Here is a 55,774-nt window from a genome sequence, read left to right as displayed (position 1 = left end):
GGTTCATGTCCTCCCTGATGATCGGCGTGGCGATGAAGGACAAGGCCCCCTACAACCAGGTGCTGACCCACGGCTTCACCGTGGACGGTCAGGGCCGCAAGATGTCCAAGTCCATCGGCAACGTGGTGAGCCCCCAGGACGTGATGAACAAGCTGGGTGCCGACATCCTGCGTCTGTGGGTTGCCAGCACCGACTACACCGGCGAGATGACCGTCTCCGACGAGATCCTCAAGCGCTCCGCCGACGCCTATCGTCGCATCCGCAACACTGCCCGCTTCCTGCTGGCTAACCTGAACGGCTTCAATCCGGCGACCGACATGGTCGCGCCTGCCGACATGGTCGTAGTGGATCGCTGGGCCGTGGGCCGTGCCAAGGCAGTACAGGCCGAGATCGTGGCTGCGTTTGACGAGTACAACTTCCATGGCGTTACCCAGAAGCTGATGCAGTTCTGTTCCATCGAGATGGGCTCTTTCTATCTGGATGTCATCAAGGACCGTCAGTACACCGCCAAGGCGGACAGCCTGGCCCGCCGCTCCTGCCAGACTGCTCTCTATCACATCGCCGAGGCCATGGTGCGCTGGATGGCACCCATCATGAGCTTCACCGCTGACGAGATATGGGCACTGCTGCCGGGCGAGCGTGGCGAGTTCGTGTTCACCGAGGAGTGGTACGACGGCCTGTTTGGGCTGGAAGCGGGTGAAGTGCTGAACGACGAGTTCTGGGCCGAGATCCTCACTGTGCGTGGTGAAGTGAACAAGGCGCTGGAAGCCGCCCGTGGCGAGAAGCGCATCGGTGGCTCCCTGCAGGCCGAAGTGACCCTGTTCGCCAAGCCGGAGCTGGCTGCCCGCCTCAACACCCTGGCCGACGAGCTGCGCTTCGTGCTGCTCACCTCCAAGGCCAAGGTGGTCGTGGCCGATGCGGCTCCGGAAGGGACTGTAGCGACCGAGCGTGATGACCTGTGGCTGAGCGTGGCCCAGTCTGCCGCCGCCAAGTGCGACCGCTGCTGGCACCATGTGGAAGACGTGGGTACCATCGCCGGTCACGAAGAGATCTGTGGCCGCTGTGTCACCAACGTCGAGGGTGACGGCGAAACTCGTCAATTTGCCTGATGAACATGACTCACCATAAAAGCGGCCTGCGTTGGCTGTGGCTGGCGGTGCTGGCCTTCATACTGGACCAGGCGAGCAAGCTCGCCGTGGTCAAGTTGCTGCCATTTGGCTACCCGGGGGTGGAGATCACCCCCTTCTTCAATCTGGTCCACGTCTACAACAAGGGCGCAGCGTTCAGCTTTCTGGCCGATCAGGGGGGCTGGCAGCGCTGGTTCTTCGCCGTGCTGGCCTTTGCCATCTGCGGTCTGCTGATCCACTGGCTGCGCAAGCAGTCGGTGACCGAGCGCTGGAGCGGTATCGCCTACAGCCTCATCATCGGCGGGGCGCTCGGCAATGTGTTCGACCGGCTGGTGCTGGGCCATGTGGTCGATTTCCTCGACTTCTACTGGGGCCGGGCCCACTGGCCGGCCTTCAATCTGGCCGATACCTTCATCTTCATCGGCGCCGCCATGATAGTGCTGGACGGCTTTCGCTCATCCAAGGGTGAGCAAGGCGAGAAAAAGGGGGCGGCATGAGCCGACAGATTGGTGCTGACAGCAGCGTACTGTTTCATTTCGCCATCAAACTGGAAGATGGTTCGGTTGCCGACAGCACGGCACTGCACGGCAAGCCGGCCCGTCTGCGGATGGGGGATGGCAGCCTGACTTCGAGCTTCGAGCAGTGTCTGCTCGGCCTGGGCGAAGGGGAGAGCAAGAGCTTTACCCTGGCCCCTGAACAGGCCTTTGGTCTCTCCAACCCTGACAACATCTACCATCTGGACAGAGCCAAGTTTGGTACCGATACGGAGCCGAAAGTCGGCACCATCATCCTGTTCGACCAGCCCAACGGTAGCGAGCTGCCCGGCATCATTCGGGCGGTGGAAGGGATGTCGGTGACGGTCGATTTCAACCACCCGCTGGCCGGTCATACGGTCACCTTCGAGGTGGAGATCCTGGGCGTTGACGACGAGGAGAAGGTGCTCTGATGGATATCTTGCTGGCCAACCCCCGCGGCTTTTGCGCCGGTGTCGACCGCGCCATCAGCATCGTCGAGAGTGCACTGGAGAAGTTCGGTGCCCCCATCTATGTCCGCCATGAGGTGGTGCACAACCGCTATGTGGTGAACAAGCTCAAGGATGCCGGAGCCGTGTTCGTCGAGGAGCTGGATGAGGTACCCGATGACAGCATCGTCATCTTCTCCGCCCACGGTGTCGCCAAGACGGTGCGCGAGATGGCCAAGTCCCGTGCCCTCAAGGTGTTCGATGCCACCTGTCCGCTGGTGACCAAGGTGCACATGGAGGTCCATCGCGCCAGCCGCAAGGGCTCCGAAGCCGTGCTCATCGGTCACGCCGGCCACCCCGAGGTGATCGGCACCATGGGACAGTACGAGAACCGCGAGGGGGGCATGTATCTGGTGGAGACGCCGGATGACGTAGCCAAACTCCAGGTGAAGAACCCGGATGATCTCTGCTTCGTCACCCAGACCACCCTCAGCATGGACGAGACCGCCGAGGTAATTGATGCCCTGCGCCAGCACTTCCCCAAGATCCAGGGGCCGCGCAAGGACGATATCTGCTACGCCACCCAAAACCGTCAGGACGCGGTACGGGAGATGGCGGAGCTGGTAGATGCCATGCTGGTGGTGGGCTCCCGCAACTCCTCCAATTCCAACCGGCTGCGCGAGCTGGCCGAGAAGGTGGGCACCAAGGCTTATCTCATCGATGATGCTTCCATGATCGATGCCGCCTGGCTGGACGGTGTGAAGGCGATCGGTGTGACTGCCGGAGCTTCGGCACCCGAGGTGCTGGTGCAGAGCGTCATCGCCCGCCTGCGCGAGCTGGGGGGCAAGATGGTGGCCGAACACCCGGGTCGCGAAGAGAATGTGGTGTTCGAGGTACCGCCCGAGCTGCGCATCATCTGACGCGTCTCATCCTCGCCGGATGACCATGTATTGCCAAAGCCACCTTTTCGAGGTGGCTTTTTGTTTTTGGTTCCAACGAGTCCTTTGTGCACGTTCGCGACCAGATCGCAGCGAAAATTGATGATGTAGCTCGAAATTTTGAATAGACAGGATTGAAACCCAAGGTGTCCGGCATAGACTGCCTGCAAGCCCCTACTCTGGCTGAACACACATGGAGCTGTGTCTGCATCCCCGGAACAAATCAGAGCGAAACAGGATGTTTTTGCGTTCAGGTTTTAGCCTTGTCGAGCTGATGGTTACCATAGCGCTCGTCTCTCTCTTGCTGACGCTGGGAGTGCCCTCCTTCAACTCTCTGTTGCGCAGCATGACGCTCAATACCCAGGCCAACAACTTTGTGGCAGCTATCAACCTTGCCCGTTCCGAAGCCATTCGCCGCAATGCTGCGGTGACCCTGTCCGCCTCGGCCGAGAACCTGACCCAGCATCACTGGGAGGCCGGTTGGCAGATCTGGGTCGATGGCAATGGCAATGGCAGGCTCGATAACGGCGAGTTGCTGCGGGGTTTCCCCGATATGGAGACAGGTACCCTGAGCAGCAATACCTCTCTGTTGCGCTTCAGTGGCGACGGTTTTCTCGATGGCCGCTCACAGGCATCGCAGGTGTTTACCCTGCGCCCGGAAGGGTGTCGCAACGAGGCGGCCCGCGATATCACCATCACTGCGGCAGGTCGCCCTTCCATCGCCGAGGTACGTTGCCCATGACACGACAACAGGGCTTGTCACTGCTTGAAATCATGATCTCTGTGCTGGTGCTCTCCATCGGCATTCTGGGCATGGCGACCCTGCAGCTGCAGGCACTCAAGAGCAATCAGTCTGCCCTGACGCGCACCGAAGCGACACAGTACGCCTACATGATCAACGACATGATGCGGGCCAATCGCAGTGCGGCCCTGAACGGACAATACAACATCGATCTGGGCGAGACGGTCTCGGGCAGTTCTATGGCGGTACAGGATTTACTGCACTGGAAGCGGGTATTGAGCGAGCTGCCGGGTGGCGATGGTGCCGTGGCGGTCAGCGCCGGAAGGGCCACCATCACCATTCAGTGGGATAGCAGCCGGCTGGCCACCGATCCTGCATCGCGCAGCATGACCCTTAGGACGGATCTATGAGCAGGGCCGGTTTGCCACTACGCCAGCGCGGGATCGGCCTGGTCGAGGTGATGATCGCCCTGGTGCTCTCCCTGGTAACTGTGGGGGTCATCATTCAGGTATTTCTTGGCAATCACAAAACCTATCTCACTGGCGAGGCCATTGCCCGGGTACAGGAAGACAGCCGGTTTGCCATCAATCTGCTGCAAAAAGAGCTGCGGATGGTGGGCTATCAGGGGTGCCTCAGCAAACAGGGGGTCAATATCACCAATACCCTCAACAACAACGCGGCACTGCCCTACAACTTCACTACCTTTTTGCGTGGCTATGACAATGTGACGGCCACCTTGCCAGCCCCTCTTTCTGCCCTGTTCACGGGAGCCGAGCCCAGACCCATGCCGGGTAGCGATGTGCTGCTGGTGCAGGGGCCGGTCGGCGTCGGTGTCCCTGTGGTGCGCAACAACAGCGCCGCCCAGCTGTTTGTCCAGCATCTCTCCAGCAAGGTGGATTATTGCGGCACCGGCAAGCAGGGTTACAGCGATCTGTGCGAGGGAGACATCGTTATGGTCTCCGATTGCCAGAAGGCGAGGATCTTCCAGATCACCCAGACCCAGCTGGTCGGCGGGGGCGACGAGGTCAATATCGGCCACTCCAATGACAACAAATTCACGCCAGGCAATGCCACCCCCTCTTGGGGTGGGGCGAGCTTACCGATAGAGGCTCGTTTTGCTCCAGGTTCGGTACTGAACCGGGTGGAAACCCGCCTCTACTATATTGCTCGCCCTTCGGCCAACAGCCCCTACGCCCTCTATCGCAAGAGCGGAGTTGCCATCGGTATGCCCCTTATCGAAGGGGTGGCCAATATGCAGCTCACGTTCGGGGAGGATCAGAACCGGGATCGGGCGACGGATCGCTATGTGAGCGCCGCCAGCAATCCAAACTGGGACAACGTCCTGGGGATTGGGGTGCAGCTTCTGATGCGCAGCAATCAGGGCAATGTGGTGTCGGCCCCGCAAGCTCTGAGCTTTGCCGGCGCCACCTTCCAGGCGACCGATCGCAACTGGTACTGGGTAGCCGAGACCACGGTCGCGCTGCGTAACCGGTTACCTTGAGGAACCCAGTCATGATGCATCGACAACAGGGGATGGCGCTGGTGATCAGCCTGATTTTTCTGGTCATGGTGAGCCTGCTGGGCATGGCCGGCATGCGGGGTGCGCAGCTACAGGAGAAGATGGCTGGCAACCAGAAGGAGGCATTGCAAGCGCTGCAGGCGGCGGAAGCAGGATTGCGCGCCGCCGAACGCTATATCGAGGCTGGCAACTCGGGTCCTTATGACAACAGCGCAGGCCTGTATGAATTTGTCGATACTGCGGTGGATCCCGCATCACCCTCCACATCCTGGCGCACCTATGCCAACAGCGGTCTGGCAGGGCGAGCCCCTGAATACTTTATCGAACGGCTGCCCTATACCCAGGGGGGCAGCGAGAATCTGGCGGTCGATGAGCCCATCAGCGAGCGTCGCCTCTATCGCATCACGGCAAGGGGATTTGGTCTCTCGGACGAGAGCCGGGTGCTGTTGCAATCGACCTATAGTCGCTAGGAGGCGGGGTATGAGTAAACTCGGTTTTGGACTCTCGGTGATGCTCTGCTGCGCTTCGGCGCAGGCGGCGCTCGATATTGCCCAGGTTCCCCTCTATCTCGGCACCCGAGCCGATCCCAATATCATGTTTACTCTGGATGATTCGGGCTCGATGCATTTCGAGATCATGCCCGAGTCCTTGATCGAGAACGATGCACGCTATGTCTATCCACGTGCCAGCCAGGTCTACGGAAGTGATGATTACGACAACTATACGATCACCTTTGCCAGCGACAATGCCCGCAATGCCTACGTGCGCTCCAGCCATAACAACAAGCTCTATTACAACCCGCAGCTGACCTATCGTCCCTGGGCCAATGCGGATGGCTCCTTGATGGCCAATGCCAAAGTGACCTGTGCCCCTCACAACCCTATGAAGACGGCGGCCGGTTGTCGCGACCTGACTCAAACCAATCGAGCATGGTGGGCCATCTATTACACCGAGTTTTCTCCTTATTATTACAACCAAGACGAGAGTTTCTGGCCGGCTGTCTATTTTGACTACAAGGGAAGTGGCAATGTATTCAACGCCAAGAACTATACCCGGGTGGTGATAAACAAAGCGGTGGCCACCATCTATGACGGTCGCCCCAATCGCAGTGACTGCAAAAATGCGCCCGTTTGTACCTATGACGAGGAAATTCAGAACTTTGCCAACTGGTACACCTATTATCGTTCGCGGATCCTGGCGGCCCGAGCCGGAGTAGGAAGAGCCTTCGCCAGCCAGGGGGAGGCCATTCGGGTCGGCTTTGCCACCATCAATGCCAGCGGTAGCGTGATCCGCGGTGTCACCCCTTTTTCAGGTACTGATCGAACCGCTTTTTTCGATGAGCTGTATGGCCGCGACATTCCGGCGAAGGGGACACCGCTGCGCACCAGCCTGAAAGAGGTAGGGGAGTATTTTTCCCGCAGTGACAATAACGGCCCCTGGTCTGCCCGTGCCGGCAGCACACTTCCTCATCTGACCTGCCGCCAGAGCTACAACATTCTGATGACGGATGGCTACTGGAACGGTGATTCGCCCTCGGTCGGTGATCAGGACCAGGATGGCATCAAGAACACTCTGGCGGACGTGGCCTACAAATACTGGAAAACGGATCTGCGTCGCGACCTGGCCAACAAGGTGCCGACCAGCACGGCAGACCCTGCCAACTGGCAGCATCTGGTCAACTTTACCGTAGGGCTTGGGGTCAACGGTTCGCTCAATCCTGCCAACGGTATCCCGGGCAGCTGGCCGAATCCTTATGATTCCGATGAGTTCAAGATCGACGATCTGTGGCATGCGGCCGTCAACAGCAAGGGGAGTTTCTTCAGCGCGGCGGATCCGGATACCTTCGCCGAGGCCCTGAGCAGTACTTTGGCACAGATTGCCGCCCGCAACAGCTCCGCCAGTTCGGTAACGGCCAACGCCACCCGTCTTGACAGCAACACCCATATCTACCAGGCCCGTTACAACAGCGGTGACTGGTCGGGACAACTGGTCTCGATCCCGCTTAACAGTGATGGCTCTCTGGGGAATATCGCCTGGGATGCCGCCACCCAGATACCGGAGCCTTCGGCACGCAGCATCTTCACCCGGCAAGGCGGGGCCGGCATCGCCTTCACCTGGGAGGCGCTTAACAATACCAACCGCACCCTGCTCAATATTGCCGGTGACAATCTGGGAGAAAGCCGGGTCGCCTATCTGCGCGGTGAGCGCGGTGGCGAGCAGCGCAATGGCGGGGTATTTCGCAATCGCAGCGATCTGCTCGGTGACATCATCAACTCGGATCCCGTCTATGTGGGCAAGCGCGATTACGGCTACAGCAGCGCGACTGGCCTGACCCAGACCGAGCGGGAGAGCTATCAGGCGTTCCTCAGCTCGACGGCGATCGCCCGTCGCCCGCCCATGCTCTATGTCGGTGCCAATGACGGCATGCTGCACGGCTTTCGGGTGGCCGACGGTGTCGAGCAACTGGCCTATATCCCGGCCAGCCTGCTGGGGGAACTGCCCCAGCTGACCAGGCCGGATTACAACCACCGCTACTATGTGGACGGGACGCCCAGGGTCGGGGATGCCTATCTGGGGAGTCGCTGGAAGACCCTCTTGCTGGGCTCTACCGGAGCGGGAGGCAAGGCGGTGTTCGCCATCGATGTGACCGCACCGAACAACTTCACCGCTGACAAGATGCTGTGGGAGTTCACCCATTCCGAGATGGGGATCGCGTTGGCCGCCCCGACGCTGGTACGGGTCAAGGCCGACAACAAGTGGGTCGCCCTGGCGGCCAACGGGTACAACAGTAACAGCCAGACGGCACGGCTGTTTGTGCTGGATTTGGCGACCGGCGCCGTCATCAAGGAGATTGACACCCAGGTAGGCTCGGCCAGCGAGCCCAATGGCCTCTCTTCGCCATTGCCTGTGGATGAGGATGGCGATCGGGTGGTCGACTATGTCTATGCTGGCGATTTGCAGGGCAATCTCTGGAAATTCGACCTGAGTGACAACAACAGCGCCCAATGGGGAATCGCGTTCAAGGCCGGCAACAAACCCAAGCCGCTGTTTCAGGCTTGCGATGGCGCCTGCTCGACCAGCACGCGCCAGCCCATCACCATGCGGCCGCTGGCGATCCGCCATCCCAGGGGAGGGATCATGGTGCTGATGGGCACGGGCAGCTATTTCACCAATGATGACAAGTCATTGCCCACCAATCCAAGATTGGAGGCCGTCTACGGCATTTGGGACACTGGGAGCGAGGTGAGCCGCAGCCAGTTGTTGCAGCAGAGCATTACCCATGAATTCGTGGCCAATGGCACCACCATCAAGTTCAATGTGCGGGTGGTCTCCAGCAGGGATGTCAATTACACCAGCCAGAAGGGCTGGTATCTGGTGTTGAAATCACCCGGGCTGAGCAAGGGGGTCGGGGAGCGGGCAGTTTCCGAGATGCTGTACCGGCACAAGCGGCTCATCTTCAACACCTTGATACCGTCGGCGGATGCCTGCGATTTTGGTGGCCGCTCCTGGCTGATGGAGCTGGATCCTGTTTCGGGCGCCCGCCTCACCTACTCGGTATTCGACGTCAATGGCGACGGAGCCGTCAACGATGATGACTATGTCGGGATCAAGGATGAGGCTGGCAATGACATCAAGGTGCCGGTCAGCGGCAAGCAATTTGACGAGCTCACCACGACGCCGAGCGTAGTGGAGGATGCCGATATGGAGCGTAAATACATCAGCGGCTCCAGCGGCAACATCTCGGTCACGCTGGAAGAGGGGGCGGGCGATCTGGGTGGTCGTCAGTCCTGGTTGCAACTGGAGTAGAGGCTGGAATGGAACGTGGATTTACCCTGATTGAGTTGATGATAGTGGTGGTCGTGGTCGCCATTCTGGCTGCGATCGCATATCCCAGTTACAACAACTACATGGCGTCCGCCAAGCGGGCCGAAGCCAAAGCGACTTTGCTGGAAGCCGCGCAATATCTGGAGCGGGAGTTTACCGCCAATGGCAATTACGACACTGGCAACCTGGCCTCTGCCGGCTTGGCAACCCTGCCCAGGGACGGTGGTACGGCTTATTACAATCTGGCGCTCAATGCCAGCGGGGCCCGTTATACCCTGACGGCTATTCCGACCGGTGTGATGAATGGCGACCCCTGTGGATTGTTGACTCTCGATCAGAGCGGACAGCAGGGGGTATCGCGTGCCACCATGACAACGGCCGAATGCTGGTAAAACTTATTTCCAGCACTCGGTCGGGGTCTTGATGTCGGCCTTGTTGATGGTCAGGCTGTCGCAACTGGTGCTGCCGGACTTGTCGCCGACCTGGGCACCCTTGCTGGTTGCAACCAGGGTGTAGGCGGTGGCAGTGGCGCCTGAAATGGTGAAGGTATAGTAATCGCTGGTCGGGTTGCCCACATTGGCTACAGCACTGCTGTAGCTGGCATTGGAGATGCGGAACTCTTCCTGTTTGAGCTGCATGGTCAGCAACCCCTTGACGGCTTCAGCCCGACGGGATTTACGCAGACCATCTGTAAAACTGGGGTAGGCGACAGCGGTAATGATGGCGACGATGGCGACTACCACCATCAATTCCAGCAGGGTAATACCTGATTGTTTGATTCTCATGGGGGCGGCAGGGTTCGTTAAATAGATAGATACTATAGGATAGTACTGACACCACACTCTACTGGCATGTGCGAAAAGAAAGGAGTCTTTAGCCAATGGAATGCGCAGAGTGCCGCTCCGCCGGTTTTACCATGATTGAATTGATGATTGCCCTGGCGCTGGTCGCGTTGCTCCTGACCGTGGCGATCCCCAGCTATCAGTCTTTGCGCCAGGAACAAATGGTAAAAGCAGCCACCCAGGCCGTATACACGGATGTGATGCTGCTCAAGTCAGAGGCGATCAAACGTAATCGCACCTTGCAGTTTATTATCTTCAACAGCGGCACCAGTAACTGGTGTTATCGAATCCATATTGATGGTAGCTGCAGCAGCTGCAGCGATTCCTGCTCAAGCATTGAGGGACGCAAGGGTGCAGATGCCAGCGAATACCCCGGTATCAGCCTGGTGGCCAGTTACAGTGAATCGGTAACCAATGTCAGGCCTCTAAGTATTTCGCCCAGAAGGGCCACCTTGGCGGCGGGGAATATTGCCATTTCGTCCGGTACCTACTCCATGCAGGTCAAGACCAATAATGTCGGGCGTGTGCGCACCTGTGGTGTCAGCAATGTCAGTGGAGTGCCTGCATGTTGAAAGCACCAAGGGGATTCAACGTGGTGGAGCTGATGGTGGCCATGGTCGCGGGTCTGTTTCTGGTTGCAGCCGTAACATCCTTGTTCGCCACCATCCTCAAGGCCAATCAAACATCCATGCAGGTGAGTCGCCTCAATCAGGAGCTGCAGAGCATCACTGACATGATAGCCCGTGACGTGCAGCGAACCGGTTACGATCAGGGGGCTACCGCATTTCTTGGGGCTGCATCGGGAGCCAGATCCCCGTTTTATTTCGATACGAGCAGCGATCTGATGAATGAGACCGTCAGTGGTTCCAAAATTTATCGCTGCATCAGACTGAAATACGATGATGATAACAACGGGTCTCTTGGCTCTGATGAAACCTTTATTTACAGCTATGACAGTGCTGACAAAGGGGTGCAGCTTGGCACCAGTTGCAGCACTGGCAACCTGCTCAGCACCGACAACACCATAGAGGTAACCGATCTGACCTTCTCGCTGCTTGGCAGTAGCGCCTCGGCCGGCGCGAGGACGGTGCGCATGGCCATTTCGGGTCAGTACAAGGCGAACTCCGCACTCAAACTCACCCTGCAGCGCGATATGAAGCTGCGCAACGACGGGTATTGATGCAATGAAACGTCATCTCGGCTTTACTACCTTCACCATCACCCTGCTGCTTATCGTGATCCTGCTTGGCATCTCGTTGCTGGTGGGCAAACTGATGGTGGCGGATCGTCGTGTCAGCCTCAACGAGGTGCAGTATCGCCAGGCGCTGGCGCTGGCCGAGCTGGGGTTGTCGGACGGGGTCGGGCGGCTTGCGCAGGATGCCACCTGGCGTACCCCTAGCAGCGGTGTTTCCGTCACCGTATCGGCCGGCAATTACACCCTCTTTGCGCTGGATGAACCGGCTGTGATCGTGGGGGGGGCGAGTGTAACACCGGTGAAAATACGCACCCAGGCGACCTTGGTTGATGCGACGGCCAATGCAGAGGTTGAAGTGAAGGCTATCAAGATAAGCGTATTGGCCGGCACCCCGGCCGCCCCCCTGACGGTAGCTGGTGGCATGGCCGTATCCGGCAATTTTACCGTAGTGGCCAATCCTAACGGAGGGGGACCGGGAGTGCCGCTCTCCATCTGGACCAACGGTAATGTGGACCTGACAAATGGCTCCGGTCAGACCTGTCATCAGGGGGACTACAGCGGAGGCTGCAGCGCCAACATCAGCCAGAAGGGCGACAAACAATCGGACATCAAGGACAACGATACCGACTTCCCCACGGATCTGGTCTGGTATCTGTTCAACGAGAATGATGATGCTGCCGGCTGGGCCAATCTGGAGTCTCGGGCGGTGCAACTGCTGACAAATTGCGATTCACTGTCGACCGCCTCGCGCGGTCTCATCATCGTCGATGGTGATTGCAAACCGGGTGGGTCGATCGGTTCGATCGCAGCGCCGGTCGTGCTTATCATACGCAACGGTAACCTGATGGTGAACGGGAATGCGACCCTGTACGGGCTGGTGTTCGCCTACTCAGCCACGCCCGCCACAGCCACCACCGACGTCAGCCTGAAGGGGGGAGCACTCGTCAACGGCGCGGTAGTAGCCAACTATCAGCTGGGCAAGACGGCCAATGGGACCTTTGATGCCAAGTATGATCAGGCGGTGTTGAGCAATATCGAAAATGGGGCGGCGTTTCAGAGCATCAATCTGGTGCCTGGTAGCTGGCGGGACTGGTAGGAGCATCTATGAAACCGCACAAGGGATTTGGGCTGTTGGAGATTTTGATCACCCTGGTTCTGCTTGGGGTGGGTGTGGCAGGTCTGGTGGCCATGTCTCGCTCATTGCTCAATACCTCCCAGGATAGTCGCCGCTACGAGGTGGCCATGCGGCTGGCCGAGTCACAACTCGATGCGTTTCGCACCTTCAACGGGGTGGTGAGTGCGGTTTCGCCGCTCACGGCCTACAACAACATAACGGCGGGCACCAGTTCGGCCACTCCTGCCGATGGCGGGGGGACTTATGCCCTGAGTTGGACCGTCAGCAACCAGTACTGGAATGGATCTGCCTGGCAGACCACGATCCCGGCGGGTTATTTGTACTCCTATCCTGGCCGAAAGGTAGTCAATGTGACCGTCAGCTGGAGCGACAGCGTAGGGCAGGCTCATTCTTTGCTGCTCTCCGGGGCCGTGTCGCCGGCGGAATCGCTGACTCAGAATCAGTTCAACGGCGGGCTGGATACCAGTCGCGAGCCGCCCCACGTGGTCTATACCCCCGGAGTTGCGCCTGATGTCATCTCCATCCAGATCGATCAGGAAGGCCGCAAGCAGGAGACCAGCAAGCCGCTGCCGACCGTGACCTCCAAGGATGGTGCGGTTGGCAAGCTGGTGCAGTTCGAGACGGTCACCTACAAGCCCGACAATGGCGGCAACACCCAGCAGGTGCTGCAGGATCTGGCCTCGGTCTCCTGTTCCTGTAGCTATGGCTCGAGCATAAATGCTTACCTGCCCGGCCAGGCCACCCTGACCAGCAGCAATTTGCTTTATTGGAATGCGGGTTCCCAGGTGATCAAGCAGACAGGGGTACTCAACAGCAGCGTCAAGGATCAACCGGCCCTCTGTACCAGCTGTTGCAAGGATCACTTCGATGGCAGTGGCAGCAGTTTTGACCAGTTTTACTCGCCGCTTCACACCAGCCGACAGCGCTACAGCAGCTCCCTTTCATCGGTCAATAGCGGGAATTATGTCGATGCCTGCCGCTTTGTCCGGCTCGATGGCTACTATCGTCCCCTGCCGGACTGGAATCTGATCAAAGTCATAGTGACCAGCGCCGACTTCCTCGCCAAGGCTGAGAACCAGACCAGCTACCAGAACTACATCAAGTACGTTGTTACCACTTATGTTACCTGGCAGAAGAACACTCTCAACTGGACTTCGAATCCCACGGCAACGCCCCCCTCGATCATTGAATTTGCCGACTGGCTGCCTACCAACGCGGCAGCGGGAGGAGACACCAGCACCAAGATCACCATGAACACGGGGACGGCCCAGCTGATTGCCCGCGGTATCTATGTGGATGTGCTCTCACCAGACAATCTCGCGAAGCTTGATCTGACATCACAGGATTTGTTGGCCCGAATCCCGTTTCAGGACATCAACCTGACCATGCTGGCGGAGTGGAGCCTGGTGCCCCTGAATGGCCAGCTCACCGGCAGTACCTCTGATTACGTGGGAGTGACCAACGAGACGGTCAAGACGGTGGTTGATCTCAGCAACTACTACTTCGGCAGTTACAGCCGTGGCTATTTGTCGGCCAAGAAGAGCACCAAGGATGCGTCCAACGTGTTGCAGAGCGCCTCGATCAAGGTAACCGCCTATCAGGGGAACTCGGGGATCACCGCTTCGCTCATCTCTCCGGTGGATCAGAGCGAGGCCAAGAGTGCCACCATGCCGGTGGCGATCGATACCAGTTCCCAGACGGTGCCGACCCTGACCGTATCGGGACGAATCGAGTGTCTTGAACAGGGCAATGGGCAAAATGCCACTCCAGAGTCCTGTAAGGCCAACACGTTCAGCGGGCTGACAGTCACTACGACAACCACGGGAGCCACCTGTCGTATCGATGTGCCAAAAACCAACAACCAGCCCGCTACATACGTTTGTTCTGCTGCACAAAACAGTAATCTGGTTGTGAATTTATCCTATAGCGCTCAGGGCAATAAAACCTACTTGTTGAAGCCGGCCTCCCTCAGTATCGCCATGACGCCGCCTGCCAGCGGCCAGGTGATCACGGGCCCCTGTGCCCTGCTGGTGGACAACGGAGTCAGCAATGCGGCGAACCTGACTTGTACCCCCTGAACCTCGGGCGCTGGCACAGCCAGCGCCTTTTCTTTATCATTCCCCATCATTTTTGATTTTAAGATGCATCGCCATGGCAAAAGCCCTCTCTCTGATGCTTGCCCAGTTGAATCTGACGGTAGGCGCCATCGAAGAAAACTGTGACAAGTTACTGGCTGCGGCCGCCGAGGCAGAGCGGCAAGAGGCCGATCTGCTGGTCTGCTCCGAGCTCGCATTGACCGGCTATCCGCCGGAAGATCTGCTGCTGCGCAGTGATCTCATGCTCCGGGTTGATGCCGCGCTGGCCCGCCTTGCTGCCTGGGCAGGCAACTGCGCCATTCTGGTGGGGCACCCCTGGCGGGAAGGAGAGGCACTTTACAACGCGACCTCCCTCTACGAGCAGGGCAAGCTGGTGGCACGCTACTTCAAGCAGGATCTGCCCAACTACGGGGTGTTTGACGAGAAGCGTTACTTCACGGCAGGCACCGAGACATGTGTCGTGCCGTTCCGTGGTCATCAGTTGGGTCTGCTTATCTGCGAAGACCTCTGGCAAGCAGGCCCGGCGCTGGCCGCCAGGGCGGCGGGAGCCGAGCTTCTGCTCACCATCAATGCCTCACCCTACGATCAGGAGAAACCCTGGATCCGCCGCGAGTTGATGGCGGAGCGCTGCGATCAGACCGGCGTACCGCTGATTTACCTCAATCAGGTGTGTGGCCAGGATGAGCTGATCTTCGACGGCTGCTCAAAAGTCTTCAATAGCCATGGCGAGCTGACTCACAGGCTGGCGCCGTTTGCCGAAGAGCTGGCGCTGGTGCGCTTTGCCGATGGTGAGCCGGTGAAAGAGCGGGAACCGGCTGCGCCGCTGGAGCCCTTGGCCGAAACCTATCAGGCGCTGGTGCTGGCGGTTCGGGACTACGTCACCAAAAACGGCTTTCAGGGCGCAGTGCTGGGGCTTTCCGGCGGTATCGACTCTGCCCTGACTCTGGCGATTGCGGCCGATGCCATCGGTGCCGATAAGGTGCAGGCGGTGATGATGCCATTTCGCTATACCGCCCAGATGAGCGTGGAAGATGCCAAGGAGCAGGCCGAGCGGATGGGTGTTGAGTTCAACATCATCTCCATCGAGCCCATGTTCGAAGGGTTTATGGATCAGCTGGCTCCCCTGTTTGAAGGCACGGCTCGCGATACCACCGAAGAGAACCTGCAGGCTCGCTGCCGCGGCGTGCTCTTGATGGCGCTCTCCAACAAGCGTCGTCGCATTGTGCTCACCACCGGTAACAAGAGCGAGATGGCGGTGGGTTATGCCACCCTGTATGGCGACATGGCCGGCGGTTTTGACGTGCTCAAAGACGTGCCCAAGACCCTGGTCTTCAAACTGTGCGAATACCGCAATTCGGTCGATTATGTGATCCCCCAGCGGGTCATCGACCGTCCCCCTTCGGCAGAATTGGCGCCGGATCAGGTGGATCAGGACAGCCTGCCCCCCTATGACATCCTGGATGCCATCCTCAAGCGCTACGTCGAAGAGGATGCCTCGGTCGCCGACATGGTGGCCGAAGGGTTCGAAGAGGCGGTGGTGCGCAAGGTGATCCGTCTGGTGGATCTCAATGAATACAAGCGCCGTCAGGCCGCAGTCGGTCCCCGCATCACGGCCCGCAACTTTGGTAAGGATCGCCGTTACCCCATCACATCCGGGTTTGGCAAACAGAACTGGTAAGGAGTCACCATGAAGAAGATTGAAGCCATCATCAAACCGTTCAAGCTGGACGATGTGCGCGAGGCTCTGGCCGAGATCGGCATCAACGGCATGACGGTATCCGAAGTCAAAGGTTTTGGCCGCCAGAAGGGGCACACCGAGCTTTATCGCGGTGCCGAATACATGGTGGACTTTCTGCCGAAAGTGAAGCTGGAACTGGTGGTGCAGGATGAGGATCTCGATGCCTGCCTGGAAGCGATCCAGAACACAGCCCGCACTGGCAAGATTGGTGACGGCAAGATCTTCGTCTGTGACGTGGAGCGGGTCATTCGTATCCGTACCGGCGAAGAGAACGAAGACGCCATCTGATGTGGATGCGCCTCGTTGTGGTGGCAGGCCTGTTGGCTGGCCTGACCGCCTGTAGTAGCCGGCCGCCGGCCCAGCCGGAAAACCTGTGCCAGATCTTTCGCGAGAAGCCTGACTGGCATGAGGCGGCCCTCAAGATGAACGAGAAGTGGGGTACCCCGATCCAGGTGGTCATGGCCATGATGTATCAGGAGTCCTCCTTCGTGCACGATGCCCAGCCGCCCATGGAGTATTTCCTCTTCATCCCGACCGGGCGGGCCAGTTCCGCCTATGGCTACGCTCAGGTGAAAGATGAAACCTGGGCTGATTACCATCGGGAAACCGGCAACAGCTGGAGTGATCGGGACGATTTTGCCGACGCCATCGATTTCATGGGCTGGTACACTCACAAGGCCCAGCGGCTGAACGGCACCTCCAAGTGGGATGCGTATGGCCAGTATCTCAACTATCACGAAGGGTGGGGTGGCTACCGGCGTGGCAGCTACCGAAGCAAGGGCTGGTTGATGAAAACCTCCCGCAAGGTAGAGGCCCGAGCCCAACGCTACGGCGCCCAGTATCGACAATGCAAGGATCAGCTCTCCACCGGGGGCTGGTTCTGGTAACCCAATCAGGAGTCAGAAATGCCGTTATTGGACAGTTTTACCGTTGACCACACCCGTATGGAAGCCCCTGCGGTACGCGTGGCCAAGACCATGCAGACCCCGAACAAGGACACCATTACCGTGTTCGACCTGCGTTTCTGTGTGCCCAACCAGGAGATCCTCTCCGAGCGTGGCATCCATACCCTCGAGCACCTGTTTGCCGGTTTCATGCGGGATCACCTGAACGGTAATGGGGTCGAGATCATCGACATCTCCCCCATGGGCTGTCGTACCGGTTTCTACATGAGCCTTATTGGTGCGCCGGACGAGGCGCGGGTGGGTGCTGCTTGGCAGGCGGCCATGAACGACGTGCTGACCGTGCAGGATCAGAAGCAGATCCCCGAGCTTAACGAATACCAGTGCGGTACCTTCAGCATGCACTCTCTGGAGGAGGCGCACGCCATTGCCCGTCACGTGCTGGAGCGGGGTATCGGGGTCAACCACAACGACGAGCTTGCCCTGCCCGAAGAGAAGCTCAAGAGCCTCTAAGGCATATGCCTCGTAAATCAATCCAGAGAAGCCGGTCAGCACTGCTGCCCGGCTTTTTTATTGGTACTGATGCGGACAGACAGGCAGCTTGTTCAGCGGGAGTTCTCTGGTAGCATGGTGTTCGACTGAACAAGAAAAGAGGGATGCTATGAGCATGAAAGGAGTCTTGCTGCGTTGGTTGGCCCGTTACGACGCATGGTGCGAAGAGTGGGGGCTCACACCGCAAAACCGGCGCTGCTGCACACCGGTGCGTTACGATGAGGAGTCATCAAAAGATCAGTCGGAAAAGACCTCTTCTTCCTCTAGTCAAAATTGCGAGTCACGGCACCGGTAACGCTGTTGTACTCAAAGCCGAGGCCATTTTTATAATCTGAACCAGTCTGGAAGCGGCCCATCGAGTCGCGCAGGATATAGCGGCAGTTGTAATGCATCTCATCACCCTCTTCCTCATCAGGATGTCCCGGGCCAACCATGTCCGAAAGATAGTCCGCCTGCTTTTTGATCTCATCAGGTTGGTTGGTAGACGCTACCGTCTGATCGCCATCAAGGAGGTCGGTAAACAGCAAACGGCAATCCGATTGATTGCTGACCGAGATATGGTTTCCTGAACCGGGCTGATAGGGAGTATTGGCGGGTTGGTTGTAATCCTCTTCGGAACCTGACGGCCATCCGTAGCGATTGATGTCCGACTTGCCCTCCCCATGGCTCCCCAAATTGTAAAGTGCGACCGCCTCTCCCTTGGTGGCAACAGCCCATCCTGCATGGGCCAGCTGCACCGCACTGGCAAAACTACCCGCCGTCGCCGCGACACTACTTCTTAACGCATCATCCTTGATATTGATAAAACGGGGCAGGGCGATGACTGCCAGAATACCCAGCACTATGATGACCAGTACCAGTTCAATCAGGGTAAAACCATGGTGTCTGTGTTTCATTGTGTTGAATGACCCATTAAATACCGCAAATAGGTGTAGTGATATGCAGCTGATTGACAGTCATTGCCATCTCGACTTTCCCGTCTTCGACAAGGACAGGGAGGTGTTACTGGCTCATTGTCGGCAGCTTGGGATCCGGGAGTATATCATCCCTGCCATCGCTGAGGATAACTGGGAGCGGGTAATGGCTTTGGCAGGCCAGCATGCCGATATTTTCTATGGCTTGGGCATTCACCCCTGGTATGCCGGCGCACAGCAGAAAGGGGTGATGGAACGGCTGCGGATGCTGGTGGCTCGTCGCCCGACCGGGCTGGTGGCGATAGGCGAGTGCGGGCTGGATCTGCGTTCCCATGTTCCCCAAGAGGGGCAGATGGATCTATTTGAGGCGCAAGTCAGGCTGGCTTGTGAATATGAGCTGCCATTGATCGTGCATTCGGTACGGGCCAATGACACGGTTGCCAAGCTATTGCGCCGTTTCAAACCAGCCAGGGGTGGGGTGATTCATGCGTTCAGCGGCTCCCGGCAGCAAGCCGACACTTTCTGGCAGATGGGATTTCGCTTGGGGGTCGGTGGGGTGATCAGTTATGAGCGGGCCAACAAGACCCGTGAGGCATTTCGTGATATGCCGCTTTCATCTCTGTTGCTGGAAACCGATGCGCCCGACATGCCGTTGCAAGGGGAGCAGGGGCAGCGCAATACCCCGGCGTCATTAGTAAAAATAGTGACTACTCTGGCTTCAATAAGAGAGGAAAGTATGGTGGATGTTGCAAGGGTGTTGCGCGAATCTACCCTTGAACTTTTCCATCCTGAGCGTCAATGCTGAAACATATATGCAACAAGGCTTTTGGGCGGCAGAAAAAAAAATGAGCGTAAAAATCGTTTGCTGTCTACTTTTGTGACAATCGATCATTTTGACACTGATAAAATGTGACCAGCATTCTATTTTAAAGGCCTTTAATTAGTATAATGCGCTCCCCTTGATTAGCGGCTTGAGATTACAAGTTGCTAACAAGATAGGTGCTACTAGAGGAAGATAATAATGAGCTTAATCATGGGTCTGGTGGGGATGGCAACGCTCGTCCTTATCGCGGTGCTGTTCTCCAGCAATCGCAAGGCAATTAACGTACGTACTGTACTGGGTGCGTTCGCAATTCAAGCCGGTCTGGGTGCTTTCGTGCTCTATGTACCGGTAGGTCGCGATATTCTGGTGGGCGTATCCGACGCCGTATCCAGTGTGATCAGCTATGGCCAGAACGGCATCGACTTCCTGTTCGGTGGTCTGGTCAGCAACAAGATGTTTGAAGTATTCGGCGGCGGTGGCTTCGTGTTTGCTTTCCGTGTTCTGCCGGTCATCATCTTCTTCTCTTCCCTGATCGCAGTGCTCTATTATCTGGGCATCATGCAGGTGGTGATCAAGCTGCTGGGCGGTGGCCTGCAGAAAGTGCTGGGTACCTCCCGCACCGAATCCCTCTCTGCTACTGCCAACATCTTCGTGGGCCAGACTGAAGCCCCGCTGGTAGTTCGTCCTTACATCTCCAAGATGACCGACTCCGAGCTGTTTGCCGTCATGTGTGGTGGTCTGGCTTCCGTAGCCGGCTCCGTACTGGCCGGTTACGCTTCCATGGGCGTCAAGATGGAGTACCTGATTGCCGCATCCTTCATGGCTGCTCCGGGTGGTCTGCTGTTCGCCAAACTGCTGGTGCCCGAGACCGAGACCCCGAACTACGATGAAAGCGCCGCCGATGCCGAGCTGGATGACAAGCCGGCCAACGTGATCGACGCTGCCGCTGCCGGTGCCTCTGCCGGTATGCAACTGGCCCTGAACGTAGGTGCCATGCTGCTGGCGTTCATCGGCTTGATCGCCATGATCAACGGTATCTTCTCTGGTGTGGGTGGCTGGTTTGGCATGCCCGAGCTCTCTCTGGAGCTTATTCTGGGCTGGATCTTCTCCCCGCTGGCCTTCCTGATCGGTGTGCCCTGGAACGAAGCCGTGGTTGCCGGTTCCTTCATCGGCCAGAAGCTGGTGGTGAACGAATTCGTGGCGTACCTGAACTTTGCTCCGTACCTGAAAGATGAGCTGCTGATCAATGGTGCTGCCATGTCCGATCACACCAAGGCCATCATCTCCTTCGCTCTGTGCGGCTTTGCCAACCTCTCCTCTGTTGCCATCCTGCTGGGTGGTCTGGGGTCCATGGCACCGAACCGCCGCGGCACCATTGCACGATTTGGTCTGAAAGCCGTACTGGCCGGCTCTCTGTCCAACCTGATGTCTGCCACTATTGCAGGCTTCTTCCTGGCGCTGTCCGGCATGTAATATCGCCTGACCAGACAGGTATAAACACAAACGCCACGGCATCTGCCGTGGCGTTTGTGTATGGGGCGGTGACAACCGTTTTCCTATCTAAACTAATAATAAAATGAGTCAAATCGGAGGTTTTATGAATGAAGTGCTACTGGCGATGGTGGCCGGCTTTATCGTTGGCTTGTTGTTTTCTTTCCTCAAATTGCCCATTCCTGCGCCGCCGGTCTTGTCCGGGGTGATGGGGATCGTGGGGGTCTATCTGGGTGGCTTAGCCTACTCCTGGATCCTCACCCGTTTCTTCTCGTAAGGCTTTTTCTACCAGGGTTTGCCAGATGTGAGATACCTCTGAAAATGGCAAATCCGGCTTGCAAACACGGGGTATCTCGGCTGAAATAGGCATTGCCAGCAGGGTGCTGGCATTGACTAATGCCCGATGAAATCGGGTGTTGGCGGTCAAATGGAATTGATTGGGAAGTCGGGTCAGATGTTGTCGGCCTTTCTCAAGTCTTCATGGAACCAAGTCCGCACTTTTGTAAGAAAGTGACAGGGCTCTTGCCTTATTTGCAGCCAGCTATGCCTCTGCATACGCGCTGTAATTCCATTCCCGTATCCTTGGGAGTCGAGTCTTGCCGGTTGCGTTGCAACAAGCGGGCCTTTGCCCCGGGATCCGGACTACTTAGAGACTTTGGAGAACAGAATGACTGATCTGAAACTGGCCGCCCAGCGCGCCCTGAACCTGATGGACCTGACTACCCTGAACGACGATGACACCGATCAGAAAGTGATCGACCTGTGTCACAAGGCCAAGTCTCCGGCTGGTCTGACCGCCGCCGTCTGTATCTATCCCCGTTTCATTCCCATCGCTCGCAAGACCCTGCGTGACATCGGCGCTGCCGACGTGCGCATTGCGACCGTGACCAACTTCCCCCATGGCAACGACGATATCGAGATCGCCGTGGCCGAAACCCGCGCCGCCGTCGCTTACGGTGCCGACGAAGTGGACGTGGTGTTCCCGTACCGCGCCTTCATGGCGGGCAATGAACAGATTGGTTTCGATCTGGTCAAAGCCTGTAAGGAAGCCTGTGGCGCCGATGTGCTGCTGAAAGTGATCATCGAGACCGGCGAGTTGAAGGAAGAGGCGTTGATCCGTCGCGCTTCCGAGATCTGTATCGATGCCGGTGCCGACTTCATCAAGACCTCCACCGGCAAGGTGCCGGTCAATGCGACCCCGGAAGCGGCGCGCATCATGATGGAAGTGATCAAGGCCAAGAACCCGAAAGTGGGCTTCAAGCCTGCCGGTGGCGTAAAAGACGCGGCTGTTGCGGGTCAGTACCTCGCCATGGCCGAAGAGATCCTGGGCAAGGACTGGGTATCCGCCCGAACCTTCCGCTTCGGTGCCTCCAGCCTGCTGGCCAGCCTGCTGGCGACCCTGGGTCACGGCGAAAAGCCGGCCAACACCAGCGGTTACTAAGTTGACCCGAGAGGGCGAGCCCGGCTCGCCCTGTTATGCCCGGCCACATGGCCTGTGGCAGGGCGTCCGGCTTTTGTAACGCCAGTCATGGCGGAGGGAATGAAAGATGTTTTTGCCTCAAGAAATTATTCGCAAGAAGCGCAACGGCGAAGCGCTCAGTACCCAAGAGATTCAATTCTTCGTTCAGGGCATTACCAACAATACCATCGGCGAGGGTCAGATCGCGGCACTGGCGATGGCAGTCTATTTCCAGGATATGACCATGGATGAGCGGGTTGCCCTGACCTGCGCCATGCGCGACTCTGGCATGGTGCTGACCTGGGATCATCTGAACTTGGGCGGCCCCATCGTCGACAAGCACTCCACCGGTGGTGTGGGTGATGTCGTCTCCCTGATGCTTGGCCCCATGGTCGCGGCCTGCGGCGGTTTCGTACCTATGATCTCTGGCCGTGGTCTGGGCCACACCGGCGGTACCCTGGACAAGCTAGATGCCATCCCGGGCTACCAGACCTCGGTCGACAACGACCGTTTCCTGAAGGTGGTGAAAGAGGCGGGGGTGGCCATCATCGGCCAGACCGGCGATCTGGCCCCTGCCGACAAGCGTATCTATGCGGTACGCGACATCACAGCCACCGTCGAATCCATCGCCATGATCACCGGCTCCATCCTCTCCAAGAAGCTCGCCTCCGGGCTGGAAGCGCTGGTGATGGACGTCAAGGTGGGCTCAGGTGCCTTCATGCCGACCTTTGAGGCATCCGAAGAGCTGGCGAAAAGCATCGTCGCCGTGGCCAATGGGGCCGGTTGCCGTACCTCTGCGCTCCTGACCGACATGAACCAGGTATTGGCCTCCAGCGCCGGCAACGCGGTGGAAGTACGCGAGGCGGTGCGCTACCTGACCGGTGAATACCGCAATCCGCGGATCCACGAAGTAACCATGGCCCTGTGTACCGAGATGTTGATCTCTGCCGGGCTTGCCAGCAATGATGTCGATGCCCGCGCCAAGCTGCAGGCAGTGCTGGACAACGGCAAGGCGGCCGAGATCTTCGGCCGCATGGTGACCGGTCTGGGTGGCCCGTCCGACTTCATGGAGCGTTATGACGCTTACCTGCCCAAGGCTGCCATCGTGCGCCCGGTTTACGCAGCCAACGCCGGTTTCGTCACCGCCATGGACACCCGTGAACTGGGCCTGGCTGTGGTCGCCATGGGCGGCGGTCGCCGCGCAGCCGGCGACAAACTCGATTACGCGGTCGGTCTGACCGACTTTATTCGCCTGGGTCAGAGCGTCGATGCAGACAAGCCGCTCGCCCTGATCCACGCTCAAACTGAAGAGCAATTCGCTCAGGCTGCCGGCATGGTGCAGGCAGCCGTCAAGATCGGTGACACCCGACCAGAGGCGCTGCCCGAGGTCTACCGTCGCATCGGTCTGGCTGATTTGTAACAAGGGGAAGTCCCATGAAACGTACCTTTATTCTGATGATGGACTCTTTCGGTATTGGCGCTGCCGCCGATGCCGACAAGTTCGGAGATGTGGGCGCCAACACCCTTGGCCATATCGCCAAAGCCTGTGCCTCCGGCGAGATCGAGGGCCGTGGCCCGCTCAACCTGCCGAACCTCAACAAGCTGGGTCTGGGCCACGCGGGTGAACTCGCTTCCGGCACCTTCCCGGCGGGTCTGAACAAGGACATCGAGGTGGTCGGTGCCTACGGTTTCGCCCAGGAGCTCTCCTCCGGCAAGGACACCCCGTCCGGTCACTGGGAGATCGCCGGTGTGCCCGTGCTGTTCGAGTGGGGCTACTTCAAGGATCACCAGAACAGCTTCCCGCAGGAGCTGCTGGACGCCATTGTCGAGAAGGCCGGTCTGCCCGGGTATCTGGGCAACTGCCACGCCTCCGGCACCCAGGTGCTGGACGACCTGGGCGAAGAGCACATGCGCACCGGCAAGCCGATCCTCTACACCTCTGCCGACTCCGTGTTCCAGATTGCCTGCCACGAAGAGACCTACGGCCTTGAGAAGCTCTATGAGTTGTGCCACATCGTGCGCGAGCTGCTGGAGCCCTACAACATCGGCCGTGTTATCGCCCGTCCGTTCGTGGGCAGTGGCAAGGGGAACTTCAAGCGCACCGGCAACCGTCACGACTACTCGGTGCTGCCGCCGGCACCGACCGTGCTGGACTACATGAAAGAAGCGGGTGGCCAGGTGGTTTCCATCGGCAAGATCGCCGACATCTATGCTCAGCAGGGCATCACCAAGCAGGTGAAGGGCACCGGCCTGACCGAGCTGTGGGATCGCACCCTGGAAGAGGTGAAGGCCGCCGGTGACAACACCATCGTCTTCACCAACTTCGTGGACTTCGACTCCTCCTATGGTCACCGCCGTGACGTGAAGGGCTACGCCGATGCACTGGAGTATTTCGACTCCCGTCTGCCGGAGCTGTTCGAGCTGATGCAGGATGGTGACGTGGTGGTGCTGACCGCTGACCACGGTTGCGATCCGACCTGGAGCGGCACCGACCACACCCGTGAATACATTCCGGTGCTGTGCTACGGCAAGCCGGTCAAGGCTGGCAGCGTCGGCCGTCGCGACACTTTCGCCGACATCGGCCAGAGCATCGCGGCCTACCATGGTCTGCCCAAGCTGGCATACGGTACCAGCTTCCTGTAAGTTACCCGCCCGCCGCCTCGGCGGCGGGCAAACCAATAAAGACAATAAAACTCAACCCAGTGTGAAGGAATCAAGAGAATGGCAACTCCTCATATCAATGCGAAAGATGGTGCGTTTGCAGATACCGTACTGATGCCGGGCGACCCCCTGCGTGCCAAGTACATCGCCGAGACTTTCCTGGAGAACGTCGAGCAGATCTGCGACGTGCGCAACATGTTCGGGTTCACCGGTACCTACAAGGGCCGTCGTATCTCCGTCATGGGTCACGGCATGGGTATCCCGTCCTGCTCCATCTACGCAAAAGAGCTGATCACCGACTACGGTGTGAAAACCCTGATCCGCGTGGGCTCCTGTGGCGCCGTGCGTGAAGATGTGAAACTGCGTGACGTAGTGATCGGTATGGGTGCCTGCACCGATTCCAAGGTGAACCGTCTGCGCTTCAAGGATCACGACTTCGCCGCCATCGCCGACTTCGACTTGGTGGCCAATGCCGTACAGGCCGCCAAGAACAAGGGCGTGGCCGTGCGCGTAGGCAACATCTTCTCCGCCGACCTGTTCTACACCCCGGACCCCTCCATGTTCGACGTCATGGAAAAATACGGCATCCTGGGTGTCGAGATGGAAGCTGCCGGTATCTACGGCGTAGCAGCAGAGTATGGTGCCAAGGCACTGACCATCTGCACCGTCTCCGACCATATCCGTACCGGTGAGCAGACCACTTCCGAAGAGCGTCAGCTGACCTTCAACGACATGATCGAAATCGCGCTGGATTCCGTCCTGCTGGGCGACAAGTAATTCCCTCGCGTATGAAAAAGGCGGCCTTCGGGCCGCCTTTTTGCATTTCTGAAGCAGGGGTTAGAGGTCGAGTACGAAGCGTCCCTTGCCGGCCTGTTTGGCCTGGTACATGGCGGCATCGGCTCGATTCAGCAGATCATCGATCCGGGAGTGCCGACCCGAGCGGCAGAGTGCCCCGCCTATGCTGCCGGCAAGGGAAAGCTGATGGCCCGCGACATCGGCGGGCACGGCCATGGCGGCCAGCAAGCGATCGCACAGGGCGGGCAGCTCCTGTTCGGGATGGTGCAGGGCGGGCAGTACGACGGTGAACTCGTCGCCGGCAAGACGAGCCACCATGTCGCCGGGGCGGACTTCCGATGTCAGCACGCTGGCGAAGCGTTGCAGCAAGGCATCGCCGACGTGATGGCCCAGCCGATCATTGATCTGCTTGAAACCGTCCAGGTCGAGAAACAGCAGACCGAGCGACTCCGCACTGTAATGTACTCGCTCCAGTTCGCGGGCTAGGCGCAGGGTGAAGGCACGCCGGTTCGGCAGCCCGGTGAGGGGATCGTGGGCCGCCTCGTGCTCAAGCTGAGCCTGCAATGCCTTGTACTCGGTGATGTCGGTGCCGAGGATATAGACGCCCTGTTCATCGCTGCGACTCGGGATCATGGTGATGCGCAGATCTCGCTCTCCGATGGGTAGTGTAAAGCGGGACTCGAAGCTGAGTTGCTCGCCGGCCTGTGCGCGCTCGAGATAGGCTTGGGCGCGCTGATAGCTGGTTTCACCCATGCTGTCTCGCAGGCTCGTGCCAAACAGCAAATCGGAAGCCAGCCCGAAGTAGCGACAGTAAGCCTGATTGGCGAACAGATAGCGACCGTTCGGTGCCACCATGCTGATGGTGACAGGCAGGCCGTCGGTGATGGCGCGCAGCCGGGCCCGGCCACGCTCGATTTCGGCCTGCACCCGGCGACGGGCCGTGATGTCGTGCAGAAAAAGGGCCAGGCGAACCTTGTCATCGAAGCGGTAACGCTCGGCAATCACCTCGACCGGGAGACGCCTCCCATCACGGATGTGGATGTCGCACTCCAGACGCCGCGGCTGATCGCCGGAAAGCGGCAGCTGGGTGAACAGGGGATGATTCTCTTCAAGCAGGCGAGCCAGGGGCTGACCCAGCATCTCTTCGGCTTGCCAGCCAAGCAGGGTGGTGGAGGCAGGGTTCCAGCCGGTGATGGTGAGTGCCTCATCGAGCTCGAGAAAGGCATTGCTGGTGTGCTCCAGCATATGCTGCAGGCGCCGCTGCTCTCGCCACAGGCGTTGCTGCACGGCGCAGCGTTCGTTCATTTCCCGATGCAACTGCACCACTGTTTCCGACAGTTCGTGAGTACGTTCGCGCACCTGCTGCTCCAGCCCTTGCTGCAGGGTGAGCAGCTCGGCTTCGGCCTGCTTGCGTTCGCTGAGATCGGCGAACACGGCGATCATATGGGGGGCCACGGTACGGCTCTCGCACAGGGCAACGCTGAGTTGTACCCAGCACAGGGAGCCATCGGCGCGGATCATCCGCTTCTCCAGCCGATAGTCCTGGCGCCTTCCCGCGATCAGCGCTTCAAACAGGGGGAGCTCCCGGACCAGATCTTCGGGATGAGTCATGTCATGCCAGGTGAGCCCGAGCATCGCTTGTTCGCTGTAGCCAAGCAGTCTCTCCAGCCCCGGGTTGGCCCGCAACCACTGTCCCTCAAGGGAGGAGAGGGCCATGCCGACCGAGGACTGGTTGAAGGTGAGAGTGAAGAGGTGTTCCTTGTCTTCCAGTATCTGGTTCAGACTGCGTACCTGATGGCGTCGCTCCAGATCGTGCAGGGTGTTCTCCACCAGGCGCCCGAAGTCGTCCAGATCCTGACATTGGGCCTGGTCGAGTTGGCGGGGGTGCTGGTCGACCAGGCAGAGGGTGCCGAGCACCACGCCGTCGAGGGCCCGCAGCGGACGGCCGGCATAGAAGACTACGTGGGGCGCTTCTGTCACCAGCGGATTGTCGGCGAAGCGCGGGTCACGCCTGGCATCGGGCACCTGCATGATGTCGGGACGCAGGATGGCGTGGCCGCAGAAGGAGTGTTCCCGGCTGATCTCGCACATCTCCACTCCGCTTTTGGAGAGGAACCACTGCCGATCCACATCGGTCAGGGAGACCATGGCAATTGGCAGCGAGAAGTGTCGGGTGATGAGGCGGGTCAAGCGATCCAGTTGATCGATGGGTTCCCGGTCGAGCAGGCCAAGGATGCGCAGTCGCTCCAGTCGACTCTTCTCATCCAGTGGCAGAGGGGGGGCAATCATGCAGCGCTCCTGCTGTTGGTATTGCCATGGTTATATACAAGGTTACCAATAGGGTCTACTCACCTTGCGGTGGATCGACCGGTTTGCTCTTCTTCTTGTGCTTGCGAACCCGCATATAGTTGCGACGCACCCCGTAGGAGAGGAGCAGGCCTGCCAGCAGGGCCACCAACAGCATCAGCCGTTGTTTCTCCTGCGTTACCTTGAGTCGGGTGTCCTTGTCCGCCAGCAACTGCTGCTCTTCCAGGGTGATGCGCAGGTAGCCGAGGGTTTGATCACCATCCAGGATCTCCTGCACGTATTGGGTGCGTCCCTTACCCTGTTCCGGCACCGACTTGTTGTCACTGCCGATGGGCAGCAGGCTCTCCAGTGGCATGGCCTGTTCCGACTGGGCGAGAGGAATGCCGCGGGCATCGTACAGAGTGACATCGAGGATCTCCGGCTCGGCCGCCAGATCCCGGGCCAGCCGCTCCAGTTCGCCGGTTTTATCTTCCTTGAGCCAGCGTTTCATGTCGCGAGCCGCATAGGCCACCAGTGCCTGGGCACGGTTGCGTGCTTCGCTGTGCAGGGCAGCCTGGCTTTCGCCCTGCATATGGATGAGCACGCCCAGCACCCAGCATCCGAGCAAAATACCGGCGCCCAGACTGAGAACACGTTTGATGGGAAGATGACGCTGCAAGCCGAGGCCTCATGATGACTAGGAGTGGCGGGATCTTGGCGCTTGCCTGTACAAAAAGCAATACGCTACTCTGGGCCGGCACTATTAACCCCCAGATCACCAAGGAAGGCGTACCCCCTATGTTGTTGTCCCAGCTCCCCCCATTGTTGTCCGATTGGCCTGCGCTGTTGTCTCACTCTTCCTGCTGGCAGCTGGAAGGCGAGACCTTGCAGCCTGCGAGCGTGCCCTTGTCGGCCGCCTGGCTGGTGCTGTTTGGTAAGGGACTGGGCCCCGCTCATCTGGCCAGGGTGGCAACCTTGCTGGCGGCTAATGGGATGGAGGCCAGCCTCTATCCGCCGGCCGAAGTGGCGGGTGTGCCGCTCATGCTGCTTGGCACGGCACGTTTCAGCCAGGAGCTGGTGATGCAGCTCAAACAGGAAGAGTGGGACATCGATCTCTGTCATCTGCCAGCATTGCCGACCCTGAGCGAACCCGGCTTGCTGGTGATGGACATGGACTCTACCGCCATTCGCATCGAATGCATTGACGAGATAGCCCGGCTGGCCGGTGTCGGGGAACAGGTAGCTGCCGTAACGGCCGCCGCCATGCAGGGCAAGCTGGAGTTTGCCGACAGCCTGCGCAACCGGGTCGCCCTGCTGGCAGGTGCTCCCGTCGCCATTCTCGACGAGGTGGCTGCCGACATGCCCTGGATGCCGGGACTGCAACTGATGGTGGATACCCTGAAGAAGGCTGGTTGGAAGGTGGCGATCGCCTCGGGCGGATTCACCCGTTTTGCCGGCGAGCTACAACGGGCGCTGGGGCTGGATGCCATCTTCGCCAACGAGCTGGCGGTGGAAGGGGAACGGCTGACCGGCCAGGTCAGCGGTCGTATTGTGGATGCCGGCGTCAAGGCGGAGGTGTTGCAGCAGCTGGCGCAGGAGTTTGGTGTGCCCGCATCCCAAACAGTGGCCATCGGCGATGGCGCCAACGATCTCAAGATGATGGGGGTTGCCGGGCTGGGTATTGCCATTCACGCCAAGCCGTTGGTGCGGGTCGAGGCTGCCGCGACCCTCAATCATCACGATCTGGAAGGGGTGATCTGTCTGCTGGGCGCGCTGGCCTGTCGCGATCGTCGCTGGAGTCGCTGATATCCCTTATGTCAGGGCGGTGGTACACCGCTCCCTACGTCATGGAGGACGTAACAGTCACATGGAGCTGATGCAACAATCTCTGTTTATTCCCTGTGGCGAACATCAACTGCATGTTCGCCATATCCAGCCGGGCATCGCCGTGCATGGCGAGCCGATCCTGATGGTGCACGGCGCCATCGAGAATGGCCGGATCTTCTACACCGAATCGGGCAAGGGACTGGCCTGTTTCCTGGCCCGTCACGGCTATCAGGTCTATGTGGCCGATCTGCGGGGCCGTGGCCTGAGTACGCCAGCCATCGCCGAGCAGGCCGGCCATGGCCAGCATGAACTGATCTCCGAGGATTTGCCCGCGTTGCACCGCTGGGTGGCCGAGCGCCATTCAGGCTTCAAGGTGCACTGGGTCGCTCACTCCTGGGGCGGCGTCATCATGGCTTCGACCCTGGTCCGTTTTCCCGAATTGGCCCGGCAGGTGGCCAGTCTGCTGTTTTTCGGCACCAAGCGGGGCGTCTCGGTACAAAATCCGGAGCGCTGGCTGAAAGTGGATCTGATCTGGAACCGGCTGGCCCCCTGGTTGGCCAGGCGCCGCGGTTTTCTGGCGGCGCGTAATCTGAAGATAGGTGCCGATGACGAGCCGCTGCGCTACCTGCAGGAAACCATTCCCTGGGTCAAATGCGGCCCCTGGCTGGATCCCCACGATGGCTTTGCCTATGACGAGGCTGCGGCCCGGGTGAACTGGCCACCGCTCTGGATGATTTCGGCCAAGGCCGACAAGGTGCTGGGACATCCCACCGATGTGCGCCGCTTCAGTGACGAGATGGGGTTGGTGGCGCGTCACACCCGGCTGGGGCGGGACAACGGCAATCGCCTCGACTATGACCATATCAACATGCTGACGGCGCCACAGGCTCAGGAGGATCACTTCCCCCAGATCCTGGCGTGGTTGCAGGACCCGCAGGCGGCTTGATGAAGGCCGGGAATGAAACAATGGCGGGCTTGTGCCCGCCATTGGTTGCTTGCCGATTTGCCTGAGCGATGTCCGGAGTTAACTGGCTCGCCTGTATGAGCGTTTAGTGGCTGGGGGACGCAATGCCAAGGCGGAACAGCGTGGCCCGGGTGGTATCGGTCAGCTCGCCAACGCCGACCACGCTCCACAACTCCTCTTCCAGCTTGCGCGCCTTGTGGATGGCGAACTTGGCGATGTAGTCGAGCTCGTTGGCGATGAAGTTGGTATCGGGGCGTCCGGTACGGGAGATACCGACCAGTACCGAATAGAACTCCCCTCTCTTTAGCGCCAGCTCGATGAAGGCGCGCTTCTCCTGCGCGCTGGCAAAACTGCTGGCCAGCCGGCTGTCAAACACCGGGAGGCCGGTATTGGTCTGCTCGCAGGCGATGTAGACCTCATCTTCCTTCGGTTTGTCTTCCCGCTCTATGGCCCGCAGCGGGTTCATCAGCAACTCCTTGAGCAGCCCCCCCTGAAACAGAGGATAGAGGTTGTCCTGGTCCGGCAATTCAGCACAGGCCTCAAGCAGCTGGTGAAGGCTGCGTGGTTGCAGCGATTTGCCGATTGATGCCGGTTTGGGGGCGCCTTTCAGCTTGTTGATATAGACCGGCGAGTTGAACAGGTGATGGGTATAGATGTTGCGAAGCGCCCGTGCCAGCCCCCGGTAACGCCGCTGCTCCTGCGCTGCCTTGAGCTTGTTCTGGTTGCTCTCTATCAGCAGGCTGAAGAACTGGCGGCCGGTGTGGCGATCCGAGTCACCTTCGATACACAGATGCAGCACGGTGCGGGTCGTGTTGAGGCTGACCAGACGGTAGGAGAGACGCTGCAGATCCATGCTCTTGGAGAGCTCCTGCAGACGGGGCAGCGCTATGGTCACCACATCATTCTTTTCGCCGTCGAAGGCCTCTTCCAGCTCTATCTGCAGGCCGTGGGTCGAGATGTCCCGAGTCCAGCCCAGCCAGGATTTGCCCTTGTGATGGATGGCAACCGCCGTCTTGTGGATGTAGCGCAACTCTTTGCGAAGCTGGACATAGTGCAGGGTTTCGATTTCGAACGGGGCCGCTTTCTGGTCGTGAGCATAGCAGTGCAGCTCGTTGGCATTCTCGTTGAGTGTCTCCTGCGGGCGGAACTCGTCGCGCTGGGACTCCTGGGTAATGTCCTGCAGCAGGCCGACGTAGCCAATCTGTTTGAGCCGCTCGGTCAGCAATATGTCCTGTAGTTGCGGGTTGTCCTGCCCCTGCAGTTGACCGATATCCGCCTCAACCAGGTCGCATGCCTCCAGGGTGAACTTGTAGACCCGCCAGCTGGGCCGCCGTGAGCCCACCTGGAAGAACAGGGATTTCAGGCCGCTTTGCTGCAGCTCCTCGGCGCTCGCCGAGAAGAAGTAGATATGGCTGCGTACCGTATGGGTGAAGGCGTAGATCAGGGTTTCGCTGGTGGAGCCCGACGGGGGACAGAGCTGCTTCATCCGTTCGGCGTAGAACAGACTCGCCAGGGTGTCGCGGTTTTTCTCGTCTCGCCAGTACTCCAGCAGGTGCTGGTTGTTCTCGGTACGCAGGGCGATTTCCAGAGACGGGCTGTCTCCCTTGCCGAAAAACAGCGGCATGCCGGTCATGCGTGGCAGGTAGAACTGCTCATACCCCTTGATGATGGCGGCGGAGAGCAGATAGTCGACACTGACCCGGTAACGTGCCTTGTTGGCTTCGATGAACTCCTCAAGGAAGGTATCGAAGGCGGAGTGTTCACCGGTGCGTACCAGACGCAGCCAGTACTTCCCCTCCTTGCTCTCCTCGCCGAGGATCTGGTAGCTGACGGGCTGGTGCAGGACGGGGTTGGGATTGTCCCGTTCCAGTCCGGTGAAGAAGACCTCCACCTGGGCTCCGGTCAGGTAGTTGGGCAGATAGGGTACGGAGACGCGCATTCCCCCCAGCGACAGATCCGAGCTTTTGGCAAACAACTTTTCACCATCCTGAAACTTGATCAGCAGGGGGGAGCTGAAGTGCATCCGCTCCTGACGGCGGCCGTAATAACTGGCAAAGGAGATGGTGTTGACATCGTATTGCCGGAAAGGGCTTGCGGGAGGGGTGAGCTGGCTGTCTGAGCGGGCATGGTGTTGCCGCAGCCACTGCTGCATGGCTTCATAGACACCCAGGGTATAGATGTCGCGATAGAGATAACACTGGGACTGGAACAAGCCTGCCGCCTCGGCGGGCATGAAGTGGGTGATCCCCTCAAACTCGTGCACCTGGCACTCGTCCCCCAGCTCGTCGCGCATGTCGATGACCCTGCGGCAGGGGGAGCATTTGCGTTTGAGCTCCATTTTGATCAGAAAACGGCTGTTGCTGTTTTCCTCCTGGGTCAGGCGGTTGAAGATCTCTTCGAAATCCTTCTCCCGCAGCAAGGGGACGAGTTGTTCAATCAGATGTTGCTGATGCGCTGAATCCATGTGTTCCTGCCACGGAAATCCATTTTTCCGATTCTGGGTTTGATCTGTGGGTCGCAAACAAGTATATCAAGCAGGAATTCATCCTGTCCCCGAGTTATCAATGGCTAAAAATAAAACTGCTTATGTATGTTCCGAATGTGGTGCCGACTTCACACGCTGGCAAGGCCAATGCAGCGAGTGCAAGGAGTGGAATACCATCACCGAGGTGCGCCTCGGCTCGATGACGCCCGCTGGCAAGAGCGCCCGTTACACCGGTTATGCCGGTGCCATCGGCAGCCAGGTTCAGACATTGGCAGAGATAGCCACCACTGAAATTCCCCGTTTTACCTCAGGTTTCAAGGAGCTGGACCGCGTGCTCGGTGGCGGTGTGGTGCCGGGATCGGCCATTTTGATAGGCGGCAATCCGGGGGCGGGCAAGTCCACCCTGCTGCTGCAGACCATGTGCGGCCTGGCGGAGCGCATGAAGACCCTGTATGTCACCGGGGAGGAGTCTCTGCAGCAAGTGGCCATGCGTGCCAACCGCCTGGGGCTTCCCACCGACAAGCTGCGCATGCTCTCGGAAACCAGCGTCGAGCAAATTTGCCTGATCGCCCAGCAGGAACAGCCCCAGATCATGGTCATCGACTCCATCCAGGTGATGCATGTGGCAGATGTCCAGTCGGCGCCGGGTTCTGTCTCCCAGGTGCGGGAAGCGGCCGCCTTGTTGACCCGCTATGCCAAGCAAAACCACGTGGCCATCTTCATGGTGGGCCATGTCACCAAGGATGGCACCCTGGCGGGCCCCAAGGTGCTGGAACATTGCATCGACTGTTCCGTGCTGCTGGACGGGGGGCACGACTCCCGTTTTCGCACCCTGCGCTCCCACAAGAATCGCTTCGGGGCGGTCAACGAGCTCGGCGTGTTTGCCATGACCGGGCAGGGGATGCGGGAAGTCAGCAACCCTTCCGCCATTTTCCTTAGCCGCGGTGAAGAGCAGGCCCCAGGTTCCATCGTCATGGTGATCTGGGAGGGAACCCGTCCCCTGCTGGTGGAACTGCAGGCGCTGGTGGATTATTCCCAGCTCTCCAACCCGCGCCGGGTGGCGGTGGGGATGGATCACAACCGTCTCGCACTGCTGCTGGCGGTGCTGCATCGCCACGGTGGCTTGCAGATGGCGGATCAGGATGTGTTCATCAACGTGGTTGGGGGCGTCAAGGTCGAAGAGACCAGTGCGGATCTGGCCCTGCTGCTGGCCATGGTTTCCAGTTTCCGCGATCAGGCGCTGCCCAAGGATCTGGTGGTTTTCGGGGAGGTGGGGCTATCCGGCGAAATCCGTCCGGTACCGTCCGGCCAGGAGCGATTGCAGGAGGCAGCCAAACATGGCTTCCGCCGCGCCATCGTGCCCCACGCCAACGCCCCCAAGCATCCCATCGAGGGGATGGAAGTGGTGCCGGTGAAGAAGCTGGCCGATGCGCTGGAAGCCTTGTAACCATATTGAATCACAATAAAAAAGAGCGCTTTGGCGCTCTTTTTTATTGTCGGAACGGCTCTGCCATCAAGGCTGGTTGTGCTCAAGGTGCTCGCTTAGCAGTTGCTCCAGTTCCCGGTGGAGCAGTTCTTCATCACCCACGTTGAGTTCAATCATCCGCTTGAGGTGGGTGGCGCTGTCGATATCGATGTGATGGCAGTAGAAACCCAGCTTCTTGCTGGCAGTATGGGTCAATTCGACTTGCATCTTTATCTCGATGTCGCTGCCACTCAGGACAAAACTTATCTGGTATTCCTTGTTGTCATGCTCTTCCCAGTCATCGGGCCTTATCAGCAGAGCACCCTGCAAGGAGACGTCGACCAGCTGAGTCTGCCACTTCTCTTCCCCTTGAGTTAGTTCAGCCGTGGTCAAATAGAGGATCCGTGCAAAACGGCGGCGCTCAGACATGCTCATCTCCTGTATGCAATTGCTGTAGACGCTGGGTCACTGTTCTGAGTGTAATCGACCTTGACCGCCAGTATCTTGAACTTGCTCCAAAAATGGGCTCAGGCCTGCTGGGCACTCAAAGATTCCACTATATGCAGCGCCTTGACCAGGCGATCCTCCTGCTTGAATCGCTCCTCAAGCACCGGACCCAACTGGTTGAGGTCTTCATCCAGCAGCAGCAACTGCGCTTCGTCGGCTTCACTGTACTTGTCGTTGAACTCGAGGGCGAACTCGGTGCTGGTGCGGATGTGGGGGTAGATGCGTTTGGCCAGCTCCAGGGTCTCTCCGCTGGCCTGTTCGAAGGCGGTGACAACGTGGTGATAAATCTCGAAATGACCTGCACTGACGTAATCGACCAACTTGTCACAGAAGTGCTGCAGTTCTTCTGGTTTGGGCAGGCAGCGTTGCTTGGCGCGCGCCGGGGTGAGGCCGGCCAGCCTCATGTATTCGACCAGCAAGGCTTGCCTTTCATCCAGCCAGTCGTCGATTGCCTTATGTTTGCCTGCCAGCGCCTGTTTGGTCTGTTCCAGTTTCGTCAACATAATCCCTCCATGGGACAAGGCTGGGCGATTGATGGGACTCCCAAGCCGTTTGAGCCGTGACCTCACCTATAACTATGGAAAATCTGTCCGACCGTCAATAGGCTTGCCCGGATATTGTGCATTGGTGAAGAATCAGACGACCCGTGTTGGCAGGGCTAGCAGGTTTCAGGCCTGTCCGCGCTTTTTGGCATGTGTAATGTGACTATTTCCGCAGATCTTGATGAAAACCCCAGCGTTTAACGTCTCCTGGTCGATAAAGCCTTTGCCTGGGCGTTTTTTTTTGCATAGAGTGACCCAGCGCTAAATGCCCGATCATAAAGGAAATGTTATGAACAAAGCTCAACTTGTCGATGCAATTGCCGCCAAAGCAGATCTGAGCAAGGCTCAGGCCAAAGTGGCTCTGGAAGAGATCATCAATGGTATTACCCAGAGCCTGAAAGAAGGTGACGCTGTGCAACTGGTTGGTTTTGGCACCTTCAAGGTCACCCACCGTGCTGGCCGTACCGGTCGCAACCCGCAAACTGGTAAAGAGATCCAGATTGCTGCTGCCAACGTGCCTTCATTTGTGGCTGGCAAGGCTCTGAAAGACGCTGTCAAGTAAGTCCGAAAGTCCAATTCTGTCCAATGCCAGTCAGCTTGCTGACTGGCATTGTTTTTATCTGCCCCCGTGAAATAGCGCCTTCTAGCCGGATCGGCTCACCTTATGGGGGACAGACCCAGCTGATCATGATGAACCCCTCGTCTGAAGGTGCCAGCTGCACAGTAACCTCCCCGAGTTCGGCCAGATCGGCGACATGGGTTCCCCCGCAAGGGATAGTGACCTCTTGCCCATCCAGTGTGCAGTGCCAGTAGCGCGAATCGATGATCGCCTCGCCAGCCCGGCTGCGGCGGATTCTGCCACCAACGGCCAACCACTTGCCCAGCTGCTGGTTGATACTGGCTTCAATATGGGCGAGGTCGGTCAGCAGAGCCTCACCGTTGACTCCCTTCTTGCGCAGGCTCTTGCCGATCCGGTACTGCTCGCGCGAGCCATTGGGCTCGACCCGCGAGGTCTGGATGGCGAGACGGTCGAAATCCGGCTGCTCCAGCGCATCCCGCTCGGTCACCTCCTTGCGCCAGTAAGGCATCAACGCCCGGTTGAGCGCCAGTGCCGCCAGGTGGCAGCCGCTGTGACCCAGGCTCAGGGCGTGACGGGCCTCGGCATCCACTTGCAGCGTCACCTGACTGCCCACCGGTAGCGCACAGTGGCCAGCCAGCGGGTGCACCACCACGAAACGCCACCCTTCCGCGCCCCGCTTGACCGGGATCGCCTGGTCGACGAACAGCTCCCCATCCGGGCTGATGGCCCCCATGCGGCAGGGGCCGACGGCCGCTTCGCCACCCTCCCAGCGCACTGTGCCCACGTCACCCGGCTGATCGGGCCAGAGGTGGCTCTGGGGATGAAAGGGGGTGAGGTCGGTGACCAGCAGGCTGGTGTCGCCGCTCTGGCAGCAGATGACGCTGGCCTGCTCCTGATGGTGGCCCAGCACGAAGCTGGCTCGGGTATGTGACATGGATGGCTCCCGCAGATCGAAGAGGAAGAGAGCCGCCAGCATACGTCAAAGCGCAGACCGGCTCATTAACCTCGGTTAATGAGCCGGTCCGGAGGCAGGATGATGAGTGCTAGATCATGGCGACCAGCAGATAGGCATTGAGCCCTATCACCAGAGCCACAATGAGGCGCCCGAGCGCCTGGGTGACGGGGTGGTTGCGATGCTCGCCCATCAGTGCCCGATCGCCGGTCAGCATCAACAGCGGGATCAGGGCCAGTGCGATACCGAAGCTCAGGATCACCTGGCTCAGTACCAGGATCTCGGTGGTGTTGAGCCCCATGGCGATCACCACGAAGGCGGGGGCCATGGTGATGGCGCGTCGCAGCCAGAGCGGGATGGTAAAGCGTACGAAGCCCTGCATCACCACCTGGCCTGCCAGGGTTCCGACCACGGTGGAGGAGATGCCGGACGCCACCAGTGACAGACCAAACAGGGTCGCAGCAGCTTGTCCCAATAGTGGCGTCAGGGTCTGGTAAGCGGATTCAAGCTCCGCGACCTGTTGGTGGCCAGAGCTGTGGAATGCGGCGGCCGCCATCGCCATCATCGCCAGATTGACGAAGCCGGCGATGGTCATGGCAATGGCCACATCGACCCGGGTGGTGTGCAGCCGCTGGGTGACCGAGCCCCGATCCTGGGTGTGCTGGGTCAACGCCGAGTGCAAATAGATGACGTGGGGCATGACGGTCGCCCCCAGTACGCCGGCTGCCAGATAGACGGCGTCACCGTTGGGCAGCCCGGGGAAGAGAGCGCCTTCCAGCAGGCTCGGCAGATGGGGACGGGAGAACACCAGCTCGACGATGTAAGCGGCCGCCACGAACAGCAGCAGACCGCCGACCACGAATTCCAGCGGCTTCTGGCCGCGAGATTGCAGCATCAGGATGCCCCAGGTGAGCACGGCTGTGATGCAGGCGCCTTCCAGCAGGGTGACCCCGAGCAGCAGCTTGAAGCCGACCGCTGCGCCGATGAATTCGGCCAGATCGGTGGCCATGGCGATAATCTCAGCCTGCACCCAGTAAGCCCAGACTGCCGGCTTGGGCAGCTTGTCGCGAATGTGTTCCGCCAGATTCTTGCCGGTGACGATGCCGAGCTTGGCCGACAGGGTCTGCACCACCATGGCCATCAGATTGGCCCACACTACCACCCACAGCAGTTGATAGCCGAAGGTGGATCCCGCCTGGATATTGGTGGCGAAGTTGCCGGGATCTATGTAGCCGATGGCGGCGATAAAGGCCGGCCCGAGCAGGGTCAGCTTGAATTTGCTGGCCGGAATGGCCGTGGTCAGTGCGGGTTGCATGGCATCAGCCTCCATAAGGATATGGAGAAAGAATAGATCTAAATGATAACCATTATCAATTGATGTTTTGTATCATACCAATAGGGAAAAACATTTGAGGCGGTGAGTTGCAGTGACGGGCGCGATTTCGTACAATATGCCGCCCTAGAAAAGCAGCGACTAAACACCTTTATGTTCCTTGCCTCCGAGGTCTGGCTGCACCTGGGCGGAGGCTGAATTAATCCGTAAGGAGCTAAAATGCGTCATTACGAAATCGTCTTCATGGTTCATCCGGACCAGAGCGAGCAAGTACCCGGCATGATCGAGCGTTACACCGGCGCCATCACCACCTCCGGTGGTACCATTCATCGCCTGGAAGATTGGGGCCGTCGTCAGCTGGCTTACCCGATCGACAAACTGCACAAAGCCCACTACGTTCTGATGAACGTAGAAGCAGAGCAAGCCGTTATCGATGAGCTGGAAACCAGCTTCCGCTTCAACGATGCCGTTATCCGCAACATGATCATGCGCACCAAGCACGCCGTGACCGAAGTTTCTCCGATGGCCAAGGCCAAAGAAGAGCGCTTCTCCCGTCGTGACGACGAGCGCCGCGAAGAAGCTACTGAAGCTGCTTCCGAAGAGTAATTCTGGATCACTGACTAGAGGATAAAGGCCATGGCACGTTATTTCCGTCGTCGTAAGTTCTGCCGCTTCACCGCCGAGAACGTTACCGAGATCGACTACAAAGATATCGTTACTCTGAAAAACTACATCACTGAATCTGGCAAGATCGTACCGAGCCGTATCACCGGTACCCGCGCCAAGTATCAGCGTCAGCTGGCACGCGCCATCAAGCGTGCTCGTTACCTGGCTCTGCTGCCGTACACCGATCTGCACAACAAGTAAGAATCGGTCCGGCGCTTAAGCCTAACTCAACGAAATTTATAGAGGAAAGGTAATGCAAGTTATCCTGCTCGACAAAATCGCCAAACTGGGCGGTCTGGGTGACCAAGTTTCCGTGAAAGCTGGTTATGCCCGTAACTATCTGATCCCGCAAGGCAAAGCTGTTATGGCCACCAAGGCCAACATCGAAGCCTTCGGTGCTCGTCGCGCTGAGCTGGAAGCCAAACTGGCTGCCAACAAAGCTGCTGCCGAAGAGCGCGCTGCCAAGCTGGGTGAACTGGCTGCCGTTGTTATCGCTTCCAAAGCTGGTGACGAAGGTAAACTGTTCGGTTCCATCGGTACCCGTGACGTGGCTGAAGCCATCACTGCTGCCGGCGTAGCCGTTGCCAAGAGCGAAGTCCGCATGGGCAACGTTCTGCGCAACACTGGCGAGTACGAAGTTGCCGTTCAGCTGCACGCTGACGTTAAAGCAACCGTACAGCTTCAGGTTGTTGCCCTGTAATAGCGATTCGCTGTTGCAGAAAAACCCGCGCAAATGCGCGGGTTTTTTATTTTGGGGCCCGGGGGTAGAGTGAAGATCTGTTCCTCTGGAGGAGATCCTTATGGCAGCCTGGGTTGAAGGGCGCGTCATTGAACGCATCGAATGGACACCCACCCTGTTTTCCCTGCGCGTGGCGGCAGAGCTTGCCCCCTACGAGGCAGGGCAATTCACCAAGCTGGCCCTCGAGCAGGGCGAGAGGCGCATCCAGCGAGCCTACTCCTTCGTCAATCCCCCTTCCTCGCCTTATCATGAATTCTATTTTGTCGAGATCCCGAGCGGAGAGTTGACCCCCTCTCTGGGCTCCTTGCAGGTAGGCGATAATTTGCTAGTGCAGTCTCAGGCCACCGGTTTCCTGACTCTGGATGAAGTGCCTGCTGGCCGCGATCTCTGGTTGCTCTCCACCGGGACCGCCATCGGACCCTTTCTCTCCATGCTGGCGGATGGGGAAGCATTCTCCCGTTTCGAGAGTCTGGTGTTGGTGCACGGGGTGAGGAAAGGGGAAGAGCTGAGCTATCAGCCGCTTATCGCCAGTTTTGGCGAGCGTTACGGGGCGCGTTTTCGTTATGTGCCTTTCGTCAGCCGGGAAGAGTGGTCGGGGGCGATGGCCGGGCGGATCCCTACCGCCATTAGTGATGGTCAGCTGCAAGCACGGGTTGGTCTCGATTTTTCACCCGAGTTCAGTCAGGTGCTGATCTGCGGGAATCCCGCGATGGTGAAGGAGACCCAACAGACCCTGCTGGGATTGGGGCTTGCCAAGAACCTGCGGCGCGCGCCAGGCAACATCAGTGCGGAAAACTACTGGTAGGCAACATGAAAACAGGGGCCTTGGGCCCCTGTTTCATAGATGCGATACACAGGTCAGTGCTTCTTGTTGCCTTTGTCTTTGAACTTGTCGTGCCCCTGACCCGGGTTGTTGCCGCTGTGAATGCTGCGGTTGTAGTGATCCCGGTACTTGCCATCCATCTTGTCGCAGTTGAGCTTGATGCGGCTGTCGCCGATGCCGAGATCCAGGCAGTTGTTCTGCCACCAGTCGTACTCCTTGTCATCCCAGTCGACGTTCAGCTTCACATTGTCGGTGGAAATCCGGATGCCATCGCCGTCCTTGGAGTGGGGAGGGGCGGCAAAGGCGACCCCATTAGCCAGCAGCAGGGAGAGCAGCAGGGCACCTTTGTTGAACATGGTTTTATGAGTCATAACGAGAATTCTCCGTTGTTACTGGCCGTTGCCCGAGGTGGTTGGCATCTGGTTGGTGCTGGGTGGATGATTGCGGTGCTCTTCATCATCGAGATCGATTCTGACTCTCCGGCATTCGGAAGGGGCTGTATCGCCCACCCCCAGATCGAGGCAATCGGCTTGTGACCAGCCAAACTGCTGGTCATCCCAGTCCAGATTGAAGGTTAGCTCATCGACGGAGAACGCTGAACCACCCCCGTCCTCGTACTGTGATACGGCCTGTGCTGCACCGGTAACGAGAAAAAGGGACAGTAACAAGGTAGTCGTTCTGTTCATGATGGCCTCGGTTAATTGTCATTGCGGGTCAGTCTATTCCAGCCGGGCTGAACCCGGGCGGAACCGCACCCAATCTCATCATACTATTCAGTGTGGTAAGAAAGTGTACCGACTTTTTGCTGTCGATTTGTCCGTTTTGGTCGCACTCTGGGCAGCTGATCACTGATCTCGTGCAATTCGCATGATTGCCCTTCTCTCGGCGAGTCCGCTGACTATAATCGGCAGCCACCTTTTCTCCACAGCACCACCTCTTCATCATGACAACACAGCCTTCTTCCGCCCAACGCTACCCCAAGGGATGGTTCGCACTGACCACGGTATACAGTTTTACCGGGCTGGCCATTCTGGCTTCCATCGTCTTCTCCCTGCTGCTGTTTCTCTCCATTGATGACAACCCGCTGATGAAGTGGCTGTTTGGCGGCCTGGCGATCATCTTCGAACTGGGCAAGTTCTATGTCTGGTATGAGTATGGTGAGCGCAAGGCGCGCCGGGATCTCGGCGGTGCCCTCTGGTCGCTGCTGTTCTACAGCGTATTGGCGGCCATCTCCATCGGTGGCAGTATCGGCGGCATCAACAGTGCCACCAACACCATCCTCAACCAGCAGGCTCACCATGAACGGGTTATCGCCCGTTTTGACGAGCAGATCGCCAGCATAGAGCGGCAGATCAAGCTCAACGAGGAGGCGGCCCGCAAATATATCGAGCTGGCACGCATCTCCAGCGGCGTGACCGCCCTGCAGCGTGACAATACTCGCCTGCGCCTGCAACAGGACGAATTGCGCCAGCAGCGCGATGCCAAGCCAGTCAATGAGCAGTCCTCCATGCTGGGCCTGATGAGCAGCCTGGCAGATGGTATGGGGATGAGCATCAGCCAGGTGCAGTTCCTGCTAGTCTGCTTCCTCTCCATCCTGCTGGATGTATTTGGCGCTTTCTTTGTCAGTCTGATTGGCGAGGAAAACCGCTTCCGCCGCCAGTGGCAGCGCCAGCAGGATCAGGAGCGCCGGGAGGCCCAGCAGGCTGTGCAAGTGCCGGCGCCTGTCCAGCCCGAGGTGGTGGCTCAGCCCGAGCCGGCTCCGGCCGTAGTGGAGCGGGTACGTGGTGCCCTGGAGAGCGGCGAGCTCAAGTGCAGCAAGCGCTCGGTGGCCCAGGCGCTGTCATTGTCGCTGGAGGAGGTGGACAGGGTATTCCATCATCTCTTGTCACAAGGGGTGCTGGGGCAGGGGAGCAATCGCCACTATCATCTGCGTACTGAAAACAGCTGAATCCTGTTCAGTCGTACCAGACCAATCCCTCATAGGGGCTCTCCCTGAGAGAGGAAAGTCGGCTCTCAAGGTTGCCAACGTGGATTTCAAGTTGATGGCCGTCAGGGTCTTTCAAGTAGAAGGATTCACCTTCGCTGCGATTGGTTTTCCATTCATCTATGCCCGTCTGGCGTAGGCGGGCACAAAACGCCGAAAAGTGTTCAGAGGCGATGCTGAAGGCAACATGGGTGTAGTCCCTTGCCGGGTGCGGGTGGTCGCAGGAAAGGCAAAGCCACAGTTCGCCCAGTGTTAAATAGGCACCTCTTGTCCAGCGGACACGCGGTTTGAAACCCAGGATTTCGACATAGAAGGCAAGGCTCTTGTCGAGATCTCCTGTTGTCAGGGTCAGATGGTTCAGACCAGTCAGCATTATTCCTCCAGCTCCCTTGTTCGTTCTTGCCCCTAGTGCGTCAGCACCATCATCAGGGCAAGAAATGCTGCCAGCCCGCCACCCAGACCGATGATCCAGTAAAACCCCTTGGCCCCCTGCTTGAGGGGGATGCGAAAGTAGAGCAGAAACGCCCACCAGCCCAGCGCCAGCAACAGGGGAATAAGAAACATTCGAGCCATGGTGTCCTCGCTGTTATTCTGTTGACCCTTGATCAATCAACAGGATGGATTGTGCAATGACGCAACTACAGATTACCGCATTCGGTGACCCCTCGGTACTCAGGCTCAACCCTTCTCTCGACAAGGTGCCGGCAGAAGGGGAAGTGCGGGTGCGCATCTGCTTTGCGGGGGTCAACCCCATCGATGCCAAGACACGCGCCGGCCTCGGCTGGGCGGCGGCCCAGAACAAGGACAAGCTGCCCTGGACGCCGGGCTATGACGTTGCCGGCGTGGTCGAGAAGGTCGGCCCTGGTGTCAGTTCGCTGGTCGAAGGGGATCGGGTGTGCGGCATGGTGGGCTTTCCGCTGCAGGCGGGGGGCTATGCAGAATCCGTGGTGGCTGGTGAAGGGGAGCTGGTCAGGCTCAATGGCGTCAGCCTCAAACAGGGGGCGGCACTACCGCTGGCAGGGCTCACCGCCTGGCAGGGATTGTTCGAGCACGGCGCCCTCAAGGCGGGGCAGCGAGTGCTGATCCTGGCCGGTGCAGGCGGTGTGGGCCATCTGGCGGTGCAGTTTGCCGCCGCTTATGGCGCCGAGGTGGTCGCCACGGCCAGCGGCGACAATCACAGCTTCCTGCACGGTTTGGGTGCCAATACTCTGGTGGATTATCACGATGCCGACTGGGCCGAACAAATAGTGGCCGCGGGCGGCCAGGTCGATCTGGTGCTGGATCTGGTGGGGGGCGAGAGCGGCAAGGCGGCCCTGGCCTGCGTCAAGCCGGGCGGGCGTCTGGTGACGGTGCCGACTATCACGGCTCAGCTGATCAAGGATGCGGGGGCCGAGGCCGGAGTCGAGGTACTCGGCATGCTGGTCCATCCCGACCAGAAACAGCTGGCCCAGATGCTGCTGTTGCTGCGTCAGGGCGAGGTGAAGATCACTGTCGCCGGTGAGTTCCCCCTGGCCGAAGGGGCGCTGGCCCACAGAACCATCGAGGGCGGACACGTGCGCGGCAAGCTGGTATTGCGCATGCCCGCCGCCGACGACTACCCTGCATGAACGATCTGATGGAGATGGGGCTGGGGTGGCTCTTTTTGAGCGCCTTCACCTCGGCCACTCTGCTGCCAGGTGGCTCGGAAGTGCTGCTGGGGGCCATGGCCGCCAAGGGGCAGTGGAGCATGGCCAGTCTGCTCGGGTGGGCGACGCTCGGCAATACCCTGGGCTCCATGACCACCTGGTGGCTCGGCTGGCTCGCCACCTTCAAGAAAAAACCGGAAGATTTTCAAGGCCGTGGGGAACAAAAAGCCCTGGGCTGGCTCAAACAACATGGCCACTGGTGCCTGCTGCTGGCCTGGACGCCTGTGGTCGGTGATGGACTCTGTCTGTTGGCTGGCTGGCTGCGTCTCTCTTTCTGGCGCTCTCTCGTTCTCATCGGGCTCGGCAAGTTGCTGCGTTATACCCTGATTTTTCTGCTGGCCAGGCAGATCTTCTAGCCCTTTTGTCACTCACGAGGTAACCGTGAACAAACTCATTCCATTAAGCATGCTGCTGGGCTTCACTCTGCCGGTGCTGGCAGCGCCAACCCTGGTGTCGGAACAGGTCAAGGAGGAGGGCAAGCTCGCCATCCCCTACCAGATGTACAAGCTCGACAACGGCCTGACCGTGATCCTGGCTCCCGACAAATCCGATCCCCTGGTGCACCTCGACGTCACCTACCACGTGGGTTCGTCGCGAGAGACGGTCGGCAAGTCCGGCTTCGCCCACTTCTTCGAACACATGATGTTCCAGGGCTCGAAAAACGTCGGTGATCAGGAGCACATGCGGATCATCAACGAGGCCGGTGGCGACATGAACGGCACCACCAACCGGGATCGCACCAACTACTACGAGACAGTGCCGGCTAACCAGCTGGAGAAGGTGCTCTGGCTGGAGGCGGATCGCATGGGCTTCCTGCTCGATGCGGTGAGCCAGAAGAAGTTCGAGATCCAGCGTGCCACCGTCAAGAACGAGCGTGCCCAGCGCGTCGACAACCAGCCCTATGGTCTGGTGGGGGAGAAGGTAGGTGAGGCACTTTATCCGCGCACCCATCCCTACTCCTGGCAGCCCATCGGCTATGTGGAGGATCTCGACCGGGTCGACGTGAACGACCTCAAGCAGTTCTTCCTGCGCTGGTATGGCCCGAACAACGCCACCCTGACCCTGGGGGGCGACTTTGATACCAAGCAGGCGCTCGCCTGGATTGAGAAGTACTTCGGCCCCATCCCGCGCGGCCCCGAGGTGGCGGAGCCAACCCCCAAGCCGGTGACCCTGCCCAAGACCCGCTATGTGACGCTCGAGGACAAGGTTCACCTGCCGCTGCTCTACATCAGCTACCCGACGATTGCTCTTGGCGATCCCCAGGAGCCGGCGCTCGACATGTTCGCCGACGTGCTCGGCGGCTCTGCCAGCTCCATGCTCTACCAGTCATTGGTGAAAACCGGCAAGGCGGTCGATGCGGGGGCCTCCCACTACTGCGAAGAGCTGGCCTGTACCCTGACCGTCTACGCCTATCCCAACCCGGCGGTGGATGGCAGCCTCAAGACCCTCAAGGGGGAGGTGGACAAGGTGATCGGCGAGTTTGCCGAGCGCGGCCTCAAGTCCGACGATCTGGAGAAGGCGATCAACAAGTACCGCGCCTCCGCCATCTGGGGGCTGGACAGCGTCTCCGGTAAGGTGAGCCAGCTCGCCATGGGCCAGGTTTTCGCCCGGGATCCCAACTATGTCTTCAAGACCCTGGATGCCATCGGCAAGGTGACGCCCGAGCAAGTCAAGGCGGCCTACGACAAGTTCATCGCGAACAAATCGGCGGTGGTGCTGAGCGTGGTGCCCAAGGGCAAGACGGATTGGCAGGCGGCCGTCCCCAACTTCACCCCCGCCAAGCGCGAGTTGCCGGATTACAGCAAGCATGACAAGGCGCTGGCCGAGCGGCCGGTGAAAGACAGCTTCGATCGCAGCGTCCAGCCCAAGGCGGCGGATGCGGTGAGCGTCAAGGTGCCGGCCATCTGGCGCGGCAAGCTGGACAAGAACATCGAGATCATCGGCACCGAGAGCGACGAGATCCCCGCCGTCTCCATCATGATCGCCCTGCCGGGCGGCATTCGCGCCGAAGAGCAGGGGCAGCTCGGGCTGGCCAATCTGACCGCCGCCATGATGGGGCAGGGGTCGGTACGCCTGACCGAAGCCCAGCTCAGCGACGAGTTGCAAAAGCTTGGCTCCAGCATTGATGTCTCCAGTGCCCAGTACAACACCCTGATCACCATCAGTTCGCTGGCGGACAAGTTGCCCCAGACCATGGCGCTGGTACGCGAGGTGTACGAGCGCCCCGGCATGCGCGAGGCTGACTTCGAGCGGGTCAAGGCGCAACTGCTGCAGGGGATGCAGCAGAGCGAGCAGCAGCCAGAATGGCTGGCGGGCCAGGCGTTCCGCGAACTGGTCTACGGCAAGGAGAACCGCCTCGGCCAGCCAACCGACGGGGTGATCGGCGACGTGGCCAAGCTGACCCTGGCGGACGTGAAGCGCTTCTACCAGACCTACTACAACCCGACCAATGCCAAGGTGGTGGTGGCCGGTGATGTGGGTCGCCAGCAGATCGAGGAGCAACTCGGCTTCCTGACCGAATGGAAGGGGACAGCCCCGACTCTGGGCAGTCTCAAGCTCAAGGGCGAGCAGGCCAAGCCCGGCATCTATCTGGTGGACAAGCCGGGGGCGCCCCAGTCGGTGATCCGCATCGGCCGTCGTGCCTTGCCGTTCGATACCACGGGTGATTACTTCACCGCCGGGCTGATGAACTTCAACCTGGGCGGCAACTTCAACAGCCGCATCAACCTCAACCTGCGGGAAGACAAGGGCTATACCTATGGGGCCAGCTCGGGCTTCTCCGCCAACCGGGAGGTGGGCACCTTCGCCACCGGCGCCAACGTGCGGGCCGATGCAACCGTGGATGCCATCCGCCAGTTCCTCAAGGAGATGGACAACTACCGGGCGAGCGGGCCGACACCGGTCGAACTCGCCTACATGCGCAGCGCCGTCTCCCAGCAGGATGCCCTCTCCTACGAGACCCTCGGCCAGAAGGCAGGTTTCCTGTTGCAGATGATCATGTATGACCTGAAGCCGGACTATGTGCAGGCCCAGAGCAAGCTGATCAAGACGGTGTCGCCCGAGACGCTCAAGGCCAGTGCGGCCCGCTGGCTCGACCCGGCCGACATGGTGATCGTGGTGGTGGGAGACAAGCAAAAGCTTGAAAAACCCCTGAAGGAGCTTCATCTTCCCATCTATCCGCTGCAATTGCCGTAACTGGCACTTCATATCAATAGAGCCGCCCCGGACGGGGCGGCCTCACATGAGCCGAGAATATGACTACAACAAGCTTGTCGCTCACCGAGTTGCTGGGGGCGCTGGGAGCGCCGGAACGCCTGACTGCCCTCAAGGGGATCCGGCGCGGGCTCGAGCGTGAATGTTTGCGCATCACGCCGGAAGGCCGGCTTGCCCAGAGTGATCATCCGCGGGCGCTGGGGTCGGCCCTGACTCACCCCAATATCACCACCGACTACTCCGAGAGCCTGCTGGAGTTCATCACCCCGGCCACCGACTCCATCGACAGCCTGATGGAGCAGCTCGGCGATATTCATCACCATGTGATGCAGCACCTGGGTGACGAGCGGATTTGGCCTCTCTCCATGCCCTGCTTCGTGGGTGGCGAGGAGAGCATCCGGCTGGCCCAGTACGGCAGCTCCAATATCGGGCGGATGAAGACCCTCTACCGTCAGGGGCTCAAGAACCGTTACGGCAGCCTGATGCAGGTGATCGCCGGGGTCCACTTCAACTTCTCCATGCCGGACAGCTTCTGGTGCGAGTGGCAGGAGCTGGAGTGCGCCGGTTGTTGCAGCCAGCGCTTCATCTCCGACAAGTACATGGGGCTTATTCGCAACGTCTACCGTTTCGGCTGGCTGGTACCCTATCTGTTTGGGGCATCTCCGGCCATCTGCGAATCCTTCCTCAAGGGGCGCAAGAGCGCGCTGCCGTTCCAGAAGACCGGCAAGGGCACCCTCTACCTGCCCTACGCCACCGCCCTGCGCCTCTCCGATCTCGGCTATACCAACAGTGCCCAGGCCGGGCTCAAGATCAGCCACGACAGCCTGCCCGCCTATGTGAGCAGCCTGCGCCGAGCCATCAACACCCATGATCCGGACTTTGCCAAGATCGGGGTCAAGGTGGACGGCGAGTACCGCCAGCTCAACGACAACGTGCTGCAGCTGGAGAACGAGCTGTATGCCCCGATCCGTCCCAAGCGCACCCCGCGTAGCGGCGAGAAACCGTCCGACGCGCTGGAGCAGCGCGGCATCGAGTACATCGAGCTGCGCACTGTGGACGTCAACCCCTTCACCCCGCTGGGGATCGAGGCCGATCAGATCCGCTTCTTCGATCTGTTCCTGGTCTGGTGCCTGTTGCGTCCGTCTCCCGTGCTCGTCGAGGAGGAGATCGCCCGCAATCGCCGCAACCAGAACAAGGTGGTGCTGGAGGGGCGTCGCCCCGGCTTGATGCTGGAGGACGAGCAGGGCAACCCCATCGGTCTCAAGGAGTTCGGTCTCAAGCTGTTTGACGAGCTTGCCCAGGTGGCCGAGCTGCTGGATCGCTGCTGCGGCCGTCACCATTACCGCAAGACGCTGGCCGAGCACCGCGAAAAGCTGCTCGACCCCGAGCTGACCTACTCGGCCCGCATCCTCAAAGATCTGCTGGCAAGCGGCGAGGACAACGGCTGTTTTGGCGACAAGCTGGCGACCCGTTACCGGGAGCAGTTGCTGGCGGCCGAGCTGCAATACTGGGATGAGGCCTATTTCGCCGGCGAGGCGAAGGACTCCCTGATCAAGCAGCGGGAGCGGGAGCGCAGCGACAGCCAGTCGTTTGACGACTTCCTGGCCGACTACTTCGGAGCCAGCACGACTGCCGCCTGATATCAGGCACACCAGAAGCCGCTCGATGAGCGGCTTTTTTTATGGGTTAAGGCTTCATGGATTCTGGTTGAGGCAGGCCAGCCAGACGGCGCAGCTGGGTCAGCAGATAATCCCGGTAGAACTGCCCGAACAGCTTGCCGGGCTCGAGGGAGGCGATCACCGTCTGGCGCAGCCGCTCCAGATTGCTGGGCAGGCGGCGCACATGGGTATCGATCCAGACGATGTTGCCGGAAGGGGAGAGCATCAGGTTGCCCAGATGAAGATCCCGGTGATAGTAGCCGTGCTTTGCCAGGTGATAGATATCCTGGGCGAGCCGGTGCAGCAGGGCCAGGCGATCGCTCTCGTCTGCCTGTTTGAAGTAGTGTTCGCCGGAGCTGTGTTCCGCCAGGTAGTGCACCGCCAGGAAGGAGGCGTGGGGGTTGAGCGGGTTGAGGGCGATACCGGCGGCCTTGCAGGGGACAACCTGGAGCCCGGCCTTGCGCAGGCGGCGATTGCTCTGCCACTCGCGCAGGGCGTCGATATGACCGATCAACCGCTTGCTGAGCTGATCCCGGCACCACCAGCCGAGGGTCCAGCGCGGGTACTTGTCTGGCACTATCTTGCACAGGCTGTTGCTGGCGGGATGGAGCCAGAACTGGCTGCTGGCGATGCGCTCCAGACGGCGGGTCTGCTCGGTCTGCTGCAGTGACCAGTGATCCAGTTCGAGCTGGTCATGGAGCAGCAGGTAATAGTGTTTCTTGCCGTGCAAGTCGAGTGTGGTCAGCGTCATGGGATTGGGCGTTGAGCGGGACGATAGGTACCACCCCCGAGGGGATGATGATTATCTGTACCAGTGTGCGACCCTGTTGCTGACCGGAGCTGAATGAACAACAAAAAAGCCGCCCCGGGGAGGGGCGGCTCTTTGTTGGTGCGAAGCGGCGGGATCAGACGTGGTTGTACATTGCCTCGATCTCGTCCTGATACTTGGCCTCGATGATCTTGCGGCGCAGTTTCATGGTCGGGGTCAGCTCCCCCAGCTCCATGGAGAAGGCGCTCGGCAGCAGGGTGAACTTCTTCACCTGCTCGAACTTGGCCAGCTCTTTTTGCAGCTCGTGGATCCGCTCCTCGAAGAAGGTCACCACCTTGGAGTGGCGCAGCAGCTCGGTTTTGCACTGGTACTGCAGGTTGATGGAGCGGGCGTACTCCTCCAGTGACTCGAAGCAGGGCACGATCAGCGCCGAGACGAAGTGGCGGGCATCGGCGACGATGGCGATCTGCTCGATGAAGCGATCCTTGCCGAGGGTCCCTTCTACCAGCTGGGGGGCCACGTACTTGCCGTTGGAGGTCTTCATCAGCTCCTTCAGCCGTTCGGTGAAGTAGATGTTGCCCTCGCCGTCGAGCTCGCCGGCATCGCCGGTGCGCAGGAAGCCATCCTCGGTCATCACCTCGGCAGTGGCCTCGGGTTTGTTGTAGTAGCCGCGCATCACGGTCGGGGAGCGCACCAGCAGCTCGTTGTTCTCGCCGAGTTTCACTTCGATGCCGTTCAGGGCGGTGCCGATGGATCCCAGCTTGAATTGGCTATCCTCATAGCAGCAGACAGTGGCGGTGGTTTCGGTCATGCCGTAGCCGTACTTGAGGTTGAGCCCCATGGCCTGGAAGAAGAGGTTCACGTCATCGGCCAGGCGGGCGCCGGCTACCGGCAGGAAGCGGGTACGACCGCCGAAGCGGGCACGCAGCTTGCGAAATACCAGGCGTTCGGCCAAGGCCAGCTGGGCGTAGAGCCAGGGGGAAGCGGACTTGCCCTGCTGACGGGTGGCAACCATCTGCTTGCCGACCCGGGTAGCCCAGCCAAACAGGGCGCGGCGCAGGCGCGGCGCCTGGGCGACTTTGGCCTGGATCATGGCGTAGGCCTTCTCGTAGAGGCGCGGCACGGCGCACATCACGGTCGGCTTCACCTCGCCGATGACCTCCATCACCTTCTGCGGGTCGCGGATGTAGACGTTTTCGGCACCGCAATAGAGCACGTAATAGGTCCAGGCTCGCTCGAATACATGGCTGAGCGGCAGCATGCACAGGGATACATCCTGCTCATTCAGATCGAGGCGGCTGTTGTGCATTTCGAAGCAGGCGGCGATGTTGGCAAAATCGAGCATGACCCCCTTGGGCTCGCCCGTGGTGCCGGAGGTGTAGATCAGGGTCAGCAGGTCGTCCATCCGGTACTGGCTTTCGCGCTCCCGCAGCGCCTGTTCGCTGGCCTGATGGTTGCCGGAAACCAGGAAAGTCTGGAAGTGGCTGGCCTGCGGGCAGCCACGCAGATCGACTGTGCCATCGAGGGCGACGATCTGGCGGATCTCGCCGGCTTGCAGCAGGGTCAGCGCCTGATCAAACTGGGGCTGCTCACCGACGAACAGCAGGCCGATGTTGGCATCGCGTACTATGTAGCGCAGCTGATCGAGGGTGCTGGTGGGATAGATGGGAACGCTGACGCCGCGGGCGGCAAGGATGCCGAGATCGGCCTGGGTCCACTCCGGCATGTTGCGGGCATAGATGCCGACCATTTCGGTGGGCTGGTGGCCGGCGCGGATCAGCGCCTGGGCGCAGTAGTCCATGGCCTGGCCCAGGGTGCGCCAGCCGATGGCACGCCATTGACCATCCTGCTGAACCCGCAGGGCGGCCTTGTTGCCAAGCTGGGCAATGCGCTCACGCATCAGTCGAACCAGATGAAGCTTCGGCATCAATCAAACATCCTTTAATTACAGTTGTACGCCCGCGAGGGCACTAAAAATCGGGCTAGAGTTTAAACTCGACCATTACGGCTTACAAGTGTTCGCTGTTTGTTCTGGATCACAAAGAGTGCAAATAGCTCTATCTCTGCACAGGGCAGCCGATATAAAAAAAGTGTGTACAGTGGAGGTAACAATATGAATTTATGGCTTAAAGGGGGATTGGCCGCCGGGGTGCTCATGGTGGCGGGGGGCGTCGCCTGGTTCTTCTCGGGCAGTGAAGCGGACAAGGCTGCCAGCGCCTGGTATCAGGGGGATGAGGGCTATCAGAGCGCGCAGCGTCAGGCGCTGTCATCCGGCCAGCCGCTGCTCTATGTACTGGAAACCCCGAAGTGCCGCCGCTGCAAGGCGCTGGATCAGCGTTTCTGGCAGAGCGACGAGATGGTGGGCCCCCTCTCGCGACTGGTGAAGGTGAGGCTCAATCCGGGGAGCGGGGATGGCAGCGAGCAGATCCTGCGCCGCTTCCCCAGGGTGGCGACGCCGCCCGGCATCTACGTACAGCGACCGGGTGAACCCTTGAAGCCCATCAAGCTGGTGGTGGATATCAACCAGATCTGGATGCCGGGCAAGACCTGGCAGCGGGGCTTCTATATGCCGCTCTCGGCGGCAGCCTTCGATGCCGTGCTCGAGACCACCCTGGCCCTGCAGGATCCCGCCCTGGACAATGCCCCGCTGGAGTGATGTCGGGGCTGGGCACAAAAGCCCTGATGTCAGCCGAAGTCGAACAGGCGCGACATCAGGATCGCATCTTCCCGCTCGCTGCCGGTGCCGTAGTAGTCGGCCCGGCGGCAATATTCCGCAAAGCCGGCGCTCTCGTAGAGGCCGATGGCGGCCAGATTGCTGGCGCGCACCTCGAGAAACCAGGCCTCGGCCCCCTTCGCCTTGCTGCGAGCCAGATACTCCTTCAGCAGCGCCCGGCCCAGCCCCTTGCCCTGAAAATCCGGGTGCACGCAGATGTTCATCAGCGAGCTGTCGCCGGCCACCAGATCCGAGATGTAGAAACCGGCCGGGCGGCCATCCACCAGCATCAGACCGTTGAGATAACGGGGGCCAAAGCAGGAGAGCAGGTTGGCCTGACTCCAGGGCTCCTTATGGGCGGCCTGCTCAATGGGATAGACAAGCTCGAAATCGCTCTCGAGCAGGGGACGAAACTCAGCCATGGAAACTCCGAAACTAGGGAAAAATGGCGACAAGCCGCACTGGCACCCGCCGAACCAGGTGGCGTGCCGCTTTTGTAAAATCAGGTAAAAAGAGCGGCATCACTGGGCCGGCTTGCGACAAGATGCCCTCTTATGCCGCCGTCGCGGCCAGTCGTTGACGCAGCTGTTGCCACAGCGCCCGCTTCTGCGTCCCGTTGGGTGCGAGCGGGCAGATCAGGGCGTTGGGCCAGCGGGGATCGCCCTCGGTCAACCAGAGCAGGGGCGGCTCGCCGGCGGGCATCTCCCCAAGCAGTGACACCTCCTCCGGCGTAATGCCGAGCAGCTGGCAGATATCGGCCAGCAGAGTCTGAGCGGGCAGCTGCGGGGCCAGCAGCCAGAGCTTGCCGTCTGGCATGACAGCCTCTTGGGTCTGTTCGCCGCTGGCAGGCTGCGGCTTGGTTGGTTCAGGGGCGCCACCCAGCAAGGCCGGGCGGCGCAACTGCCAGCCTTGAATGCCCATGCGGGCCAACATGCTCTGACGTACGGGATCTTGCATGGGGCGACTCACTCTTGATCTGCGTTGGGGAAAATCGTGCCGGGCAGGGTACACTCGAACGGGTTTTGCTGCACCCTTTGCAGCGTACAGCCTTGGCCCGCGCGGTTTTTTCCTGCCAGAACGGGGTATTTTGCAGCAACCAGGGCCAGAATAAACATCATAACAAGACAAAATCCAAGGGCGAACAAACGGATATCACCCCTTGGCGCCATCATTATCTCAGCTTCGGAATTGTCTCTATGTCGCTTTCAGCTCAAGCCCACGCCGCCGTGCGGTCCATGCCCATCCATGAACGCCTGCCCCGTCTGCTGACCGCCCTCGGCGAGGGGCTCTATGAACGCCAGGATGCCCTGCGGCTCGGTCTGCTGGCTGCTCTCAGCGGCGAGAGCGTGTTTCTGCTGGGGCCCCCCGGCATCGCCAAGAGCCTGATCGCCCGCCGGCTCAAGCTGGCCTTTCACGAGGCCCGCCACTTTGAATACCTGATGACCCGATTCAGCACGCCGGAGGAGGTGTTCGGTCCTCTCTCCATCCAGGCCCTGAAGGAGGATGGCAAGTACCTGCGCCTGACCAATGGCTACCTGCCGGAGGCCGAGGTGGTGTTCCTCGACGAGATCTGGAAGGCAGGTCCCGCCATCCTCAACACCCTGCTCACCGCTATCAACGAGCGGCAGTTTCGCAACGGCGATGGTCAGTACCCCATCCCGATGCGGTTGCTGGTGACCGCCTCCAACGAGCTGCCGGCCCCCGACAGCGGGCTGGAGGCCCTCTACGACCGCATGTTGGTGCGGATCTGGATGGACAGGGTGCAGGAGAAGGCCAACTTTCAGGCGATGCTGGCCAGTGACGGTCACGCCCATCAAAACTTGCCGGCCGCCTTGCAGATCCAGGGGGAGGAGTACCTGCAGTGGCAGAGCCAGATCGAGCAGGTGCGCCTTCCGGAAGCCTGTTTCGAGCTCATCTATCAGCTGCGCCAGCAGCTCGACAGCCAGCTGGCCCATCGCTGCTACGTGTCGGATCGGCGCTGGAAGAAGGCTGTGCGGCTGATCAAGGCGAGCGCTTTTTTCAACGGCCGCGACGAGGTGGCCCCCCTCGATCTGCTGCTGTTCAAGGATTGCCTGTGGCACGACGAGGAGTCCCGCACCGCCCTGCTGGAGATGATGACCGAGTTTTCCCGCCTCTACGGCTATCAGCAGCTGGCCATGACCCGTCAGCTGCTGACCCTGCGGGACAGGTTCAAGCAGCTGAAGCAGCGGGTCGCCCAGCGTCTCTGCTGCAAGGCGCGCCAGCGCAAGCAGTGGTTTGGCCGCCGCGCGCGGGGGATCGAGATCCCCCTGGCCAACGCCAGACCCTTCGGCAAGGCGGTGCACTTCCACCTGCTCACCCCGGCGCCGCTGGATGGTGGCGATCCCGAGCGTCTGACCGAGACTCTGGTGTTCGATCGTACTCTGCTTTCCCACTGGCATCCGACCGGTGAAGCCCTGGCGGGCTATCAGTATGGCAACCCGAAAGAGGGCCACTTTGAGCTGGTGCTGGATGACGAGCTGCGGCTCCACGTGCTGGATATCCAGCGTCAGCAGATCCCGCTGGTGCTGATGGAGCGCAACGCCATCCCCGAGGTGGTGCTGGAACCCTGGCTGCAGGAGCTGGACGAGTTGCAGGCCGAGGTGGCCAAGGTGGTGCAGTCGCTCAAGCAGCAGCGCAGCCTGTTCGAGCGCCATCAGCAGCACCTCTTCATCGGCCAGCGCTGGCTGCAGCAGGTGGAGGACAGCTTCTTCGTGCTGAACCGGGATCTCGAGCAACTCTCCGGCGAGCTGACGCACTGGCGTGAGCGGTTGCCCAGGCTGGACGACTAAGGAGCTCCCATGCTGGAGATTGGCATGCTGGATCTGGGGCTCCTGATGGGGGAAGGGG

At 59.7% G+C, this 55,774-nt stretch carries 58 protein-coding genes (1 of these 58 cut by a window edge); 40 read left to right on the top strand and 18 right to left on the bottom strand.

Going from position 1 to position 55,774, the window contains the following annotated elements; translation table 11 throughout:
- The 10 genes from ileS to tppA form a co-directional block, all read left to right on the top strand.
- Positions 1-1,109: the 3' end of an isoleucine--tRNA ligase gene (gene ileS / locus BN1123_RS05960; protein WP_042025855.1), read on the top strand. Its footprint begins 1,753 nt before the window's first position; the window shows 1,109 of its 2,862 coding nt (coding positions 1,754-2,862); its start codon lies off the left edge, out of view; it ends in the stop codon at positions 1,107-1,109.
- Entirely contained in the window at positions 1,109-1,624 is a 516-nt protein-coding gene (gene lspA / locus BN1123_RS05955) for a signal peptidase II (protein WP_042025854.1), read from the top strand. Before ileS ends, lspA begins: the two co-directional genes overlap by 1 nt.
- Complete coding sequence (gene fkpB, locus BN1123_RS05950; protein WP_042025853.1) at positions 1,621-2,073, top strand: FKBP-type peptidyl-prolyl cis-trans isomerase; 453 nt, start codon at positions 1,621-1,623, stop codon at positions 2,071-2,073. The genes lspA and fkpB overlap by 4 nt, the downstream gene beginning before the upstream one ends.
- The gene (ispH, locus tag BN1123_RS05945) at positions 2,073-3,008 is read left to right on the top strand and encodes a 4-hydroxy-3-methylbut-2-enyl diphosphate reductase (RefSeq protein ID WP_042025852.1); all 936 of its coding nucleotides are present in this window, start codon (positions 2,073-2,075) and stop codon (positions 3,006-3,008) included. Before fkpB ends, ispH begins: the two co-directional genes overlap by 1 nt.
- 256 nt (positions 3,009-3,264) lie before the next feature.
- On the top strand, positions 3,265-3,768 hold the full coding sequence (gene tppE / locus BN1123_RS05940; protein WP_042025851.1) for a type IVa pilus pseudopilin TppE: 504 nt from the start codon (positions 3,265-3,267) through the stop codon (positions 3,766-3,768).
- Positions 3,765-4,178 (top strand): type IV pilus modification protein PilV, encoded by a 414-nt coding sequence (pilV, locus tag BN1123_RS05935; RefSeq protein ID WP_042025850.1) that lies wholly within the window; start codon positions 3,765-3,767, stop codon positions 4,176-4,178. The genes tppE and pilV overlap by 4 nt, the downstream gene beginning before the upstream one ends.
- Positions 4,175-5,269, top strand: a complete 1,095-nt coding sequence (locus BN1123_RS05930; RefSeq protein ID WP_042025849.1) for a PilW family protein — start codon at positions 4,175-4,177, stop codon at positions 5,267-5,269. Before pilV ends, BN1123_RS05930 begins: the two co-directional genes overlap by 4 nt.
- A gap of 11 nt (positions 5,270-5,280) precedes the next feature.
- Positions 5,281-5,757, top strand: coding sequence for a pilus assembly PilX family protein (locus BN1123_RS05925; RefSeq protein WP_124240288.1), 477 nt, complete (start codon positions 5,281-5,283; stop codon positions 5,755-5,757).
- Positions 5,758-5,767: 10 nt separating this feature from the next.
- Positions 5,768-9,094, top strand: a complete 3,327-nt coding sequence (locus BN1123_RS05920) for a pilus assembly protein (protein WP_042025848.1) — start codon at positions 5,768-5,770, stop codon at positions 9,092-9,094.
- A gap of 8 nt (positions 9,095-9,102) precedes the next feature.
- Complete coding sequence (gene tppA / locus BN1123_RS05915) at positions 9,103-9,504, top strand: type IVa pilus pseudopilin TppA (protein ID WP_042025847.1); 402 nt, start codon at positions 9,103-9,105, stop codon at positions 9,502-9,504.
- 3 nt (positions 9,505-9,507) lie between these two features.
- Here tppA and BN1123_RS05910 read toward each other — a convergent pair whose 3' ends face one another.
- Positions 9,508-9,897 carry a type IV pilin protein gene (locus BN1123_RS05910; RefSeq protein ID WP_042025846.1) on the bottom strand — a complete coding sequence of 130 codons (390 nt, stop codon included), beginning with the start codon at positions 9,895-9,897 and terminating at the stop codon, positions 9,508-9,510.
- A gap of 95 nt (positions 9,898-9,992) precedes the next feature.
- On the opposite strand from BN1123_RS05910, the gene BN1123_RS05905 reads away from it, so the two are divergent.
- The 8 genes from BN1123_RS05905 to luxS all read left to right on the top strand — a co-directional run bounded on the left by BN1123_RS05905 (position 9,993) and on the right by luxS (position 17,533).
- Positions 9,993-10,526 (top strand): GspH/FimT family pseudopilin, encoded by a 534-nt coding sequence (locus BN1123_RS05905; protein ID WP_026455776.1) that lies wholly within the window; start codon positions 9,993-9,995, stop codon positions 10,524-10,526.
- A 20-nt stretch (positions 10,527-10,546) separates the two neighbouring features.
- Entirely contained in the window at positions 10,547-11,134 is a 588-nt protein-coding gene (locus BN1123_RS05900; protein WP_042025845.1) for a PilW family protein, read from the top strand.
- Between the two features lie 4 nt (positions 11,135-11,138).
- A complete protein-coding gene (locus BN1123_RS05895; RefSeq protein ID WP_042025844.1) occupies positions 11,139-12,245 on the top strand; it encodes a PilX N-terminal domain-containing pilus assembly protein in 1,107 nt (368 codons plus the stop codon).
- A gap of 8 nt (positions 12,246-12,253) precedes the next feature.
- Positions 12,254-14,362: a type IV pilus modification PilV family protein gene (locus BN1123_RS05890; RefSeq protein WP_042025843.1), complete on the top strand. Its 2,109-nt coding sequence runs from the start codon at positions 12,254-12,256 to the stop codon at positions 14,360-14,362.
- Between the two features lie 73 nt (positions 14,363-14,435).
- A complete protein-coding gene (locus BN1123_RS05885) occupies positions 14,436-16,058 on the top strand; it encodes an NAD+ synthase (RefSeq protein WP_042025842.1) in 1,623 nt (540 codons plus the stop codon).
- Positions 16,059-16,067: 9 nt separating this feature from the next.
- The gene (glnB, locus tag BN1123_RS05880; RefSeq protein WP_026455772.1) at positions 16,068-16,406 is read left to right on the top strand and encodes a nitrogen regulatory protein P-II; all 339 of its coding nucleotides are present in this window, start codon (positions 16,068-16,070) and stop codon (positions 16,404-16,406) included.
- A gap of 5 nt (positions 16,407-16,411) precedes the next feature.
- Entirely contained in the window at positions 16,412-17,005 is a 594-nt protein-coding gene (locus BN1123_RS05875) for a transglycosylase SLT domain-containing protein (protein ID WP_042025940.1), read from the top strand.
- Between the two features lie 18 nt (positions 17,006-17,023).
- Entirely contained in the window at positions 17,024-17,533 is a 510-nt protein-coding gene (gene luxS / locus BN1123_RS05870; RefSeq protein WP_026455770.1) for an S-ribosylhomocysteine lyase, read from the top strand.
- A 302-nt stretch (positions 17,534-17,835) separates the two neighbouring features.
- Here the strand turns inward: luxS and BN1123_RS05865 are convergent, their stop codons facing one another.
- A complete protein-coding gene (locus BN1123_RS05865) occupies positions 17,836-18,468 on the bottom strand; it encodes a prepilin-type N-terminal cleavage/methylation domain-containing protein (RefSeq protein ID WP_042025841.1) in 633 nt (210 codons plus the stop codon).
- Between the two features lie 43 nt (positions 18,469-18,511).
- On the opposite strand from BN1123_RS05865, the gene BN1123_RS05860 reads away from it, so the two are divergent.
- From BN1123_RS05860 to deoD, 7 genes are all read left to right on the top strand, one after another.
- Complete coding sequence (locus BN1123_RS05860; protein ID WP_042025840.1) at positions 18,512-19,291, top strand: TatD family hydrolase; 780 nt, start codon at positions 18,512-18,514, stop codon at positions 19,289-19,291.
- Between the two features lie 216 nt (positions 19,292-19,507).
- Positions 19,508-20,782, top strand: coding sequence for a NupC/NupG family nucleoside CNT transporter (locus BN1123_RS05855; RefSeq protein WP_042025839.1), 1,275 nt, complete (start codon positions 19,508-19,510; stop codon positions 20,780-20,782).
- A 124-nt stretch (positions 20,783-20,906) separates the two neighbouring features.
- Positions 20,907-21,077, top strand: a complete 171-nt coding sequence (locus BN1123_RS05850) for a XapX domain-containing protein (protein ID WP_005340467.1) — start codon at positions 20,907-20,909, stop codon at positions 21,075-21,077.
- A 390-nt stretch (positions 21,078-21,467) separates the two neighbouring features.
- Positions 21,468-22,241 (top strand): deoxyribose-phosphate aldolase, encoded by a 774-nt coding sequence (gene deoC, locus BN1123_RS05845; protein ID WP_042025838.1) that lies wholly within the window; start codon positions 21,468-21,470, stop codon positions 22,239-22,241.
- 106 nt (positions 22,242-22,347) lie between these two features.
- Entirely contained in the window at positions 22,348-23,679 is a 1,332-nt protein-coding gene (deoA, locus tag BN1123_RS05840; protein ID WP_026458151.1) for a thymidine phosphorylase, read from the top strand.
- 14 nt (positions 23,680-23,693) lie between these two features.
- Positions 23,694-24,902: a phosphopentomutase gene (locus BN1123_RS05835; RefSeq protein ID WP_042025837.1), complete on the top strand. Its 1,209-nt coding sequence runs from the start codon at positions 23,694-23,696 to the stop codon at positions 24,900-24,902.
- A 78-nt stretch (positions 24,903-24,980) separates the two neighbouring features.
- Entirely contained in the window at positions 24,981-25,697 is a 717-nt protein-coding gene (deoD, locus tag BN1123_RS05830; RefSeq protein ID WP_005340471.1) for a purine-nucleoside phosphorylase, read from the top strand.
- A 60-nt stretch (positions 25,698-25,757) separates the two neighbouring features.
- Here deoD and BN1123_RS05825 read toward each other — a convergent pair whose 3' ends face one another.
- Both BN1123_RS05825 and BN1123_RS05820 read right to left on the bottom strand, forming a co-directional pair.
- Complete coding sequence (locus BN1123_RS05825; RefSeq protein ID WP_042025836.1) at positions 25,758-28,004, bottom strand: sensor domain-containing diguanylate cyclase; 2,247 nt, start codon at positions 28,002-28,004, stop codon at positions 25,758-25,760.
- 55 nt (positions 28,005-28,059) lie between these two features.
- The gene (locus BN1123_RS05820) at positions 28,060-28,680 is read right to left on the bottom strand and encodes an AhpA/YtjB family protein (protein ID WP_042025835.1); all 621 of its coding nucleotides are present in this window, start codon (positions 28,678-28,680) and stop codon (positions 28,060-28,062) included.
- A 119-nt stretch (positions 28,681-28,799) separates the two neighbouring features.
- Here BN1123_RS05820 and serB point away from each other — a divergent pair, with 119 nt between their 5' ends.
- Positions 28,800-29,807: a phosphoserine phosphatase SerB gene (gene serB, locus BN1123_RS05815; RefSeq protein WP_042025834.1), complete on the top strand. Its 1,008-nt coding sequence runs from the start codon at positions 28,800-28,802 to the stop codon at positions 29,805-29,807.
- Between the two features lie 61 nt (positions 29,808-29,868).
- A complete protein-coding gene (locus BN1123_RS05810) occupies positions 29,869-30,774 on the top strand; it encodes an alpha/beta fold hydrolase (protein WP_042025832.1) in 906 nt (301 codons plus the stop codon).
- A gap of 103 nt (positions 30,775-30,877) precedes the next feature.
- On the opposite strand, the gene BN1123_RS05805 is transcribed toward BN1123_RS05810, so the two are convergent.
- Positions 30,878-33,256, bottom strand: coding sequence for a PilZ domain-containing protein (locus tag BN1123_RS05805; RefSeq protein ID WP_042025831.1), 2,379 nt, complete (start codon positions 33,254-33,256; stop codon positions 30,878-30,880).
- Positions 33,257-33,356: 100 nt separating this feature from the next.
- Here BN1123_RS05805 and radA point away from each other — a divergent pair, with 100 nt between their 5' ends.
- Complete coding sequence (gene radA / locus BN1123_RS05800; protein ID WP_042025830.1) at positions 33,357-34,724, top strand: DNA repair protein RadA; 1,368 nt, start codon at positions 33,357-33,359, stop codon at positions 34,722-34,724.
- 66 nt (positions 34,725-34,790) lie between these two features.
- On the opposite strand, the gene BN1123_RS05795 is transcribed toward radA, so the two are convergent.
- Positions 34,791-35,171, bottom strand: a complete 381-nt coding sequence (locus tag BN1123_RS05795; RefSeq protein ID WP_026458689.1) for a PilZ domain-containing protein — start codon at positions 35,169-35,171, stop codon at positions 34,791-34,793.
- Between the two features lie 98 nt (positions 35,172-35,269).
- Positions 35,270-35,752, bottom strand: coding sequence for an Rsd/AlgQ family anti-sigma factor (locus BN1123_RS05790; protein ID WP_042025829.1), 483 nt, complete (start codon positions 35,750-35,752; stop codon positions 35,270-35,272).
- A gap of 328 nt (positions 35,753-36,080) precedes the next feature.
- Here BN1123_RS05790 and hupA point away from each other — a divergent pair, with 328 nt between their 5' ends.
- A complete protein-coding gene (gene hupA, locus BN1123_RS05785; RefSeq protein ID WP_005340484.1) occupies positions 36,081-36,353 on the top strand; it encodes a nucleoid-associated protein HU-alpha in 273 nt (90 codons plus the stop codon).
- 100 nt (positions 36,354-36,453) lie between these two features.
- Here the strand turns inward: hupA and BN1123_RS05780 are convergent, their stop codons facing one another.
- Complete coding sequence (locus tag BN1123_RS05780) at positions 36,454-37,347, bottom strand: alanyl-tRNA editing protein (protein WP_082037477.1); 894 nt, start codon at positions 37,345-37,347, stop codon at positions 36,454-36,456.
- 67 nt (positions 37,348-37,414) lie between these two features.
- Positions 37,415-38,638, bottom strand: coding sequence for an Nramp family divalent metal transporter (locus BN1123_RS05775; protein ID WP_042025828.1), 1,224 nt, complete (start codon positions 38,636-38,638; stop codon positions 37,415-37,417).
- 237 nt (positions 38,639-38,875) lie between these two features.
- Between BN1123_RS05775 and rpsF the strand changes: the two genes are divergently transcribed.
- From rpsF to BN1123_RS05755, 4 genes are all read left to right on the top strand, one after another.
- Positions 38,876-39,262, top strand: a complete 387-nt coding sequence (gene rpsF, locus BN1123_RS05770) for a 30S ribosomal protein S6 (RefSeq protein WP_026456576.1) — start codon at positions 38,876-38,878, stop codon at positions 39,260-39,262.
- A gap of 30 nt (positions 39,263-39,292) precedes the next feature.
- Entirely contained in the window at positions 39,293-39,523 is a 231-nt protein-coding gene (rpsR, locus tag BN1123_RS05765) for a 30S ribosomal protein S18 (RefSeq protein ID WP_005308890.1), read from the top strand.
- Between the two features lie 52 nt (positions 39,524-39,575).
- The gene (rplI, locus tag BN1123_RS05760) at positions 39,576-40,022 is read left to right on the top strand and encodes a 50S ribosomal protein L9 (protein ID WP_026456575.1); all 447 of its coding nucleotides are present in this window, start codon (positions 39,576-39,578) and stop codon (positions 40,020-40,022) included.
- Positions 40,023-40,122: 100 nt separating this feature from the next.
- Positions 40,123-40,866: a ferredoxin--NADP reductase gene (locus BN1123_RS05755; RefSeq protein ID WP_042025827.1), complete on the top strand. Its 744-nt coding sequence runs from the start codon at positions 40,123-40,125 to the stop codon at positions 40,864-40,866.
- Between the two features lie 53 nt (positions 40,867-40,919).
- Here the strand turns inward: BN1123_RS05755 and BN1123_RS05750 are convergent, their stop codons facing one another.
- Positions 40,920-41,240, bottom strand: coding sequence for a hypothetical protein (locus BN1123_RS05750; RefSeq protein WP_082037480.1), 321 nt, complete (start codon positions 41,238-41,240; stop codon positions 40,920-40,922).
- Positions 41,241-41,273: 33 nt separating this feature from the next.
- Complete coding sequence (locus tag BN1123_RS05745) at positions 41,274-41,570, bottom strand: hypothetical protein (protein ID WP_082037476.1); 297 nt, start codon at positions 41,568-41,570, stop codon at positions 41,274-41,276.
- A gap of 257 nt (positions 41,571-41,827) precedes the next feature.
- Between BN1123_RS05745 and BN1123_RS05740 the strand changes: the two genes are divergently transcribed.
- Complete coding sequence (locus BN1123_RS05740; protein WP_042025826.1) at positions 41,828-42,832, top strand: hypothetical protein; 1,005 nt, start codon at positions 41,828-41,830, stop codon at positions 42,830-42,832.
- Between the two features lie 7 nt (positions 42,833-42,839).
- On the opposite strand, the gene fos is transcribed toward BN1123_RS05740, so the two are convergent.
- Positions 42,840-43,241 (bottom strand): fosfomycin resistance glutathione transferase, encoded by a 402-nt coding sequence (gene fos / locus BN1123_RS05735; protein ID WP_042025825.1) that lies wholly within the window; start codon positions 43,239-43,241, stop codon positions 42,840-42,842.
- A 32-nt stretch (positions 43,242-43,273) separates the two neighbouring features.
- Positions 43,274-43,441 carry a hypothetical protein gene (locus tag BN1123_RS21280; protein ID WP_167335326.1) on the bottom strand — a complete coding sequence of 56 codons (168 nt, stop codon included), beginning with the start codon at positions 43,439-43,441 and terminating at the stop codon, positions 43,274-43,276.
- 56 nt (positions 43,442-43,497) lie between these two features.
- Between BN1123_RS21280 and BN1123_RS05730 the strand changes: the two genes are divergently transcribed.
- From BN1123_RS05730 to gshA, 4 genes are read left to right on the top strand one after another with little or no spacing between them, the layout of a single operon-like run.
- On the top strand, positions 43,498-44,475 hold the full coding sequence (locus BN1123_RS05730; RefSeq protein ID WP_042025824.1) for an NADP-dependent oxidoreductase: 978 nt from the start codon (positions 43,498-43,500) through the stop codon (positions 44,473-44,475).
- Complete coding sequence (locus BN1123_RS05725; protein WP_042025822.1) at positions 44,472-44,909, top strand: YqaA family protein; 438 nt, start codon at positions 44,472-44,474, stop codon at positions 44,907-44,909. Before BN1123_RS05730 ends, BN1123_RS05725 begins: the two co-directional genes overlap by 4 nt.
- A gap of 25 nt (positions 44,910-44,934) precedes the next feature.
- Positions 44,935-47,748 (top strand): M16 family metallopeptidase, encoded by a 2,814-nt coding sequence (locus BN1123_RS05720; protein ID WP_042025821.1) that lies wholly within the window; start codon positions 44,935-44,937, stop codon positions 47,746-47,748.
- A 59-nt stretch (positions 47,749-47,807) separates the two neighbouring features.
- Positions 47,808-49,406: a glutamate--cysteine ligase gene (gshA, locus tag BN1123_RS05715; RefSeq protein ID WP_042025820.1), complete on the top strand. Its 1,599-nt coding sequence runs from the start codon at positions 47,808-47,810 to the stop codon at positions 49,404-49,406.
- Positions 49,407-49,452: 46 nt separating this feature from the next.
- Here the strand turns inward: gshA and BN1123_RS05710 are convergent, their stop codons facing one another.
- Positions 49,453-50,175, bottom strand: a complete 723-nt coding sequence (locus BN1123_RS05710) for a lipopolysaccharide kinase InaA family protein (protein WP_042025819.1) — start codon at positions 50,173-50,175, stop codon at positions 49,453-49,455.
- Positions 50,176-50,329: 154 nt separating this feature from the next.
- Positions 50,330-52,120: an AMP-dependent synthetase/ligase gene (locus BN1123_RS05705; protein WP_042025818.1), complete on the bottom strand. Its 1,791-nt coding sequence runs from the start codon at positions 52,118-52,120 to the stop codon at positions 50,330-50,332.
- A 186-nt stretch (positions 52,121-52,306) separates the two neighbouring features.
- Between BN1123_RS05705 and BN1123_RS05700 the strand changes: the two genes are divergently transcribed.
- Positions 52,307-52,849 (top strand): thioredoxin family protein, encoded by a 543-nt coding sequence (locus BN1123_RS05700; RefSeq protein WP_042025817.1) that lies wholly within the window; start codon positions 52,307-52,309, stop codon positions 52,847-52,849.
- 29 nt (positions 52,850-52,878) lie between these two features.
- Here BN1123_RS05700 and rimI read toward each other — a convergent pair whose 3' ends face one another.
- The 3 genes from rimI to BN1123_RS05685 form a co-directional block, all read right to left on the bottom strand.
- Positions 52,879-53,328, bottom strand: a complete 450-nt coding sequence (gene rimI, locus BN1123_RS05695; protein WP_026456903.1) for a ribosomal protein S18-alanine N-acetyltransferase — start codon at positions 53,326-53,328, stop codon at positions 52,879-52,881.
- A gap of 130 nt (positions 53,329-53,458) precedes the next feature.
- A complete protein-coding gene (locus BN1123_RS05690; RefSeq protein ID WP_042025816.1) occupies positions 53,459-53,863 on the bottom strand; it encodes a DNA polymerase III subunit psi in 405 nt (134 codons plus the stop codon).
- A gap of 8 nt (positions 53,864-53,871) precedes the next feature.
- Positions 53,872-54,024 carry a hypothetical protein gene (locus BN1123_RS05685; protein WP_156130393.1) on the bottom strand — a complete coding sequence of 51 codons (153 nt, stop codon included), beginning with the start codon at positions 54,022-54,024 and terminating at the stop codon, positions 53,872-53,874.
- Positions 54,025-54,102: 78 nt separating this feature from the next.
- Between BN1123_RS05685 and BN1123_RS05680 the strand changes: the two genes are divergently transcribed.
- On the top strand, positions 54,103-55,716 hold the full coding sequence (locus BN1123_RS05680; protein WP_042025815.1) for an ATPase RavA domain-containing protein: 1,614 nt from the start codon (positions 54,103-54,105) through the stop codon (positions 55,714-55,716).
- Positions 55,717-55,774: the final 58 nt, after the last annotated feature.

The organism is Aeromonas enteropelogenes (genome assembly GCF_000819845.1).
In the GTDB taxonomy this organism is placed as follows: domain Bacteria; phylum Pseudomonadota; class Gammaproteobacteria; order Enterobacterales; family Aeromonadaceae; genus Aeromonas; species Aeromonas enteropelogenes.
The sequence above is the reverse complement of the archived record's forward strand: the minus strand, read 5'-3'. Positions and strand labels throughout refer to the sequence as shown.

Excerpts from the sequence above, each read along its gene's own strand:
- lspA (WP_042025854.1), top strand. The coding sequence starts at position 1,109 with ATGAACATGACTCACCATAAAAGCGGCCTGCGTTGGCTGTGGCTGGCG.
- fkpB (WP_042025853.1), top strand. The coding sequence starts at position 1,621 with ATGAGCCGACAGATTGGTGCTGACAGCAGCGTACTGTTTCATTTCGCC.
- ispH (WP_042025852.1), top strand. The coding sequence starts at position 2,073 with ATGGATATCTTGCTGGCCAACCCCCGCGGCTTTTGCGCCGGTGTCGAC.
- tppE (WP_042025851.1), top strand. The coding sequence starts at position 3,265 with ATGTTTTTGCGTTCAGGTTTTAGCCTTGTCGAGCTGATGGTTACCATA.
- pilV (WP_042025850.1), top strand. The coding sequence starts at position 3,765 with ATGACACGACAACAGGGCTTGTCACTGCTTGAAATCATGATCTCTGTG.
- BN1123_RS05930 (WP_042025849.1), top strand. The coding sequence starts at position 4,175 with ATGAGCAGGGCCGGTTTGCCACTACGCCAGCGCGGGATCGGCCTGGTC.
- BN1123_RS05925 (WP_124240288.1), top strand. The coding sequence starts at position 5,281 with ATGATGCATCGACAACAGGGGATGGCGCTGGTGATCAGCCTGATTTTT.
- BN1123_RS05920 (WP_042025848.1), top strand. The coding sequence starts at position 5,768 with ATGAGTAAACTCGGTTTTGGACTCTCGGTGATGCTCTGCTGCGCTTCG.
- tppA (WP_042025847.1), top strand. The coding sequence starts at position 9,103 with ATGGAACGTGGATTTACCCTGATTGAGTTGATGATAGTGGTGGTCGTG.
- BN1123_RS05910 (WP_042025846.1), bottom strand. The coding sequence starts at position 9,897 with ATGAGAATCAAACAATCAGGTATTACCCTGCTGGAATTGATGGTGGTA.
- BN1123_RS05905 (WP_026455776.1), top strand. The coding sequence starts at position 9,993 with ATGGAATGCGCAGAGTGCCGCTCCGCCGGTTTTACCATGATTGAATTG.
- BN1123_RS05895 (WP_042025844.1), top strand. The coding sequence starts at position 11,139 with ATGAAACGTCATCTCGGCTTTACTACCTTCACCATCACCCTGCTGCTT.
- BN1123_RS05890 (WP_042025843.1), top strand. The coding sequence starts at position 12,254 with ATGAAACCGCACAAGGGATTTGGGCTGTTGGAGATTTTGATCACCCTG.
- BN1123_RS05885 (WP_042025842.1), top strand. The coding sequence starts at position 14,436 with ATGGCAAAAGCCCTCTCTCTGATGCTTGCCCAGTTGAATCTGACGGTA.
- glnB (WP_026455772.1), top strand. The coding sequence starts at position 16,068 with ATGAAGAAGATTGAAGCCATCATCAAACCGTTCAAGCTGGACGATGTG.
- BN1123_RS05875 (WP_042025940.1), top strand. The coding sequence starts at position 16,412 with ATGCGCCTCGTTGTGGTGGCAGGCCTGTTGGCTGGCCTGACCGCCTGT.
- luxS (WP_026455770.1), top strand. The coding sequence starts at position 17,024 with ATGCCGTTATTGGACAGTTTTACCGTTGACCACACCCGTATGGAAGCC.
- BN1123_RS05865 (WP_042025841.1), bottom strand. The coding sequence starts at position 18,468 with ATGAAACACAGACACCATGGTTTTACCCTGATTGAACTGGTACTGGTC.
- BN1123_RS05860 (WP_042025840.1), top strand. The coding sequence starts at position 18,512 with ATGCAGCTGATTGACAGTCATTGCCATCTCGACTTTCCCGTCTTCGAC.
- BN1123_RS05855 (WP_042025839.1), top strand. The coding sequence starts at position 19,508 with ATGAGCTTAATCATGGGTCTGGTGGGGATGGCAACGCTCGTCCTTATC.
- BN1123_RS05850 (WP_005340467.1), top strand. The coding sequence starts at position 20,907 with ATGAATGAAGTGCTACTGGCGATGGTGGCCGGCTTTATCGTTGGCTTG.
- deoC (WP_042025838.1), top strand. The coding sequence starts at position 21,468 with ATGACTGATCTGAAACTGGCCGCCCAGCGCGCCCTGAACCTGATGGAC.
- deoA (WP_026458151.1), top strand. The coding sequence starts at position 22,348 with ATGTTTTTGCCTCAAGAAATTATTCGCAAGAAGCGCAACGGCGAAGCG.
- BN1123_RS05835 (WP_042025837.1), top strand. The coding sequence starts at position 23,694 with ATGAAACGTACCTTTATTCTGATGATGGACTCTTTCGGTATTGGCGCT.
- deoD (WP_005340471.1), top strand. The coding sequence starts at position 24,981 with ATGGCAACTCCTCATATCAATGCGAAAGATGGTGCGTTTGCAGATACC.
- BN1123_RS05825 (WP_042025836.1), bottom strand. The coding sequence starts at position 28,004 with ATGATTGCCCCCCCTCTGCCACTGGATGAGAAGAGTCGACTGGAGCGA.
- serB (WP_042025834.1), top strand. The coding sequence starts at position 28,800 with ATGTTGTTGTCCCAGCTCCCCCCATTGTTGTCCGATTGGCCTGCGCTG.
- BN1123_RS05810 (WP_042025832.1), top strand. The coding sequence starts at position 29,869 with ATGGAGCTGATGCAACAATCTCTGTTTATTCCCTGTGGCGAACATCAA.
- BN1123_RS05805 (WP_042025831.1), bottom strand. The coding sequence starts at position 33,256 with ATGGATTCAGCGCATCAGCAACATCTGATTGAACAACTCGTCCCCTTG.
- radA (WP_042025830.1), top strand. The coding sequence starts at position 33,357 with ATGGCTAAAAATAAAACTGCTTATGTATGTTCCGAATGTGGTGCCGAC.
- BN1123_RS05795 (WP_026458689.1), bottom strand. The coding sequence starts at position 35,171 with ATGTCTGAGCGCCGCCGTTTTGCACGGATCCTCTATTTGACCACGGCT.
- BN1123_RS05790 (WP_042025829.1), bottom strand. The coding sequence starts at position 35,752 with ATGTTGACGAAACTGGAACAGACCAAACAGGCGCTGGCAGGCAAACAT.
- hupA (WP_005340484.1), top strand. The coding sequence starts at position 36,081 with ATGAACAAAGCTCAACTTGTCGATGCAATTGCCGCCAAAGCAGATCTG.
- BN1123_RS05780 (WP_082037477.1), bottom strand. The coding sequence starts at position 37,347 with ATGCTGGCGGCTCTCTTCCTCTTCGATCTGCGGGAGCCATCCATGTCA.
- BN1123_RS05775 (WP_042025828.1), bottom strand. The coding sequence starts at position 38,638 with ATGCAACCCGCACTGACCACGGCCATTCCGGCCAGCAAATTCAAGCTG.
- rpsF (WP_026456576.1), top strand. The coding sequence starts at position 38,876 with ATGCGTCATTACGAAATCGTCTTCATGGTTCATCCGGACCAGAGCGAG.
- rpsR (WP_005308890.1), top strand. The coding sequence starts at position 39,293 with ATGGCACGTTATTTCCGTCGTCGTAAGTTCTGCCGCTTCACCGCCGAG.
- rplI (WP_026456575.1), top strand. The coding sequence starts at position 39,576 with ATGCAAGTTATCCTGCTCGACAAAATCGCCAAACTGGGCGGTCTGGGT.
- BN1123_RS05755 (WP_042025827.1), top strand. The coding sequence starts at position 40,123 with ATGGCAGCCTGGGTTGAAGGGCGCGTCATTGAACGCATCGAATGGACA.
- BN1123_RS05750 (WP_082037480.1), bottom strand. The coding sequence starts at position 41,240 with ATGTTCAACAAAGGTGCCCTGCTGCTCTCCCTGCTGCTGGCTAATGGG.
- BN1123_RS05745 (WP_082037476.1), bottom strand. The coding sequence starts at position 41,570 with ATGAACAGAACGACTACCTTGTTACTGTCCCTTTTTCTCGTTACCGGT.
- BN1123_RS05740 (WP_042025826.1), top strand. The coding sequence starts at position 41,828 with ATGACAACACAGCCTTCTTCCGCCCAACGCTACCCCAAGGGATGGTTC.
- fos (WP_042025825.1), bottom strand. The coding sequence starts at position 43,241 with ATGCTGACTGGTCTGAACCATCTGACCCTGACAACAGGAGATCTCGAC.
- BN1123_RS21280 (WP_167335326.1), bottom strand. The coding sequence starts at position 43,441 with ATGGCTCGAATGTTTCTTATTCCCCTGTTGCTGGCGCTGGGCTGGTGG.
- BN1123_RS05730 (WP_042025824.1), top strand. The coding sequence starts at position 43,498 with ATGACGCAACTACAGATTACCGCATTCGGTGACCCCTCGGTACTCAGG.
- BN1123_RS05725 (WP_042025822.1), top strand. The coding sequence starts at position 44,472 with ATGAACGATCTGATGGAGATGGGGCTGGGGTGGCTCTTTTTGAGCGCC.
- gshA (WP_042025820.1), top strand. The coding sequence starts at position 47,808 with ATGACTACAACAAGCTTGTCGCTCACCGAGTTGCTGGGGGCGCTGGGA.
- BN1123_RS05710 (WP_042025819.1), bottom strand. The coding sequence starts at position 50,175 with ATGACGCTGACCACACTCGACTTGCACGGCAAGAAACACTATTACCTG.
- BN1123_RS05705 (WP_042025818.1), bottom strand. The coding sequence starts at position 52,120 with ATGCCGAAGCTTCATCTGGTTCGACTGATGCGTGAGCGCATTGCCCAG.
- BN1123_RS05700 (WP_042025817.1), top strand. The coding sequence starts at position 52,307 with ATGAATTTATGGCTTAAAGGGGGATTGGCCGCCGGGGTGCTCATGGTG.
- rimI (WP_026456903.1), bottom strand. The coding sequence starts at position 53,328 with ATGGCTGAGTTTCGTCCCCTGCTCGAGAGCGATTTCGAGCTTGTCTAT.
- BN1123_RS05690 (WP_042025816.1), bottom strand. The coding sequence starts at position 53,863 with ATGCAAGATCCCGTACGTCAGAGCATGTTGGCCCGCATGGGCATTCAA.
- BN1123_RS05685 (WP_156130393.1), bottom strand. The coding sequence starts at position 54,024 with ATGATGTTTATTCTGGCCCTGGTTGCTGCAAAATACCCCGTTCTGGCA.
- BN1123_RS05680 (WP_042025815.1), top strand. The coding sequence starts at position 54,103 with ATGTCGCTTTCAGCTCAAGCCCACGCCGCCGTGCGGTCCATGCCCATC.